Here is a 57,671-nt window from a genome sequence, read left to right on the forward strand (position 1 = left end):
AACCCCGAGCAGCTGTTCGCCGCGGGCTACTCGGCCTGCTTCCACAGTGCGCTGCAGGCGGCGGCCCGGCGCGAGAAGGTGAAGATCGACGGCTCCTCGGTGACCGCGGAGGTCGGCATCGGCCAGCAGGGCGAGGGTTTCGGCCTCGCGGTCACGCTGGTCGTCTCGCTGCCCGGCGTCGAGAACGAGACCGCCGCGAAGCTGACGGAGGCGGCACACCAGCTGTGCCCGTACTCCAACGCGACCCGCGGCAACATCGACGTCGACCTCCGGGTGGCGTGATGCCGGTTGCCGCAAAGGAGATTCGGCTGGCCGAGCGCCCCAGGGGGTGGCCGACCGACGAGACCTTCGCGTTCGCCGAGGTGGAGCTGCCAGCACCGGGTCCTGGCGAGGTGTTGGTACGCAACACCTTCATGTCCGTCGACCCCTACATGCGCGGCCGGATGAACGACGTGAAGTCCTACACCCCGCCCTACGAGCTGGGCAAGGCACTCGAGGGCGGCGCGATCGGCGAGGTCGTCGAGTCCGGTGTGGACGGTGTGTCCCCCGGCGAACTGGTGTTGCACGGCCTCGGCTGGCGCTCACACACGCTGACCAAGCAGTTCACCCGGCTGACGCCGATCGAGGGCGTCTCGCCGTCGCATTTCCTCGGCGCGCTCGGCATGCCGGCGCTGACCGCGTACGTCGGCCTGCTCGACATCGCCGCGCTCAAGCCGGGTGAGACGGTGTTCGTGTCCGGCGCGGCGGGTGCGGTGGGCAGCCTGGCGGGGCAGATCGCGAAGCTGAAGGGCGCAGGCCGGGTGATCGGCAGCGCCGGCTCGGCGGACAAGGTCGCGCACCTGACCGGCAAGCTGGGCTTCGACGCCGCGTTCAACTACCGCGACGGCAACGTGACCGAGCTGCTGACCGCGGCCGCACCGGACGGCATCGACGTCTACTTCGACAACGTGGGCGGCGACCACCTGGAGGCGGCGATCTGGGCGATGAACGACTACGGCCGCGTGGCGGCCTGCGGCTCGATCTCCGGGTACAACGAGGAGAAGCGGCCGCCGGGCCCGAGGAACATGTTCCAGGTCGTCACCAAGCGCCTGACGGTCCGCGGGTTCATCATCCTCGACCACGGCGACCGCTTCCGCGCGATGATCGACGAGGTCGGCGCCTGGCTGGCCGGCGGAGAGCTGGTCGCCGAGGAGACGTTCGTCGACGGCCTGGAGAACGCACCGGCCGCCTTCCTCGGCATGTTACGCGGCGAGAACACCGGCAAGATGGTGGTGCGGCTCTGACTCCGGCTCCCTGGCGGCCCCCTTCGGGAAGTCAGCCGAAGCGGCCGTTCACATAGTCGTTGGTACGCGGGTCCGACGGGTTGTCGAAGATGACCTCGGTCGGGCCCGCTTCCACGATCTGGCCCGGCGTTCCCTGCTCGGCGAGGAAGAACGCGCACTGCTGCGAGACTCGGGCCGCCTGCTGCATGTTGTGCGTCACGATCACGATCGTGACCTCGCTGCGCAGGAGGTGGATCGTCTCCTCGACGCGGCGGGTCGACGTCGGGTCGAGCGCCGAGCACGGCTCGTCCATCAACAGCACGTCCGGCCGGACCGCCAGCGAACGTGCGATGCACAGCCGCTGCTGCTGGCCGCCGGACAGCGCGCCGCCCGGCTCGCGAAGGCGGTCCTTCACCTCGTGCCACAGGCTCGCCCGCGTCAGGCACTCCTCGACCAGGTCGGCCCGTCCGCCGCGCGACACCTTCATGCCGGTCAGCTTCAGGCCCGCCAGGACGTTCTCCGCGATCGTCATGGCGGGGAACGGGTTCGGCTTCTGGAACACCATCCCGATGCGCTTGCGGGTGTCGGTGATCCGCCGGCCCGCGGCGTAGACGTCCCAGTCGTCCAGGCGGACCTCGCCGGCCAGCGACGCCGACGGGACCAGCTCGTGCATCCGGTTGAGGATCCGCAGGAACGTCGACTTGCCGCAGCCGGACGGGCCGATCAGCGCGGTGACCTCGCCGGCCGCCATCGTCAGGTTCACTCGTTCAAGGACCTTGTGGTTGCCGAACCACGCCGAGACGTCGTGCGCGGACAGGCTCGCGCCGCCGACCGAGGTCCGCGGGAGGGTGAGCGTCACTCGTCCACCCAGCCCCTGCGCACCAGCCGCAGCAGACCGGCGCCGTTGGCGAACAGCAGCAGGCCGGCGCCCGCGACCGCCAGGACCGCGACACCCGTGTACGCCAGGCCACCGCCGCCCGAGGAGTTCGCGGTGTTGGCGATGTTCTCGGTCGTCGTGGTCGTGGGGCCGGCGAACGGGTCGGTGGTCGTCGACGCCGGGGACGTGGTGGTCGTCGTCGACGTGCCGGTGGTGGTGGATGTCGGCGTCGTGGTGGTGGTGCTGCTCGTGGTCGGCTTCGTCGTGGTGGTGGTGGTCGTGGTGGATGTCGTGCTGGTCGTCGTGCTGGTCGTCGTCGTGGTGGTCGTGGACCCGGGTAGGCACGGGTTCGAGTTCGTGAAGGGGCCGGCCACGACGACGCCGTCGACCTTGACCACCAGGGTGTAGGTCCACTGTGTCGCGACGCTGTTCGCGTTGACGTCGATCACGTTCGCGTCCACGCTGGCGCCCGGCGCGGCCGTCTTGGTGAGCGTGTTGTCGGCGCGGCCGTCGGACCAGTTGCGCACCACGGTGTAGGAGACGGTCGGCGTGCCGGTCGCGTTCACGTTCCTGAGCTTCGCCGAGTACGTGACGAACTTGGCCTGTGTCGTCGGGTTCGTGCCACACGTCTCACTGTGGGTGACCTCCGGCGGGAGCGTCTGCGCGCTCGCGGGTGGTGGCTTGATGAGCAACAGCAGGCTGAGGCCGCCCACCATCAGCACCAGACCCGTTACGGCCAACCATCTTCCGCGCATGCCGGTATCCCTTCGGTTCCACACCGCGGGCAAGACTGCTTGACCTGCACCAACATCCGGTGAACGCAGGGTTCTCTGGACACGCCGAGTTCCGGGAAGTGCCGTTGTTCATCGCGTCTTGATGTCCCGCTCAGCGTGCCGACGGGATAACACGGTGGTTACGAAACCATGACCCGGGCGAGAGTCGAGCTGCGCCCTGACCGGGCGTAAACCTTGCGACAAGGAGAAACCCGCATGCGTTCGACCCTGCGCAGCTGCGCCGTCGTCGCCCTCGGCGCCGCGGCCGCACTGAGCCTGGGCCTCGGTTCCGCCACGGCCGACCCGAACCTGCTCGACAACGGCAGCGCCGACCCGGCCGGCTTCCTGCCGGACTCCGACGACCTCGTCGGCACCGGCTCGGACACCATCCAGTTCGTCACCGACGCCCTGGCGCGTGGCCACAACGCGTCGAACCCGACGGTGCGACTGGCCTCGTTCGACGCCACCAACCCGACCACCGGCCTGCCGGGTGGCAACATCACCATCCGTCCGGGCGTCGACATCGCACGACCGAACGGCTCCGGCGCGGGCATCACCACGCTCACCAACAACACGAGCGTCGACTTCGCCCGCTCGTCGCGCCCGTCGAACGGCTCGAACGCCGAGGACCTCCTCGCGTTCATCCCGTTCGCGCAGGACGGCCTGAGCTACATCATCGACGACGCCTCCCTGGTGCCGACGAACCTGACCGCCGCCGACCTGAAGGACATCTACACCTGCCAGCTGCCGGGCTTCGACGCCAAGCTGCCGCAGGCGAGCTCGGGCACCCGGTCCTTCTTCCTGCAGCAGATCGGCGTGACCGAGGCCCAGATCGCCACCGCGGTCGCGGCCGGCTGCGTCGACGACACCGTGCAGGAGCACAACCCGAACGCGGTCGACGGTGACCCGTTCGCCCTGGCGCCGTTCTCCGCGGCCCGTTACGAGTCCAACCCGCCGGACCCGACCAACCCGCCGGCCAACATCGTGACGCTGGCCAGCGGTGTGGACTCCGGCGCCTTCAAGGCGACCCGCAACGTCTACCACGTCATCCGCGAGAGCGCGGTCGGCACGGCGAAGTTCGACTCGGTCTTCGGTCCGGACGGGTACATCTGCGCCCAGTTCGCGGCCGCGGCCGGCAACAAGATCGAGGGCTTCGTGGGCATCGGCGCCGCCTGCGGCATCCCCGACGACGACCGCTGACTCGTCTTCGGTCACAGCAAGAAGAGTCACAGCAAGAAGAGTCACAGCACCAAGAAGTGGGCCGGGACCTTCCCGGCCCACTTCCCTTTTCTCAGGAACCGACTCCGCTAGTGCGTGACCGCCAGCGCGACCAGCTGGGTGCGGCCGGCACAGTCGTCGTCGGACACCAGGACCAGGGTGCGTTCGCCCGTCGTCAGGACCGGGCCCCAGGTCATGCCGGACAGGTTGGTGACGCGGGGCAGGTCCAGGTCACTGAAGTCGGCCAGCAGCCGCTTGGTCATCGGGGTGTACGTGGCGCCGACGACCGAGTCGTAGGACAGCACGCTGCGGGCGCCGACCGTCGTGGCCTCGTACAGGCGCACCGAGTCGCGGCCCCGGGAGTCGACCGCGTGCTCCAGCACCAAATAGTGGGTCGCGTCCACCGTCAGGATCTCCGCCAGCTCGTTGGTGCCGTGGCGCGGGGCCGCGTCCAGCTCGTACGCGAGCTGGCTCAGGACCGTGCCGCTGCTCCGGTTGGCGAACGACACCCGGACCGTCGACGCGCCGTCCTGCAGCAGCGGCGCCGACAGGGCCGAGATGACCAGGGTGCCCGTCGGGTTGAGGGTCAGGCCGGCCACGCCGCCCCCGTCCCTGATGCCCGACCCCGCGACGGCCGCCGTGTGTGGCGCCGCCGGGTACTGCGCGGCGAACGTGCCGTCGGCCGCCGAGCGCCGGACCGTGCTGTCCAGCGTGACGCGGCGGCTACGCGTGCCGGGGTTGGCCCACAGGATCGAGCCGTCGGCCGGGTCGACGCGAACGGCCTCGCCGCCCTGCGGGAACGCGCTGCCGTCGGCCGCCTTCAGTCGGGTGCTCGAGACCGCCGCCGGCTGGCCGAAGCCGGTGTCGGTCAGTGGGACGTCGGCGGTGTAGACGCGGGCATCGCTGTCGGAGATCGCCACGAACCTGCCGTTGGCGTAGTCGATGCCCGACAGGTCGTGCACGCCCGGGACCAGCTCGGCGTCCAGCACGCGGACCGAGTAGCCGTCCACGGCAACCGGATCGGCGGTCGCCGTGCCGGGTAAGACCACGGTGGACACCGCCGCGACGATCGCGGCGGCGGTGAGTCGACGCTTCAATTGAGGCCCTTTCGCTCTGGCCCGGTCGGAGCCGACCGGACAGGGCTCAATTCATCACCACCGGGTGAACTGCTTGCTACGGCTGAGTTCTCCGGACACTGCCGTGCGTCGGCCAACGCTCCCCTGCCGGCGCCTGCCTCACGTCAGGTTGGGCAGCAGCCGGCCGGCCGACTCGTACACGTACCACAGCACGGCGAACACCACCGGCAGCCCGACGAGGTGGGTCTCCCAGCGGCCCCAATGCGCTCGCGACCACGCGAACGCCAGCACGACCAGTACGAGCGCCTGCAGCCACAGCACGAGGTTCAGCAGCGCGGGCCGGTCGACGGCCAGCGACCGCTCCTCCGGCGGGATGATCCCCGGATGGGTCGCCGCGGGCTGGGCCCTGCCGCGCAGCAGGGCGTCCACGAACACGGTGTGGTCCGGCTGGAACGGGTTCGCGCCCTCGGCCGTCACCATCGTGAGCCTGCTGCCGCCCTTGGTGACGGGCGTGATGTCCGGCAGCGGGTCGCCGTCGCGGCGCACGCCCTCCACGCGGTAGGTGAACGTGCCCTGGAACGTCACGACCCTGACCGTGTCACCCTCGTGCAGCTCCGCGAGATGCTCGAACGGGCCGCCGTAGGTCATGGACCTGCCGTAGACCAACGACACGCCCTTCTGTCCGGGTAGGACGGTGTCCCGCCGGTGTCCCGGCCCGGACTCGAGGTCGCCGGAGCTCGTGCCCTCGACGACCACCTCGTTCACCCCGAGGCGCGGGATCGTCAACAGGGCGATGGGCGCCCCGGCGGGGATCACCGCGTCCTCGCCGTCGTCGTAGATCGGCGGCACCTGGCGCTCGATGTTCCCGTCCGCGCTGACGGTCGCGCCCGCGTACGGCGGAACGGCCTCGGCGATGGGGCCACGCAGCCGCGAGTAGAGGACGTCCTGGTTCGCGTCCTGCTCGATCGGGGTGAGCACCACCAGGTAACCGGCGAAGCCCAGCACGCCGACCGCGACGAGCGTCAGCACACGCGTGACGAGCCGGGCGCCGAACGGCGCGGTGGCGACCGGAGTAGGAGGCTGCGGCGACGGCACCTCGGCCCGCGTCTCCTCCTTCGGGGGTGCCTCGGTCGCGGTCATCGGCGCAGCACCGTTCTGATCACGCGGCGGACGGGATGGCCGGGCTGGGTCGCCGCGCCGACCACGAACGCCGCCGCCGCGGCGAGCGCGCCGATGGCGAGCAGCAGCGGCAGCACCCAGCGGGACAGCCACGACCCCAGGCCCCGGGTCTGGGCCACCGTGCGTGAGTCGTCCTTCTTGGCCTTGCTGTCACTGCCTGCCGCCGGGCCGGCGCCGGGCCCGGGGCCGGCGGGGTTGCCACCGTCCACAGTGGATCCGGGCGCCGGCCCCGGGCCGGCGCCGAGCGGACCGCCTTCGGGTGGGGGCGGCACCTCGCCCTTCTGCTCGCGCACCGCGTGGGCGGCGTCGAGTGCCTGCTGGCGCAGGTTGGGCGTCAGCGGGTCGTAACCCGGCGGCAGGTCGGTGATGTTCTCCCCGGGGTGCTGGCCGTCGGTGGCCATGAACTCGATGAAGTCGGCGTACTGTGCCGCCAGGCTCCTGGAAAGCCCCGCCGACGGCACCGCGGTGAACGCGATCATCGTGCCCGGGTAGGCGTTTCCCGTGACCCGCGCGTAGTCCAGCTCGACGGTGCCGGTCGTCCTGTCCTGAACCGCCGCGGTCAGCGCGGCGACCATCGTGCCGGGCTCCGGGGCGACCGCGGTCCCGCCCGCGTTGACCAGCTTCGCGGTCGGCAGCTCGTACAGCCGCGCGTGCGCGACCGTGGTGACCGCGATCATGGCCCGCTTGCCGAAGTCGGCCGGGGCCGCCTTCGCCTCCGCGTAGATGCGGTCGGTGCCCTTGTCCTCGCCCGGTGGCACCGGGTCCGGCTGCTCGCCGGGCGGCACCGGCACGTCGGTGAACGTGCACAGCGACGTCGCGGAGCCACGCCGGTCGAGCAGCGCGGTCGCCGACTTCTCGGCCGAGTTCGTGATGTTGGCCAGCCGTGTCAGCAGCGGCGTGCCCATCAGCGAGTCGCACGGGTCGCCGGCGCCGGGCAGGTTGTAGTACACCGGGTTGGTCTCGAACCAGATCGACGAACGCGGCTTGCTCGGCCGGACCACCTGGTCGAGCAGGGGGTACAGCTCGTAGGAGTGCGTGTCCTGCCAGGCCGGGTTCACGACCATGCCCTGCTCGTCCGGCTCGCCGTCGAGCCAGCGCCGCGCCGCGGGGTCGGACACGACGTAGCGGGTCAGGTCCATGACGATGTCGGACTGCACCTGGAAGATCACCGGCGCGAGGTAGCTCTGGAACTGGTCGGCGAGGGAGTTCCGGTCGTCGCGCAGCCTGAGGTCCGGGTTCAGCCGGAGGAACTCCTGGTCCTCCCAGATGCTCAGCGGGTTCGCGTGCAGCGGGTGCTCCCAGTAGTAGGCGTTCGCGTTGCCCGCGGCGCCGATCGCGGCAAGCTGGTCCGGGGAGCCGGTGTACGGCGTCCGCGTGTCGCGCACGCCGTCCGGCACCCGGCCCGGCGAGTAGCTCTGGGTCAGCAGCTTGGCGAGCAGGCGCGGCGACAGCGTCAGCTGCCGCACCTGCCTGCCGCCGGCGTCGTCGACGGTGAACGCGACGGCGAACCCGGTGAGCGCGCTTGGCGCGTGCACGACGGGACGCGGTGAGTCGGTGACCGGTTGCGTGGTCAGGACCGCGTCCTGGCCGTAGGAGTCGCCGAGCATCGTGGTGAACTGGCGGCGGCCGTCGTACTCCGAGCCCTGCGAGTACAGCGGCAGGTAGTCCGCGGTCCGCGCGCCCGCGCAGTACGCGCTGCCCCAGCGCTGCTGCGCGACGTCGGCGAGCTCCGAACCGAAGATCGGCAGGATCGTGCGCTGGTCGTGGACGCTGCACGTGGCCGGGTCGGGCGCGAACCTGATCGGCACGACGAACCTGTTGCGCCAGTTGGACTCCGCCAGCCAGGTCCGCTGCGTCACCCAGCTGTTCGGGTTGTCCGTGCCGGCGCCGACGCTGCCCGGCGGCAAGCCCTTCGGCGCACCGCCGCAGTCGGCCGGGGCGCCCGCCGCGCACGCCATGTCCATCACCGGCACGACGACGATCGAGCACGCCTCGGTGTCGGTGCAGCCGAGGCTCGGCTGGGTGACCCGCTGGCGCACCTCGAAGAGGAACTCCGCGCCGCCGTCCGGCCGGACGGGGATGCTGCGGGTCGCGAGCACGCTCGTGCCGGCGTCGGAGGTGTCCACCGGCGCGTAGCTCTTCCTGGCCGGCTCGTCGATCACCGGGTCGCCTGCGGCGTTGACCGCGGGATCCCACAGGTACCGGGTGCCGTCCTGCGCGACGAACGGGACCTGCTCGATCGTCAGCAGGTTCTTCTTCCGCTCGTCGGGGTCCGCGCCGGGGATGCCCGTCGGGTTGCCCGGGCTCACCAGCCGCCCGGCCCGGTCGTGCCAGTCGGCGGTCGCCGACGCGTCGTACCCGGGGTAGTAGACGCTGCGCCGCTCGTTGGCGCACGACTCCGCCGACGGGTCCGCGCCGCGGCACTGCATCACGACGACCGGGTACTCCATGTTGACGCCGTTCGCCGCGATGTTGTTGGCGTTGTGGGTCGGCTTGAAACCGGCCAGGTCGATCTCGACCTGCTGGCGGTCGAACAGGTTCCCGGTCCGGCCGACCTTCACGGTCGCGTCGTAGGCCTCGGCGGACCGGCCGGCGTCGGCGATGTGCTTCGTCTGGTCGTACGCCCAACCGTCCTGCTGCGCCCACGCCGTCCCGGCCGCCAGCGGCAGCGACACCGGCACCGCCGCCAGTACCGCGACGAGTGCCGCCCCACCCCAGCGCCTCATGACCGCTCCCGCCTGCGGCGCATCGCGCGTACCACGAACGGCGGCACCAGCAGCACGAGCAGCAGCTGCGCGACCGCGATCGCCGAGAGCGCGGCGGTCATCCCGTCGGAGCGGAAAGCGGCCAGCTCGGTCGCGCTGCCGGCGAGGTCCGCGCCGCCGCTCCGCGCGTCCGAGCCGGCCGGCAGGCCGGTCTCCGGGTCCACATCGGACACTCCGGCACCGTCGCCTGTCACGCCGGTGCCGCCGGGCCCCGTGCCGCCGCCGGGCCCGGTGCCGGCTCCCGGGCCGTTCCCGGTGCCGCTCCCGTTTCCGGTGCCCTGGCCGGGTTCGCACGGCCCGGCGCCCTGTTTGTCGCACGAGGGCGGCATGGGCGCCTCGTGGGCGAGCTTGTTGCTGCTGGGGTCGCCGGGGTCGAACGTCGGGTTGCCGCAGCGGGCGACGTCCGCGTCCTGCACGGTCGCGTGCGGGATCTTCTTCACCTGGTCGAACCCGGCGCGCACGAGGTTCGCGGGCAGTGGCGAGTAGCCGAGTGCGGGCGCGGAACCCTGGCCCTGACAAAGGAAGTAGTACATGAAGTCGGACATGGTCCGGCCCTTGCCCGCGGTGATCCGCTGGTCGCCCTTCCCGTTGATCGGGATGATCGCGTAGGAGTACGACGAGAGCGGGTAGGTGCGCGGGTCGTTGAACCGGTAGACCTTGTCCAGCAGCTGTGTCAGGTAGTTCTGGTCGTTCGGGTCGTTGTTGATCTGCGCCTGGGTGAGCGCGACCGCGACGTTGTAGTGCGTCGGCTCGGTGTAGTAGCCGCCCTTGTTCAGCACCTTGGCGACCGGGAAGTTCCGTGCCCGCGCGTAGGAGTACTCGACGTAGGCGATCGCGCCGTCGCCGGCGGCCGCCGCCACCGACCCCGCGACGCGGTCCGAGCCGCTCTGCGAGGTCATCAGCGGCACCTTGTCCTTCCGCACCGGGTAGTACGACGTCATCGCGCTGTCGCAGCCGCAGTACCGGCGCCAGATGTCGGTGTGCTCCATGGCGAACCAGCGGGTGAACTGCGCGGTCGTGCCGGAGCCGTCGGCACGCACGATCGGGATGATCGGCTTGTCCGGGAAGGTCCGTCCGTTGTTGTCCGACCTGATCGCCGGGTCGTTCCAGTTGCGGATCTCGCCCGCGAAGATCTTCGCGATCGTGTCGCCGGCGAGCCGCAGGCCCCGGTAGAGCTGGCCGCCCACGCGCAGCTGGTACATGAACGACGTGCCGCCCGCGACGATCGGCATGTAGGCGTACGCGCGGTTGGGCGACGCGTCGGGCTGGCCGTTGTCGGTGCCCTGGAAGGGAATCTCGGACACGCCGAAGTCGTTCTGCCCGTCGGCGAACTGCCGGCGGCCTGCCGAGGAGCCGATGCCGGAGTAGGACACGGTCAGGCCGTTGCGGCGGACGTCCTGCACCCACTGGTCGAGCGCGTTCTGGCTCCACGTCGAGCCGGACCCGGTGATGGCCTCGTAGGCGGGTTGCGCCTGCGCCGTGGGGCCGCTGACGGACATGACGGTCGCCGCCACGATCAGTGCGAAGAGCCAGCGTTGCATCTCTCTGTTCCCTTTCACGAGCGGCGCCGGCCGGCCGCGGCCAACCGGGCGAGGAGGAAGACGAGGAGCACCAGCACCATCAGCACCGCGGCGGCGCCGAACGCGCGGGTCTGGAGCAGCGGCTCCGGCGAGCGCGCGTTGGTGTAGGCGAACAGCGGCAGCGACACCATCGGGCCCTCGAACGGGTTGGCGTTCAGGAAGGTCGTGTAGCCGGCGGTGATGAGGACCGGCGAGGTCTCGCCGATGCCGCGGGCCACGCCGAGCACCATGGCGGTCGCGAGCGCGGGCCGGGCGGTGGGCAGCACGACCTTGCGGACCGTCTGCCACTGCGACGCGCCGAGCGCGAGGCTCGCCTCGCGAAGCCCGTTGGGGACGACCCGCAGCACGACCTCGGCGGACCGCGCGATGATCGGCAGCATCATCACGCTGATCGCGAGCGAGGCGGCGAAACCGTTGCGCTGCACGTCGAACGTCAGCAGGAACGCGATGTAGACGAACAGGCCGCAGACGATCGACGGGAGCGCGGTCATGGCCTCCACGACCGTGCGGACCAGCCTGGCGAGCGTGCCGCCGACCTCCGTCATGAACACCGCGCAGCCGATGCCCAGCGGCAGGGTGATGGTGATGGCGATGCCGATCTGCACTGCCGTGCCGACGATCCCGTGCAGCACGCCGCCCGTGGTGAGCGGGTCGTGCGGGCCCGCGGTCATGTCCTCGGTGAAGATGTTGGGGTGGATGATCGCCGGCGCGCCGCGGACGAAGACGTAGCCGATGACGAGCGCGAGCGAGCCGCCGACGACCAACGCGCAGGTGCGGATCAGGACGCCGGCGACGCGGTCGGTGACCGCGGGCGCGGGATGGCGGTAGGCCGAGACCAGCGCGTACAGCACGACGAACGTGACGTACCAGCAGACGACGAAGCCGAGCGAGCCGGACAGCGGGAGAAGCCGGTCGTACAGCAGGGACATCAGCGCGAGCGCGCCCAGTGCCGCGCCGAGCGGTGCGACCCGGTCGTCGACCGTCCTGCCGTGCAGGTTCCGCTTCGTCTCCTGGGGTGTCTTGAGGACCGCGGTCATCAGATCTCCGTGTCCGCGCCGCTGCGACCGCGGGTCACGATGACCGCCGCGATGCTGTTGGTGACGAGCGTGATGACGAACAGGACCAGGCCCGCGGCGAGCAGTGCGGCGAGCTGGATGCCGACGGACTCGCCGTAGCGGGTGGCGATCAGCGACGGGATGGTGATCGTGCCGTTCTCCAGGATGCGCACCTTGATCTCGAACAGCGGCGCGATGATCAGCACGACCGCGATGGTCTCGCCGAGCGCGCGGCCGAGCGCCAGCATGGTTCCGCCGACGATCCCGCCCCGGCCGAACGGCAGGACGACCGCGCGGACCATGCCCCAGCGGGTGGCCCCGAGCGCGTAGGCGGCCTCGCGTTCTCCCTGCGGGGCCTGGTCGAACACCTCGCGCATGACCATGCAGGCATACGGCAGCACCATCATCGCGACGACGAGCGCGGCGATGAGCGCCGAGGCGGTGTAGCGGGACTGCGCGAACACGGCCGCGTCCGGGTCGGTGTCGACCTGGAAGACCGGGATGAAGCCGAGCATGTCGTGCAGCCAGCGGGAGACGTACACCATCTCGGGCTGGAGGAGGTAGGCGCCGAACAGGCCGTAGATGACACTGGGCACCGACGCCATCAGGTCGACCATCGCGATGAGCCAGCGCTTCGCCTTCGGGGCCGCGTACTGGGAGATGTAGAGCGCGGTGCCGAGCGCGAGCGGGAACGCGACGACCATCGCGAGCGTCGCGACGGTGAGCGTGCCGACGAGCACGGCGGCGATGCCGAGCGCGCCGCTCTCCGGGTTCCACTCGACGGTGGTGAAGAAGCCCCAGCCGAACTCCCCGAAGGCCGGCGCGGCCTCGACGGCCAGGAAGATCCCGATGCCACCCATGATGAGCAGCACCAGCACGCCGAAACCGCGTGCGGTGCCACGGAAGACCCGGTCCCCGGTGGTGCGGCCGACGCGCAGCCGCCGCGGCCGGTCGTTCTCGACGGTCGTCACGTGCGCCTTCCCGCTGGGCATTCCTGTGCGCCGCAAAGGAAACCCGCCACGGATGGCTGACCGTCGGCCGCACGGTGAACGAGGAACGAACGCGTGATCACCGTGCGCCCGTGCGGGACGGGCCCGGCCTCTCGCGGACGCGGTCGGGCACCGTCACCACGCCGAGCTGCACGTGGGCGGCGCCGGCCGCGCGGATGAAACGTCTCGCCGCCCGCTGTGCGTCGAGCTTTCTGGCGAAACCGGACGCGGACACGGCGATCAGCGCGCCCGCGTCGAGGAGGCGCCAGTACCAGAGCCGGTCGTCGGCGACGGTGAAGGCGATGTCGGCGGTCGCCGCCAGGTCTCTGGCCAGCTCCGCGCCCGACACCGCCCGGGCCGGGGTCGGCGCGCCGGCGGCGGCCATGCCGATGAGCCGGTTGTTGCCGCCGAGCAACATCCAGCCGAAGGTTCCGTCGGGTAATCGGCGAAACCGGAATCTCGGGGTCACAAGGGGTTTATCGCCATCCGGAACAACCGGAGGCGATCTCGCGGTGAACCGGACACGCCGGCGCGGTGAACCAGACACCACATGTGATGCGACCCCGCCAAGTGGTCACCACGATTTCCGCCCACCGGTCGCCGGGGCTCGTTGCGCGGTGAGTACCGGGTATGCATACTCGGTACTTATGTCCGTCAAGCACGGCCTGCTCGCGCTCCTGGGTCGGGAGCCGATGCACGGCTATCAACTACGCGTCGAGTTCGAGCGCTCGACCGGCATGACCTGGCCGCTCAACATCGGGCAGGTCTACTCGACGCTGTCGCGGCTGAGCCGGGACGGCCTGGTCGAGGAGACCGACGAGGCCGAGGAGCCCGGCAAGGTCGTGTACCGGCTCACCGAGGCGGGACGGGCCGAGCTGGCCGCGTGGTTCACCACGCCGGTCGCCCCGGCCGAGCAGCCGCGTGACGAGCTGGCGATCAAGGTCGCCCTCGCGCTGCACACCCCGGGCGTCGACGTGTCGGCCGTGCTGCGGGCACAGCGGGTGGCCACCATCCGCAAGCTGCAGGAGTTCACCCGCCTGAAGGCGAAGGCCGACGAGGCCGACGACCAGGCCTGGCTGCTGGTACTGGACCTCATGATCTTCCGCGCGGAGTCGGAGGTCCGCTGGCTCGACCACTCCGAGACCCGCCTGTCCCGCACCACCCCCCGCGGGACCCAGGCATCCGCGAAGGCGGACCGACCGAAGGCGGCCCGGCGATGACCGGCCGGCCGGCAGTCCCCGTCGCGACACCGGCGCCGGGGGTGGGCGAGTGACCGCGCTGGAGCTGCACGACGTGAGCCGGGTGCACGGCAAGGGGGCGACCACAGTGCGGGCGCTGTCGGGGGTCAGCCTGAGCGTGTGCGCCGGCGAGCTGCTTGCCGTCATGGGCCCGTCCGGTTCCGGCAAGTCCACGCTCCTGCAGCTGGCCGGCGGCCTGGACGAGCCGACCGGTGGCACGGTCGTCGTGGCCGGCACGGACCTGGCCTCGCTCGACAGATCCGGCCGCGCCGCGTTGCGCCGCCGGCGGGTCGGCTACGTGTTCCAGGACTTCAACCTCATCTCCACGCTGACCGCCGCCGAGAACGTGGCGCTTCCCCGTGAGCTGGACGGTGTCCGGGCCAGGCAGGCCAGGAAGGACGCACTCGACGCGCTGCGGTCCGTCGAGCTGGCCGACGCCGCGGACCGGTTCCCCGACGAGCTGTCCGGCGGGCAGCGGCAGCGCGTCGCCATCGCCCGCGCGCTCGTCGGCGAACGCGGTCTGCTCCTCGCCGACGAGCCGACCGGCGCGCTGGACACGCACACCGGCGAGTCGGTCCTCAAGCTGATCCGCACCCGCTGCGATGAGGGCGCCGCCGGGGTCCTCGTCACACATGACGCCCGGCACGCGGCGTGGGCCGACCGGATCGTGTTCCTCCGCGACGGCATGCTCGTCGACGACACGGGCGCGCCGCCCTCGGCCGAGAGCCTGCTGGAAGGCGCGTCATGACCGGATGGCGGACGGCGCTGCGGGTCGCGCGCCGGTCGGTGCGGCGGCACCTGGGACGGTCGCTGCTGATCATCGCGCTCATCGCGCTGCCGGTCGCGGCGGCGACCGTGGGCGACGGGCTCGTCCACAGCGTCACCGACCGCGACATCGAGGTGGACCACGCGATGGGCACGGCAGATGCCCTGGTCAGGATCAAGGACCGCAGGCCGTACGACATCGGACGGCTCCTGCCGCCGGGCGCGCGGGCCGTGCCGATCGGTCCACCGAACTACACCGGCAGCCTGCGGCTCGTCGTCGGCGACCGGCTCGTCCGCAGCAGGCCCGACTTCGTCGTGCTCGGCGACCCGATGACCGCACACCTCGCGCGGCTGACCTCGGGCCGGCTGCCGAGGAACCCGCACGAGGTGCTGGTGACCAGGCCGCTCGCCGAGCGGCTCGACCTGCTGGACGGCGACGGCGGACTACGACCGGACGCGACCATCGAACCGATCAGCGCCCAGGGCAGGGCCGACCACCCCACCGCGGCGCCGATCGCGGTGACGGGCCTCGCGGTCAAGCCGTACTGCCTGCGGTGCGCGGATGTCGTCGCGATGCCGGACTCGGTGCTGACCGACGTGATGCTCGACGGCTCGGCGCTCCCGATCGGCTACCTGGTAGAGCTGCCGGCCGGCGTCGACCCGGCCGAGCTGGCCGGCGCGTGGCCCGCGGCCGATGCCACGATCACCACCCGGGACTCCTACGACGACACGACCCCCGTCAGCGGTTACCTCCTGGCCGCCACCGGTGAACCGCTCACCCTCTTCGCCGGGCTCGCCCTGATCGCCATCGTCGTCACCGTGGGCGCGGCGTTCGCGGTCGGCGCGCGACAACAGGCTCGTGAGCTGGGGTTGGTCACCATCAACGGCGGGACGGCCAGGCACGTCCGCCGGGTGGTGCTGGCACAGGGTCTCGTCCTCGGCGTGGTCGGCGCCGCGGTTGGCCTGCTGGTGGGCGCGGCCGCCACCGTGCTGGGGCTACCACGGTGGCAGCGGACGACCGACCAGCTGATCGAGCACCCGCGGTTCGGCTGGGGTGAGCTGGTGGCGGCCGCCGCGGTGGGCGTGCTCGCCAGCGTCGTCGCCGCGACCGTGCCGGCGTTCCACGCGGCCCGCACGCACCCTGTCGACGCGCTGACCGGCCGGGTGCGGGCCGGCGCGCCGCGGGCCCGGTGGTCGCTGCTCGGCGGGTTCCTGGTGCTGGCCGGCATGATCCTGGTCGCGATGGCCGGCGTGGTGGCACAAGGCAGGGTGGCGGAGCACCGAAGACTGCTGGACCTGAACAACTTCGCCCCGCCGGTGGCCCGGACGCTGCCGATCATGGGCACCCTCGCCGGCACCGTGGTCGCGGTGGTCGGGCTGGTCCTCGCGATGCCGGCGGTCGTCGGCGTCGTGGGGCGGCTGGGTGCGCTGCTGCCGCTGTCCGGCCGGTTGGCCGTCCGCGACGCGGTGCGGCACCGGCACCGGACCGCCGCCGCTAGCGCGGCCGTCATGGTCGCGATCGCCGGGTCGGTCGTCGCCGCGTTCCTGTTCGCCACGCGGGTGGACACCGAACCACACACGTTGCCGCGCGACACGGCACTCGCGTCGCTCGATGTGGTGGCGCTCTACGTCAGGGCCGCGCACGGCGGGCAGGACCTGGAAGGCGCCATGACCTGGATTCCCCGTGCGGTTCCCGGCGCGGCGACCCAGGAGATAACCCTCGCCACCACCCACCAGGACGGCCCCGGCTCCGCCTCGGTCTCCGTCAACCCGCGAATGTCGCCGCTCCGCTGCATGAACTCCGGGACGTCGCTGGGTATCGGCAGCCCCGAGCTGATCGAGCTGGTCACGGGCCGGAAGCCGGACGCCGGGATGCGGTCCGCGTTGGCCGAGGGCAAGGTCGTGCTGTTCGACGACTGCCTGGTGAGCCGGAACGGCACCGCGCTGTTGTCACCCAGCGACCTCGGCGATGGGGTCACCCTGCCGGCCTACCAGGCCAGGGTGCCGGCCGGCGTCGAGCACTACGACTGGAACCTGCCCAAGGCGTTCATCTCGGCGGACGCGGCCGCGGCACTGGGCTGGACCTCGTTCGCCGACATGATCGCCGTCACCTATCCGCCAGGCAGCCTGGACGCGGTCCGCACCGCGGTGGAGGACGCCGGCATGGACATCCGCGTGGGCGAGTCGGCCGATGTCGACGGCACCGGGCTGTACCTGGCGCTGGCCGCGCTGACCGGTGTCGTCGCGTTGCTCGGCGCCGGGGTGACCGTGGCGCTCGCGGCCGCGGACGGGCGCGCGGACCTGGCCATCCTCGCCGCGCTGGGGGCGCCGGCGCGGCAGCGGCGGATGCTCGCGGGCACACAGGCGCTGGTGGTCACCGGGTTGGGGGCGTCGGCCGGGCTGGTGGTCGGGGTGTGCGTCGGGTTCGCGGCGGTCCCGCTGGCGGGCCTGCACGGGTTGTCGGTGCCGTGGCAGCAGCTGTGGGTGGCGCTCGTGGGCGTCCCGCTGGCGGCGTCGGCGGTGGCCGCGGTCGCGACCCCGTCCCGGTTCGTCTCATGAGGCACCGGCTCGGCGGTGTCGTGCGGGCCGCCGGTGAGACCGCGCTCGTGCGGCGCTCGCTCGTCGCGGCCGTCGCGCTGGGGACGGTGGTGTACGGGGTATCCGTGCCCGGGGCGCTGACGGACCTGGAGGTGTACCGGACGGGTGGGGCCTCGTGGCTGCACGGGACGCCGCTGTACACGGACGCGTTCCCGTTCTGGCTGCCGTTCACCTACCCGCCGGTGTCGGCGGTGCTGTTCGGGGTGCTGGCGGTGCTGCCGTTCGTGGTGGCGGCGATGCTGCTGGCGGTGGCGGGCCTGGTGGCGTTGTCGGTGACCACCGCGTCGGCCGTCCCGCCGGTGTCGGCGCGGGCGGTGGCCACGCTGGCGGTGGTGTGCGGTCCGGTGCTGGAGCCGGTCCGGACGACGCTGATGTTCGGGCAGGTCAACCTCGTGCTGATGGGCCTGGTGGCGGCCGACTGCCTGGTGGCCGGGACGCGGCACCCGCGCGGGATGCTGGTGGGGCTGGCGGCGGCGGTGAAGCTGACGCCGCTCGTGTTCGTCCTGTTCTTCGTGGCACGGCGCCAGTTCCGGCCCGCCGTCACGGCGGTGGTCACGTTCGCCGCCGCGACGGGCGCCGGCATGCTGTTCGCCCCGGCGGACAGCGCCCGGTACTGGTGGACGACGGTCTTCGACCCGGGCCGGATCGGCGGCGCGGAGTTCGCGACGAACCAGTCACTGCGCGCCGCGCTGACCCGACTCGACCTGACCGAGGCGTGGCTGCCGTTGGTGGCGGTCGTGCTGGTCCTGGCGTGGCTCGGCGCGCGGCGGGCGTCCGATCCGGTGCCGGCGTTGCTGGTGGTCGCCGCCGCCGGCCTGCTGGTGTCCCCGGTGTCGTGGTCCCACCACTGGGTGTGGATCGCACCGGCGCTCGCGTACTTCGCGGTACACGCGCACCGGAACCGAGCTGTGCTCGTGGCGACCGCCGTCGTCTTCGTCGCCGGCCAACGCTTCCTACCGCACGGCCGCGGCCGTGAGCTGGCGTGGACGTGGTGGCAACACCTGCTGGGCAACAGCTACCTGCTCGCCGCGCTGACGTTCCTCGCGTGGAGCGCGCTGATGTCACGGCCAGGTGGCTCGAATGCCCGTCTCGCCGACCGCGTACGCGCGGGGTCCGCCGCGCTTGACCGCCCGATGAAAGGCGGGGGTCGATGATCACCGACGCCACCTCGGGGTATTGCCGCAGCCAGTCCCCCAACCGGGTGGGACCGGGTGCCGGTTTCCGTCGGGGGGCGCGGGTAGGGTGAGCGACCATGGCATCGGACGCTCCCGCCGGTCTGGCGGCGGACGAGGCGCGCCGGCTCAAGCTGTACGCCTACCTGGACGCGCGCGAGCACCGGCGCACCTACCTGTGGATCATGCGGCTGTTCGCGTCGACGCTGCTCGCGGACCTGTCCGCGGGTGAGGTGTCGGCGGCGTTGTCCCCCGCCGAGCGGCGTGGCGACATCGCGCAGGGCGAGTCGCGGGTCGAGAACGTCATCACGCGGCTGAAGCAGCTCGTCGAGTGGGGCAACCTGGTCGCGGGTCGGCGGGAGGTCGTCGCCGCCAGCATCGCCGAGTTCCAGCACGGCAGTGTTCGCTACCAGGTCAGCAAGCTCGGCGTGCGGGTCCAGCGCGACGTCGACGAGCTGCTCAGGACCACCGAGGGGGCCCGCGAGGTCTCCCGGGAGCTCCTGCCCGCCATCGGCGCCGGGCTCGACGAGCTTCTCGTCCGCCTGTCGAAGGCCAGCCACGAGCACCACAGGGACCCCGGCGGCGACGCGGCCGGCAAGACCGTCGAACGTCTCGCCGAGCAGGTCACCACGCTCTTCCTCCAGCACGGCGAGCTGGCCGCCACCGTCCGCGACTTCTACGCCTACCTCGGCCAGGTCGTCACCCGGTACCACCTCGCCTCCAACGAGATCTCGGGCTTCCGCAACCTCCTCGTCGAGTACATCCAGATGGTCGTCGAGGACGTCCTCCGCTACACCCCGACCATCGCCGAGATCCTCACGCGGGACGAGTTCGCCGGCGCCACCGCGCACCTGCTGCGCCTGCTCACCCCCAACGGCTCGCTCGGCCGCGACGTAGAGCGCGCCAGGGGCCGCGCCGCCGCCGACTGGCGGGAGCTGACGGACTGGTTCGTCGACCGGCCGGGACGGCCGTCGCAGGTCACCGCCCTGCGAGAGGCCACCGCCCGCGCCATCGGCACCCTGCTCGCCACGGTCAAGCGCGCGACCTCCGGCGGTGGGCCCGAACCCGGCCGGCGCGCCGAGCTTCTTCAACTGGCCAAGTGGTTCGACGAGTCGACCGAGGACCAGGCGCACACGCTCGCCGCCGCCGCGTTCGGCCTGTACCCGGCCCGGCACATCTCCCCCGCCCCCGAGCACGACAGCGGCGACGACGAACAGACCGCCTGGGCGGACGGCCCGGTCGTCGACGTCCTCGTCACCGTGCGCAGCCGAGGCGAGCGCACCAGGGGCCGCACCTCCCGCATCCTCGACAACCCGCTCGGCCGTGAGCAGCTGCTCGCCGAGGCACGCGACGCCGACGCGCGGCACGCCGCCGCGGTCGCCGAGCTGGCCGCGGCCGGCGGACGTCTCGACGGGACGACGCTGTCCGCCGACGCGCTCGGCACCCTGTGCGGCCTGCTCACCGACGCCATGGCCCAGCGCGAACGCGCCTCCGACGACGGCGAGGCCGTCGACCCGGTCGGCGGCCTGACGCTGCGGCTGCAACCGCGAACCGGCGAGACCGCCGTGATCCACACCGCGGGCGGGGTCCTCGAGCTGCGGAACACCGCCGTCGAGTTCAGCACGGGCACCGCATGAACGCGGACACGCTCGACCGGCTCAGTGAGATCGACCAGGCCGATGTCGTCCGCTGTGCGCGTGTCCTGCTCAGGAGGCCCCTGCTGCGCACCGGCGGCCCGGAGAGCGACCTCCTCCCACTGATCTACCGCCACCGCGCCACCCTCGCCGAGCTGTTCGCGGGCGTGCTCGGCTACCGGCTCGTCGTCGAGCGTCGCTTCGCGCGGCTCTACAAGTCGGGCCCCGGCAACGACCCGACCCGCGGCGAGCCGAGCCTCACCCCGCGCGGCTACGCCTACCTCGCGCTCTGCCTCGCCTCGCTCACCGGCATCGGCCAGCAGACGCTGCTGTCCCGCCTGGTCACCGACATCCGGTCGGCCGCGAACCAGGCCGGCATCGAGGTGTCCGACGACCTCGGCGAGCTGCGGGCCATCGCGTCCGCGCTGCGCCACCTCGTCTCGCTCGGCGTGCTCAGCGAGACCGAGGGCACCGTCACCGGCGACGAGGAGGCCCTGCTCACCATCGACACCACGCTGCTCGGCCAGCTCGTCGCCGGGCCGCTGGGCGTCGCGACCACGCCGAGCGAGCTGGTCACGCTGGCCGCCCGGCCGGGGCCGCGGGGGGTCGAGCACGCGCTGCGCCGCAGGCTCGTGGAGAACCCGCTCACCCACTACGCGGATCTCCCCGACGAGGAGGCCGCCTGGCTGCGCAGACGGGCCCGCCAGGAGTCGCGGCTCATCGAGCGGTGCTTCGGGCTGGTCACCGAGGTGCGGCTGGAGGGCATCGCGGTCACCGACCCCGAGGACTACCTCACCGACGTGCCCTTCCCCGGCCAGTCGACCGTCGCCCGGGTCGCGTTGCTGGCGCTGCCCGAGCTGCTGCGGGCCGGTGAAGCGAGGGACGGCTGGGTGGCCGTGACCGTCGATGCGGTCACGGCCGTGTGCGACGAGCTGGTCGACGCCTACCCGGCGGCGTGGTCGAAGCTGATGGTCGCGAGCCTGCCGAAGCTCACCGACGACGTGCTGCGCCTGTTGCTGTCACTGGGCCTGGCGCGCCCGGCGGACGGCGGGTGGCTGCTGAGCCCGGCCGCGCACCGCTGGCTGCCCGAGCCGGACGGGGCGCCACGGCAGGCCGAGGAGCCGAAGCTCGAACCGGAGCCGGGCTGGTCGCTGTTCGATCACGAGAAGGAGCTGCCATGACACTCCCTGCGCCAACCTCGGGGTCGAAATCAGACCGAGTGCTCCCCAACCGCACCTCAGGGGAACGTGACGCGAACCAGCCACAAGCACGTGACCAGGCAGAGCCCTCGTTCTCCGACGCGACCAACACATCGAATTCCGGGGAGGTGGCACAGTCCACGACCCGCTGGAGACTCCACCGCGGCGGCATCGTCAACGTGTGGCAGTACGCGGTGGAGGAGTTCGACCTGTCCGGCGGGCGGGCGATCTTCCAGGGCACCAACGGATCCGGCAAGTCCCGCACGCTGGAGCTGCTGCTGCCGCTGTGCCTCGACGGCGACCTGCGCCAGATCGGCTCCAAGGGCTACGACACGGTCAGCATGCGCAGGCTCATGCTCGACGACTACACCGGCGGCCCCAACCGCATCGGCTACGCGTGGATCGAGCTGCACCGCACGGCCGGCGGCCGCGACGAGTTCCTCACCAGCGGCATCGGCATCAAGGCGTCGGCCAACTCGCAGGCGATCGGCGACTCGTGGCGGTTCGTCACCGATCGCCGGGTCGGCGAGGACTTCCCGCTGGTCGTGGACGGCACGCCGGTCGGTGCGACGCAGCTGCGTGACCTGCTCGGCGCGGACTGCCTGCACGACGAGGGCCCGTTCCGTGCCAGGATCGCCGAGCTGGTGTACGGGATCCCGGCCGTGCGGTACGCGGATCTCCTGCACCTGCAACGAACCCTGCGCAACCCGGACGTGGGCCTGAAGGTCCTGGAGGGCCAGCTCGAACAGATCCTGTCGGACTCCCTGCCACCGCTGGATCCCGCGGTGATCGAGCAGCTGGCCCGGTCGTTCGAGGACCTGGAGTCCATTCGGGACAACATCCGTACGCTGGGCGCGGCCGACGCCGCGCTGCAGCGGTTCCTCGCGTCCTACGCCGGTTACGCCTATGGCTCGCTGCGCTCCGCCGGCAAGCGGTCGGTGGACGCGTCGAAGGAGCTTTCCAGCGCCCACAACGAGATCACCAAGCTGGTCGCGCGGCTGACCGACGAGGAGAAGGCCGCGGAGGAGGCCGAGGCCGAGGTCGCCGAGCTGGAGGAGCAGGAGCTGGCGCTCGAGGCGAAGATCGACTCGCTGAAGTCCTCCCCCGCCTACGACAGCGTGCGGGACCTGGCCGACCGCAAGCGGGTGGTGTCGGCGGCGCGGGCGGCCGCGGTCAGCGCGCTCAAGCAGCTCCGCACACAACGCGAGCACACCGAGCAGCTGGTCGACTCGGTCGTGACCGAGCTGGCCCGGTTCACCGACGACACGACGCAGGCGGCCGAGCTGGCCGACTCCGTCCGGTCGCGGATGCGGGAGGCGGGGCTGGACCCCCGGCTGTCCCCGACGGTGCCCGCCGTGCCGGAGGCGGCGGCCACCGAGCTGGTCGAGACCGTGCGCACGTCGCTCGATCCCGAGGCGGAGGCGGAGGAGACGACCAGGCGCACGCCGCCGGACCTCGCGCCGCACTCGCTGCGGGCCGCGCTGGAGCACGCCGGCGCGCAGGCCGGGGAGGCGGTGGCGGCGCTGCGCGAGCGGTGCGCGGTCACGCTGACGCTGCTGGAGCGGGCCCGCGAGCTGGATGGCGAACGGTCCGAGGTGGACCGGTTGCAGCGGGAGGCCCGCGAGGCGCAACTGGAGGCGACCGAGTCGGTCGGCAGGCGCAACGAGGCCGCGCAGCGGCTGGAGGACATCGCGGCGACGTGGCACGCGGCGGCCACGCAGTGGTCGGTCTCCGGGCCGCTGGCAACGGTTCCCGACACGGCGGAGCTGGCGCCGCCGCCCCTCGCCGACCTGGCGGCGGACGTGGACGCGGCCACGCGCGCGGCCGAGACCGCGCACGCCTGGCTGCGTGGCCGGCTGCCGGCGCTGCACGCGGAGGTCGACCGCGCCGCACGGGCGGTCGACGAGCTGGACGACCGAATGACCGAGGCCGACGCCGAGCTGTCGGCGCTGCAGTCCGGTGTGGACCCCGAGCCGGCGCTGCCGGTGCCCGGCGTGGGCCGGCTCCCGGGCGACGGCACGGCGTTCTATCGCCTTGTCGACTTCTCTCCATCGCTGTCCCCTTCGGACCGCGCCGGCTGCGAGGCTGCGCTGGAGTCGTCCGGACTGCTGAACGCGTGGGTCACCGCGGACGGCACGGTGACCGACGCCGCCGCGCGGGACCTGACCGCGATCGTGGCCGGGCCGGAGCTTTCCCCGTCGCTGTCGGAGGTCCTGGTGCCCGCGGTGCCGCCGGGCTCGCCGGTGTCGGCCGACCTGGTGACACGGTTGCTGTCCAGGGTGGGCCTTGGCGGCGAGGCGGGCCTGTCGGTCTCGCTGGACGGCCGGTGGCGGGCCGGGGTGCTGACCGGCGCGATGACCAAGCCGGCGGCGGAGTTCGTGGGCGCGGGCGCGCGGGAGACCACGCGGCACCGGCGGATCGGCGACCTGTCGGCGTCGCTCGCGCGGCTGGCGGACGAACGTGAGCTGGCGGCGAAGGCGCTGACGGTGGCGCGGGAGCACGCGGCGGCGTGGGAGCGGCACGTCGACGAGTACCCGGACGACCGCGAGGTGCTGGCGGCGCACGTGACGCTGCGCGCGGCGGCCGGGGCGGCGGACGACGCGACCAGGAAGGCGTTCTCGCTGCGGGACAGGAACGCGGGCAACGCCGACCGGCACCGGGCCCGGCAGGACGCGTTGCTGACCGACGCCCGCTCGGCCGGTCTGGACGCGGCCGCGGAGTCGCTGCAGCTGGCGCGTGCCTCGGCACTGGAGGCCAGGTCGACGGCCGAGCAGCTGGCCGCGGCGCTGACCAAGCGTTGCCTCGGCGGCGTGGACAGCCTGACCAGGGCACTGGACAACCACGCGCGGGCGGACGCGGAGCTGGCGGACGTGCAGGCCGGCGCGGACCGGGCGTGCCTCGACCACGCGCGTGAGCAGGCCGGGTACGAGGAGCGGGTGAAGGCGATCGGCAGCGCGGCCGAGCAGCTGGAGCGGGAGCTGTCGGCGGCCGAGGAGGAGCGGGCCGCGGTGCGTGCCCGGCTCCCCGAGGTGCGGCAGCTGGCGACGGACGCACGGGTCAGGGCCGGCAAGACACAGACCCAGATCGACAACCGGCGGACGAAGAGCACCGAGCTGACCGAGCGCGAGGCCGGTGCCCGCCAACGCTTCGTGGACGCGCTCGCCGCGGACGGCGTGTGGCCGGCGGCAGTGCCCGTGGACCGTCCCGAGGACCTGGCCGAGGCGTTCACCGTGCTGACCGGCAACCCACGCGACGGCGTGTCGGAGGACACGGTCCTGGGCAACCTCCAGACGTTGCAGTCCACGTTGGCCGGTAGCCACGACGTGATCGCACAGCGCTCGGCGGACATCCTGACGGTCACGGTGACCGGCGCGCAGGGCCCGCAGCCGGTGGCGGTCGCGGCCCGGGAGGTGGCGGAACGCCTCACGGCGCAACGGGACCTGCTGTCCGAGGAGTACCAGCAGATCTTCGACGCGTTCATGCTGCGGGACCTGGCGGACAAGCTGGCCACACAGATCGAGGTGGCGGACGACCTGTGCCGCCGCATGAACGAGACCCTCGACGTGGCCAGGTCGAGCCAGGGCGTCCACGTCCAGCTGGACTGGCAGCCCGCGCCGGACCTGGACGAGGACATGCGCCAGGCGATGGCGTTGATCCGCACGCCGTTCGCCAAGCGCGGCGAGGGCCAGGACGAGGCACTGCGCACCGCGCTGACCGACCGCATCACCTCGGAGCGGGACGGGCACTCCGGCGACTACGCGGAGGTCCTCGCGCGGGCGCTGGACTACCGCACGTGGTACCGGTTCACGGTGCGGGTGAAGGACCTCGGCCCGGACGGCGCGCCCAGGACACGACGCATGCGGCAGCTGTCGTCGGGCGAGACCCGCCTGATCTCGTACGTGACGTTGTTCGCGGCGGCCTCGGCGTTCTACGACGCGGTGAGCACGGCGGCGGACCAGCCCCCGGTGCGGCTGGTGCTGCTCGACGAGGCGTTCGAACGGCTGGACGAGCCGACTATCGCGCGGATGCTCGGGCTGCTGGTGGACCTGGACATGGACTGGATCATCACGTGGCCGAGCGGCTGGGGCCTGTCGGAGAAGATCCCGCGCATGCACATCTACGACGTCCTGCGCCCGAAGGGCGGCAGCGGCATCGCCTGCACCCACGCCATCTGGACGGGCAAGGCCCTCACGGAGGACCCACGCTGAGGAACGTCACCCTCGGTGAGTAGGACGCGGGTGCCGCGAACCGCCCGCCCCCGTTCCATTTGGGGACCGGTGAGCGATCATCTCAACATGACGCTGGGGCCCCACGAGATGCCTTTCGTCCTGGATGTGGCCGACTCCGGGACGGTGACCGAACATGCCGGGTTCGACGTGTACCGGCCGAAGGACGCGGACGGCCCGCTGCCGGCCGCGGTCATCGTGCCGGGGCCGGTGCCGGAGCTGGTGCCGTCGCGGCCGTTCCGGTGGCCGCTGTTCGCCGGGTACGGGCGGCTGATGGCGAGCCGCGGCGTGCTCGGGGTGGTGCTGGACCTGCCGTACCACAACGTGTCGGACGCGGCGGGGTTGAGCGAGACCATGCCCGGGATCGTCGAGTCGGTGCGTGCGCTGGACGAGGTGGACGGGGACCGGGTCGCGCTGTGGGGGGTGTCCGGGGGCGCGTTGCTGCTGGGGACCTGGTTCGCGGAGTCGCCGGCGTGGCTGCGGTGCCTCGCGCTGACCTACCCGCTGCTCGGGGCACCGACCGAGCGGCTGCGCCCGGGGCGCCCGCTGGTGGTGACGCGGGTCGGGCAGGAACGGCCGGACATGCAGGTGGAGGTGGACCGGTTCCTCAGCCACGCGATCGCCAGCGGCGTCGCGGTGCAGGTCATCGACGTGCCGAACGGCCACCACGGCTTCGACGTCGCCGACCACACCGACGAGTCCCGCAAGGCGGTCCACCAGGCAGAAGAACTGGTGGTGGGCTACCTGACCCGCGAGTCCCGCGTTCGCACACCCTGAGTCCCGCGTTCGAACACCTCGAATCCCGCGTTCGAACACCCCGAGTCGCGGTTTCGTGCACACCGAATCCACATGGGACCGCCGAGGACCCGCGAGGTGTTCGAGGCCCACCCCGACGCCTGGCTCGGCGCCGGCTCACCCGACCGTGCCGGCCGAGCCGTGCCCCGGAGGTCACGGTTCACCGTCCGGGTCAGGCGGTCGCCGGCACCCTGCGACCCGAGCGGTACAGGTCGCGCATGAGCCCGACCTCCGCGCCGTAGTGGATCAGCTCACGGTTCATGTGGAGCATCAGCGTCGTGAACGAGTCCTCGTCCGCCGGCTGGTGGGTGCGGACGCCTCGGCGCCAGGCCTCGTAGTGGGTCGCGAGGGCACGCAACGCCTCCGACGCGCTCGTCGGCCAGCGAACCGTCTCGACCGTCAGGGAACCGTCCCCGAAGAGGGCGCTGGCGCGGATGCCGAGGGTCTGTATGCCCATGTGCGCCAGGCGCCACGCGATCGTGGTCACGGGCGCCGGGACGGGCGTCGGCCACTCCCAGTCCATCGACCACGTGCCGTCGTCACGCTTGCGCACGGACCAGCACCCGGGGACCGGCTCCCAGAAGTACTCCTCGTCCGTGAGCCCGCGCAGGCGCGGCCACACGTTGTGGTCCCAGTAGAACTCCAGCTGCGCCAACAGCTCGTCACGTAGGCTCACGCCGCTCACGACCTCACCTCACAGGCTCCGTGAGGTCGTCCGCCGGCGTGGCACACACACTTCGCTCCGCAAGCTCCGCTCACGGCGCAGACGGTAGCGCTACCGTGACCTCCGCTCCACCATCGGCCGCGTTGGCGAGGGTGAGTTCCGCCGAAAGGACGCGTGCCTGAGCCACGGCGATGGTCAAACCGAGCCCGTGACCATCGGACCGGTTGGGGTCCGCGGTGCGGAACCGGCTCGGGCCCTCCCGCAGCAGATCCGCGGGGAAGCCAGGGCCGTTGTCGCGGACGACGATCGTCCGGCCCACCACGTGCACGGTCACCGGCGGCGAGCCATGGCGCTCGGCGTTCTCCAGGAGGTTCACCAGCACCCGCTCCAGCCGGCGGGGATCGGTGCGGACCGTCTCCGCCTCCTCGACCACCGCGACCGGCACCCGCCGGGACACGAAGTCACCCAGTGGCACCGCCACCAGCTCCGCCTGCTCGGTCGCGGTGTCCAGACGGGCCACCTCCAGGATGTCCTCCACCAGCGAGCGCAGCACCCCCACCCGGTCCCGCACCAGCTCCGCGGGCCTCGACGGCGGCAGCAGCTCCGCCGCCGTGACCAACCCGGTCACCGGGGTGCGCAGCTCGTGCGCGATGTCGGCCGTCACCCGCTGCTCGGCCGCCAGGCGGCCACGCAGAGCGGCGGCCACCGCGTCGACCGCCTGAGCCAGCTCGGCCGTCTCGTCGCGTGGGCGGGTGCCGATCTCCTCCCCCACCGACAGGGTCGCGTCGCCCTCGGCCACGCGCCGGGCGGCCACCGCGGCCCGGCGCAGCCGCCTGGACAGCCTGGCGCCCAGCACCACACCCAGTACCGACGCCAGCACCAGCACCCCGGCCGAGCCGAGGATCAGCGCGTTGTCCAGCTGGCGCAAGGCGTCGTCGCGATCGGTGTACGGGCTGCGCAGCGACAGCAGGTGCCCGTCGGTCTCCGCGGCCGCCCAGATCCAGGCGCCGTTCGCGGTGCGCTGCAGGTACGTGGCGCGGCGGCCGCCGCGTGCCGCGGCCAGCAGCTCGCGCGGCACGTCCGGCGCGTCCAGCCTGCTGCCCAGCGCGGCACGTCCGGTCAGGCCGTAGTCCCGCACGACCAGCTGGATCCGCTCGTCCTGCACGCGCCGCGCGTCCGCCAGCTGCACCCGGCTGAACTCGGTACGCACCAGCAGTGACAGCGCGACCGCCAGCACGGCCGCCACCAGCGCGATCACCGCGGACAGCCGCCAGCGCAGGCTCTGCGGAAACAGCTTCGGTGTCCAGTGGTTCGCTGCGCTCATCCGCGGGCCTTCACTCCGTTCACCCGTTCCTGAGCTTGTACCCGAAGCCTCGCACGGTCTCGATCAGATCCTGGCCGATCTTCGCGCGCAGGCGCTGCACGTGGACGTCGACCACCCGCGAGTCGCCGCCCCACTGGTAGTCCCACACCTGCTCGAGGAGCACCTCCCTGGTCAGCACGGTGCCCGGCGAGTCGACGAAGCACAGCAGCAGCCGCAGCTCGGTCGGCGTCAGCTCCACGGGCCGGCCCTTCAGCCGGACCTCCAGCGCGTCGCGGTCCACCTCGAGGTCGCCGAAGACGTTCCCGGCCGCCGCGGACGGCACCGCGGCCCGGCCCATCCGCCGCACCACCGCGCGGATCCGGGCCACGAGAACCGTGCTGTCGAACGGCTTCGTGACGTAGTCGTCGGCGCCGGCCTCCAGGCCCAGCACCACGTCGACCGGGTCCGCGCGGGCCGACATCATGATCACCGGGGTCTGGCTCTCCTCGCGGATCTGCCGGCACAGCGACACGCCGTTCATCCCCGGCAGCATGATGTCGAGCAGCGCCACGTCCGGCTGCCGCTCGCGGAACGTGTCGAGCCCGGTCAGCCCGTCGCCGGCCACGTCGACCGTGAAACCGTTGCGCTCCAGGGCCAGTTGGGTCGCCTCGCGGATCACGTCGTCGTCCTCGACGAGCAGAACTCTCATTACTTTCCCTCGATGAACTTCGTGCCGTCCCAGTGGTACAGCACCTCGGTCTGGTCGGTCGGGCAGCACGGGTCGTCCCGCGGACCCCACCGGTAGCGGATCAGGACCAGGAGGTTCGCTTCCTTCTTGTACGACACGAGCTCGACGGGACCGTCCTCGGCGGCGAGCAGCCGGGTCGGCGGCCTGGTCGCCAGGTCGTACACGTAGGCGGCGTACCCGTAGGAGGCGAACCCGCCCATGGCGACCATCGGGCCGCTCTTGGCCCCGCGCTGCGCTTCCGGACAGGAGTACAGCGTCGCCACCAGCTCGGCGTTCCCGTCGCCGGTGAGGTCGACGTACCGGTCGCCGACCGGGTAGTAGCCGTCCTCGCACGGCGCGAGCGCGTCCTTGTACCTGGTGGCGAGCAGCGGGTCCGCACGGAGGATGGCGACCGCGTCGGCGGAGGCGGGGGTGCCGCTCGGCGTGGTGGAGGTCGTCGGCGGGTTGACCTGGCTCGCCCGGCCCTCCACCTCGACGCCGCCCGGCACACCGCAGCCCCCGAGCAGCAGCACGCCGCACAGCACCGGCACGAGCACTCTGCGCATCCAACCCTCCTGCCAAGCCGACGAACGTCCGCCCAGAGGAGACCATGCCAGCGCCGGAACTGCCACAGCACCCTGTTACGTGGCCGGGGCACACCTGCTGGGCGGCTGTTACACGACCGTCGCCGGGCAGGCGGGTAGCGCGCCTAACGTCGAGAACGAGCGGGGAACACCAACGGTTCTGGGGAGTTTCGACATGCTGGCGTGGCTGGGGAGGACGTTCCTCGCGCTCCTGTCCGCCGCCGTCGTCGCGACGATGGGCTTCGCCTGGTACACGTTCCGCAACGCCGACGACAACGTGGCGCGCGACGACGTGATCACGGCCGCGCCCGATGTGCCGACCACGCGCGACCTGCCGCGGGTCGCGCAGACGATCCTGCTGGTGGGCCTCGACTCCCGCACGGACAAACAGGGCAACCCACTGCCGCAGGACGTGCTCGACGCGCTCAACGCCGGCGAGGCGACCGGGGTGCAGAACACCGACACGATGATGGTCGTGCACATCCCGGCGGACCCGGAGAAGAAGGCGTTCGCGCTGTCGCTGCCCCGTGACTCCTATGTGGACATCGCGGGCGGTTTCGGCAGGCACAAGCTGAACTCCGCGTTCGCCAGGGGAAAGAACGCCGAGGCGAACCGTCTGCGCAACGAGGGCGCCGACGACGCGACGGTCGAGAGCGAGTCGACGACGGCCGGCCGCAAGAACCTGATCGCGACGATCCAGGACCTGACCGGCCTGACGATCGACCACTACGCGGAGATCAACCTGCTCGGCTTCTCCGACCTCACCAGCGCGGTCGGTGGCGTGCCGGTGTGCCTGACCGCGCCGGTGCACGACAAGTACTCCGGCGCGAACTTCCCGGCGGGCGAGCAGGTGCTGCAGGGGATCGACGCGCTGCGGTTCGTGCGGCAGCGGCACGGCCTGCAGAACGGCGACCTGGACCGGGTGCGGCGACAGCAGGCGTTCATGGCCGGGCTGGCGCACCAGATGTTCAGCTCGGGCACCCTGACCTCGCCGAGCCGGATCAGCTCTCTCGTGGACGCGCTGACGAGGTCGGTGGTGCTGGACAAGAACTGGGACCTGATGAGCTTCGCGACCCAGGTGGCGTCGCTGAGCGGCGACGACATCCAGTTCTCGACCATCCCGACCGGCACCATCGCCCTGCCCACCCCGTCCGACGGCAGCGCGGTCGAGGTGGACCCCGAGCAGGTGCGTGCCTACGTGCAGAGCCTGCTCAGCGGTCCACCCCCGAGCACCGCGACGCCCGACGCGCCGTCCGTCCCGGAAAAGTCCACACTGGACCGTTCGTCGGTCGAGGTGCAGAAGTTGGCCAACGAACAGCCGGACCAGCAAACCATCACGGCCGCCGGAATCCCTTGCGTGAATTAGAGATCTGGCCTGCCGTTCACGTGCAGGACGGCGTCGGCGGCGTCGACGGACGCCTGGTCGAGCGGAAAGACGCCCTGCTCGGGGGTCTGGTCGGTCCGGGTGCGGGCGGGCGCGACCTCCTTCGTCAGGCCCCAGGTGGGGATCTGCCGCTGTAGCAGGCCCTCGTAGGTGTCCGCGGCGGGCTCGCCGAGGCCGATGGCGTCGTCGCGGCCCAGGCTGCCGATGACGACGGTGTACCGCTCGCCCAGCAGGGACCCCACGATGGCGCCTGCGGAATGCCAGTTCAGCGCCATGGGGCCCAACCACATGCTGCTCGGGTTCCGTTGCAGGTGGCTGTTGTGCGCGAAGACCAGCGTCGCGCCGCGCGGCCGTTCGGTCTCGCGGAGGTCGAGGAGGTTCTGGGCCATGATCGAGTCCCGGATGGCGCACATGTTGTTCCAGCGCGGGGTGTCCTCGATGGGGTTGGCCGCTTCCTTGTGGTAGCGCAGCAGTCCGAGGCCGGCGGTGAGGATCGTCCGCGTGCGGAGCCACGCGGCGCGGGAGGTCGCCGCGATCAGCTCCGGGGCGCGGGCGTACAGCCAGGTGAGCATGTCGTCGGCGATCGACCGCAACCGCTCGGCCTCGGGCGTGGCGCCGACCGACACGGCCGGGTCCATGACCGCCTCGGTGCGGCTCCACCGTTCGTCCGCGCCGGCGAGGCCGGCGAGGTCGAGATCGAGGCCGAGGTAGTCGCGGGCGTGTTCGAGGTAGGGCCGGGGGCTCGGTGCGCTCATCATCTCCGTCGAGGCGTCGAAACCGTGGAACGCCAACCGTTCCGCGGCGGGGCGGCGCCGGTTGTACTCACGCATCCAGACGACCAGCTGCCGGTTGGTGTCCAGCTCGCCGAAGGTGTGGGAGAAGCCGTCGCGCATCACCGCGTCGAGGTTGCCGATGCCCTCCTGGACGAAGTCGTCGACGGCGAGGGCGGCGGCGCGGTCGGTCTCGAGGGCGATCGACCGGAAGCCGTGCTCGGCCAGCTCGGCGAACAGCTCGTTGCGGATCCGGCCGAAGTCCGGCGCCAGATGGGTCGGCTCGCCGAACGCGAGCAGCTCGCACGAGGGACTGATGAAGGTTCGGATGTCCTGGCTCATGTGTCTCAACCGTAACATTGAAAACCCGGTTGAGACTTTGCCCCACTTGACTCGGTTATCCATCCGTTGAAGTCTCAAACTCGTGAGAACCCTGCGGCCGGCCGACCTGGCTCGTGAGCATGGCATCTCGACCCAGGCCGTGCGCAACTACGAGCAGGACGGGTGCATCCCACCCGCGGCGCGCACCCCGAGCGGCTACCGCGTCTACACCGAGGTGCACGCGGCGGCGCTCCGTGCCTATCTCGCGCTCGTCCCGGCCTACGGGCACCTGGCCGGCGGCCAGATCATGAACGCCGTCGGCGACCGGCTCGACGACGCCCTGCTGATCATCGACCGCGGCCACAACAGGCTGCTCCACGACCGCGAGACCCTCTCGTCCGTGCGGAAGGCGGTGGATCACCTGACCGAGCAGCCGCCCGCGCCGGTGAACGCCCGCACGATCGGCGAGCTCTCCCACCAGCTCCGGGTCACCCCGGCGACCCTGCGCAACTGGGAGAGCGCCGGCATCGTCAGCCCGACCCGGGACCCGGCCACCGGCTACCGCGTCTACCACGCGGCCGACCACCGCGACGCCGAGCTGGCCCACCTGCTCAGGCGTGGCGGCTACCCGCTGGCGTACATCGCGACGGTGGTGCGACAGATCCGCACGGCCGGCGGCACCGAGGCACTGTCGCAGGCCCTGGACGACTGGCAGAAGAAGCTGACCGAACAGGGCCTTGCGATGCTCAGGGCGGCCGCCAAGCTCGGCCAGTACCTCGCCCTGCTCTAGTGTCCCGCGACGGAAATCAGGCAACTAATTCGGCGGCCCAGCTTCCCGCCGGCGGTGTTGCCGGTCCGCCCAAGTACCACCCAGTACGAGGACGAACCGGCGCCTTGCCAGCAGAAACCTGGATCCACCGACTTGATCACCGCATTCCCGGCGCGGGACACTAGGCGACCAGCATGGGCGCCTGGATGGACGAGTCGTGTTCGAGGATGAGGTGCTGCAACTGCTGGAGCTCGGGCCCCGGTTCGATGCCGAGCCCGTCGACGAGCGCCATCCGGGTGCGGCGGTAGATGTTGAGGGCGTCGACCTGGCGGCCCGAGCGGTAGAGGGCGAGCATGAACTGCTGGCAGAGCCGCTCCCGCAGGGGTTCCGCCTCGGTCAGGACCTCCAGCTCGGGAGTGATCTCCCGGTGGTGGCCGCAGACGAGCTCGGCGTCGAAGCAGTCCTCGAGGGCGAGCAGCCGCTCGTTCTCGACGGCGGCCAGCTCGGACCACATGGTGCCACGCTCGACGAGGTCGGCGAGGGCACGCCCGCGCCAGAGGTTCAGCGCCGAACGCAGGAACTCGACACCGCGCTGGTGCTGACCGTCGTCGATGGCCGACCGGCCCTGCTCGACGAGCTGGCGGAACTGGTGCAGGTCGACGGCTTCTGGCTCGACCTGGAGCCGGTAGCCGGGCGAGTGGGTGTGCAGCCCGGTGTCGTCGGCGAGGGCGCGGCGGATGCCCGAGACGGCGTTCTGGACCATCTTGCGTGCGGTGAGCGGGGCGTGCTCGTCCCAGAGTGCGCGCAGCATACGACTGGTGGGGACCACCTGGTTGGCGTGCAGGAGCAGGTAACCGAGGACGGCCCGCTGGACGCCGCCGCCGAGTTCCACGTGCTCGCCGTCATCAATGATTTCCAATGAGCCAAGTAAGTGAAACCTCATCGCGCGTCAACCCCTACCGCTGAACTCGTTGAATTGGCCCCTGTTCATGGTCACATGCCGACCACTCGGATGGAACCCCCGCCCCATCGGCCGCGCGTGCCGTTCTTTCTGTTCGACCGGACGGAAAACGCCTGGCCAGCACCGGTCCGAATGAAAATCACATGGGCGCCGGGTGAACGCCTGAGAGGAATTGGCTGGCGGTGTTATGCCCAACCGATGACCCGGGCACCCAGGATTCAGGCGCACGAAACCAGGCGAGGAATTCCCCGGGAACTTTCAGTGGCTGGTCGGGATGCGGGCGCTCAGGCCGAAGCGGCCGTCGCCTTCGTACTGGGCCGTCAGCAGGCCGCCGAGGCCGGCCACGCGGTCGGACATGTTGCGGATGCCGCTGCCCCAACCACCGCGGTCCCGGTCCGTCTGCTTGGTGACGCCGTCGTTGACCACGTCCAGGTACGCGTCGCCGTCATCGGCCCGGATGGTGATCTCGCAGCACTCGCCCTTGCTGTGCCGCAGCACGTTCGTGACGCCCTCGCGCAGCACGGTCGCCAGCACCGTGCTCACCTCGGGCGGCAGCTCGCCATAGCCGACGTCCATCTGGACGTTCAGGCCGGCCGTCGTCAGCAGGGACTCCGCGGTCCGGCACTCCTCCTCGAGCGACATCTCGTGGTACCCGCTCGCCACCGACCGCACGTCCGCCAACGCGTGCCGGGAGATCTCCAGAACCTCGGTCAACTCAGTCCTGGCCCGGTCGGGGTCCAGCATCACCAACCGGTACGCCAGCTCGCTCTTCAACGTGATCGCGGACAGGCTCAGCCCCAACAGATCATGCAGGTCGCGGGCGAAATGCAGTCTGGTCTCCGCCAGCGCCACCTCGGCAAGCTCCTGCCTCGCCGCCCGCAGCTGCCGCACCGTGCGGGCCATCCACGTCAGTCCATACGTGACAAGACCCAGGTCGATGGTGATGATCGGCAGGCCGATGGCCCTGGGTAGCAGGTCGAGGAAACCGATCTGGCTCCACGTGACCGCGACGGCCACCGCGGCGAAGACGCCCCAGCCGAGTGCCGGGCGCAGCACCAGCAACGCGCTACCGGCCAGGAACCCCTGCAGCCCGGTCCACGAGGCGTCCTGGAACTGCACGGAGGGCAGGAACACCAGCAGGGCCATCAGCCCCAGCAACGGATAGCTCACCGGCGAGCCCAGCCGGGTGCCCGGTCTGCTGAAGTACGCCAGCTGCATCACCAGCGCCGCGGTCAGATAGGCGCTGACCAGCGCGATGTCCCAGAACTCCCGGGTCACCCAGAGCGCCCGGATCACCGCCTGCACGAAACTACCGAAGAAAACCGCCACTACGAGCCAGTTGGCGAGCTTGGTCGCGAACTGCGGAATCGACTCCGTCGGCTCGGTGGCGGTCGGCACTCGTTCGGGTGATCGTGCGGTCACCGGAACGGACACATGCAGGCGTAATCGTTCGTCCGGGTCCACCCCGACGGACAGCTCGCCGCCCATCCTCGAGACCATCTTCTGCAGGTTCTCGTAGCCGTCGGCCTCGCCGTCCTGGCCGGCGCCCACCTCGTCGTTGACGATGTCGACCGAGACCCTGCCGTCCTCCTGCCGCAGGACGATCTCGCAGTGCTCGACCTCCCGGTGGCGCAGCACGTAGGCAACGCCCTCGCGCAGCAGCGCGGACAGCGTGGTCCGCATGTGCGAGGGCAGCTCACGCAGGTCGAGGTCCACCCGAAGATCCACATTGGACGCCGCGAGCATCGACGCGAGGGTCGTGGCCTCCTCGTTCAGCGAGATCTCGCGGTACAGCCGGGCGATCGCCCGCACGTCGGCGAGCGCCCGGCGGGAGATGTCCAGGATCTCGGACAGCTCCCGCTCGGCCCGTGCCGGGTTCCTGCGCACCAGCCGCAGTGCCAGCTCACCCTTCGGGGCGATCGCCGACAGGCTCAGGCCCAGCAGGTCGTGCAGGTCGCGGGCGAACCGCAGCCGCTCGTGCGCGACCGTGGACGTCGCCAGCTCGTCGCGGGCCTCGTGCAGTGCGGTGACGAGCCGGGCCAACCTGGTCAGGCCGTACACGTACAGACCGGCCGTCGAGGTGTTGACGAGGATGTAGACGACGTCGGACCAGGTGCCGTCCAGGAAGTACCGCGAGATCCCGGTGCTCGCGACGATCGCGGTGTAGACGGGCCATGCCGCCGACAGGGGCAACACCAGCAGCACGCTGCCGGCCAGGAACGACGGCTGGCTCACCCATGCGTTCCCGAACAGCGGCAGCGGCAGATAGGCCAGGCAAGCCTGTGCCGCGAGCATCGCGTACGCCCGCCGGGAGTGCAGGTCGACCTGTGGACGGCAGAAGTAGAAGTACTGCAGGGAGAGCAGCCCCGCGAGGCACGTGACGGCCAGCGCGATGTCGGTGCCCTTGCCCTCCTGGATCACCCAGAGCACGGCGATGCTGCCGAAACCGCAGAACACCACCGCGACGATCGCCCTGGCCAGGGTCGGTGCGATCAACGCACCGCTGTCGCCAGGACGACCGAGATCGTCGGGGCGCACGTGAGCCGTTTTCCGGCCCGCGTTCTCACCAACCGACGTCATGCCCGCCTCGCTATCGCCGCACCGACCGTGCTCGGCGCACAGTGCGGGTTCGAGCGCCAAGTCTTCTTCCGAGGCTTGAATTATATGCAGAGATCATGTCTCCTCCGGCGACATACGAGCGAGGCTTCAGAGGAACATCGGAATGGGATTCAGCTGGTTGTAAGGGGTCGGCTGAGCCAAACGGCCCAGCCGGACCGGAATGTCGTAAAGACGACCAGGTCCGAGACGGGCCCAGAAGTGGCGCATGCCGGGCACTATCACCTTCACCACCGGCATGCCGACATCCGGTCGGGTCTGGTCGAGCAGCAGCAGCTCCATGCCGAGCTCCTCCACCTTGTCCTGCAGTCTGACTAGGTCGGATAGTAGATCGGCACTCGGCGCGTAGTCGTAGTCCGCGGGTCCGAGTGCCGGCATGGCGGTGTCGGGTACCAGGTACGGCTCGCGGGCCAGCGTCGCGTCATGCAGCCAGCCGACCATGTCGGGGTCGGTGCTGCGGGCCTGCACGTCCGAAAGCAGTTGAGGCATCAACTGGTTCAGCTCGGTCAGCGCCCGCCGCAGCGCGAGCCGCGGGTCGAGGTGCGCACCGAACCCGAACAGGATCTCCTCGTTCGGCGCGCCGAGGCGCCGGGTCACCGCGGCCATCACGGGCACCTCGAAGTCCGAGGTGAGGTCGAGGACCCACACCTCACGGCCCAGCCCGGCGTACACGTCCCGCAGCTCGTCGAGCCACGGGTCGCCGAACGCGTCGAGGTCGACGGCGGGCTGCGCGGTCCGGTTGTACCACCACAACGCCACCGCGTCGCGCTCGATCAGCTCCAGAACTCCTTGCAGGGCGGCATCCTCGATGCTGCTGCCGGCCGCGCTGCCGTTGGAGTCGGCGTGCAGGTAGTGCGGGCCACGCGCGGCGGGCGCGCCGTAGTAGAGCAGGCACGTCGGCAGCAACCGGTGGCTGCGCCGGGTGAGTGACCAGACCGGTGTCCAGTCCATGACCGCGTCGTCGTCGAACGGGTCGCACACCCGCTGGAACGATCCGTGCGCCGCGTTCCACTCCGATCGTTCCTCGTACTGCCGCGGATCGTAGAGCAGGCAGGACCGGGGATCGATCGCCGTGTCACCCAGCGAGCGCAGGCTGCCGCGGACCCGCTCCTCGTGACCGGAGAAGTTGCCCGAGTAACGCTCGATCGCCTCGCACAGCGCGCTGGCCTCGGCGTGCACCGCGGTGACACCCTTGCCACCGTTCTCGAGCCGCATGGTGGCGCGCAGCGTGTTGACGTCGTTCACCCGCGCGGCCAGGTTCGGGCCGGAGCGGAACGAGTTGAAGAAGGTCGGCCCGGTGTCGTCGCGCTTGATCTCCTTGACCACACCGGTCACCGGGCTGATCAGATGGCGGTACTCGGTGAGCACCTGTTCCGGGGTCATCGAGCGGTGTCCCGCGCTGTAGCAGACCTTGCGCCGCGAGGTCAGCACGACGGGGCGGTTCGCCCGGTCCCGCACCAGGTCCGGGTCGCCACAGGTCGCGCACTGCGGGTAGGGGCGCAGCTCGTGCGGCTCACCACGCAGCTCGAGGCTGTCGAAGGTGAGCACGCGGCGCTGGTTGGGGTGGCGGTGGCCGGAGAGCCACTTGGTCGCCTCCAGCGCGACCATCCCGAGCGCGGCGGTCCGCAGCGCGGGGATGAAGGCGGCGGGGCTCTGCGCGGGCCCCTGCCGGCCAAGGGCGCTCTGTGCCACGGCCTCCGCGTTGCGGTGGCCCCACAGGCGCACGGAAAGGCAGTGCCAGCAGCCCGGCTCGGCCGGCTGGAACACCGGACCGAGCCAGACCTTGACACCGACTGGCTTGGCGAGCAGCCAGGGCCGGCCCTGCGCGCGGTGCAGGGCGTCGACCTCGGCCAGCTCTGGGTTGAGGTAGTCGTCGCACAGGACGACCGAGAGTGCGGCGGGGTCCGCGTCGCCGGCAACCGTCAGTCCGGCGGCCCGCACAGCCGCCAGCGCCGGTTGGATGTCCACGTCCCCGACCGTCATGACACTCAGCGCCTGGCCGGTGGTGCCGGCGACCGCGGCCGCGGAATCGACCCCGATCGCCTCCCAGTAGGCCAGCGCGTGCTCGTCCGCCGGTTCCGCGACCGGTGGCCGCAGTGCCACCAGGCCCGCGGCGGCGAGCTTTCGGATCAGGCCGGCGACCTGCTCCGGCGCCATGCCCCCCGGCATGGCGCCGAGCAGCGTCGCGATGTCGCGGGTCCCGTCGAGCAGCGTCGCGAGGGCCGCGACATTCGCCCCTTTCAGGACTGTCACACCGTTCTCGGCGAACAAGTACGTGCCCTCGCCGGCCGACACCTCGGCACGGAGGTGCCGTTTGAAGCCGACCAGTGGCGCTGCTACGGTCCCCGCGTTCATCAGGCTGCCCGCCGCTCCAGCTCGACGTCCGTGCCCGGCCAGATGCCCGAGCTGTTGACCAGCACGGCGTCCCGCGGGTTGGTCCACTGGTCGAACTGGTCGATCGCGAGCTCCAGCTCGACGTCGCGGACATCGGCGTCGAAGCCGAGGACCGCTAACAGGTCCGTAAGCTCGTCGGTGGCCGGGGGCATGTTGACTGGCATGATTTCCTGCAGGGCGACAGACATGATTAACTCCGCGTGGGGTCGGGGTTGTTTTCGGAATTCATTTCCCGGAGCCGGGAAAGTTCGAGGGCCCGAGCAGCCCTCGAAGCACATGGGTGAATCGCGGCGAGATCAGGCCGCGCGCTGGTGGTCCACGTCGGCCACCGCCGGGTAGGCGGGGCAAGGCTCGCTGAGGAGCCCGCCGTGGCACCGTTCATGGCCGCCCGTCCCAGCCGGGGACGGGGGCGGGAGCAGCCCAGCCCGGGGAAAGGGCCGGACGTTCACGTGCTCCCGTCTGGTCAGCAGCAACCGCCCGGCGCTGGTGACCACGTCGCGGGAGTACGTGCTGACGTGGGGTAAGTGCGTGTCCGACATGGCGGCCTCACGGTCTGTTCTCGACCGGAGCGCCGAGCCGGACGCCGCCGAAGTTGGGAACCTCACGCATGGTGGTGGACATGGGAGCCTCCTTGGCACCACTCCGGTGGGGCGGAGTGGGAGCGGTTTTCCGCTCCCCACAAATGTGCGCCACGCAGGGGGTTCCGGACAAGGCAGCCGCTCACCGTCTACTCAAGGATTGCTCACTGCCGCCTCGTGAATCGCTCACGTTGGCTTGAGTACGCCTTGACTGCACGAGGGCATGACGTTCTACTGGACGAGGGCGGCCTTCCACCCGGGGCCGACCGGTGTCCGCTCGCTCCCGAAACGCCTGTAGCCCTGCAGGGCACCCTCGAGACGCCGAGCATCCCGTAAAGCACCCTCAGGGCATCAATGTAAGCGCACGCAGGTCATCAACCGGTAACCGGCGGGGAACCGTCCCGGTGGCGTGGCGGCATGGACCGCGCGAGGCGGTCGAGCAGCATGTCCGACGTGAAGGAGCGGTTGGCGAGGATCGGCGCGGTGGACAGCAGCGCCATGTGCAGCGCCTGGATGCGTTCCGAGGGCTCGATGCCCAGCTCGTGCAGCATCCGCTGCCGGAAGCGCATGTAGACCTCCAGCGCGGCGGAGGTGCGCCCGGAGCGGTACAGGGCGAGCATCAGCATCGCGTGCGCCGACTCGTGCAGCGGGTGCTCGACCACGAGCGAGGCGAGCTCGCTGATGGTCTCCCGGTGCCGGCCGAGGCACAGGTCGGCGTCGATCCTCGTGGTGTGGGCGTAGAACCGGCGTTCCTCCAGGCGGGCGACCTGTGCCCGCAGCTGCGTGCCCCACTGTCCGGGGTGCACGACGGCGCCGCGCCACAGCGCGAGCGAGCGGCGCAGGCTGTCGGCCGCACGCTCGTAGTCGCCCGCGTGCATGGCCGCGCTGCCCGCGCTGACCAGCTGCTCGAACTCGGTGACGTCGAGCTGGCGTGGGTCGACCCGCAGGATGTAGCCGCCGGAGCAGGTCTGCAGGACCTCGCTCGTGACGTGCTCGACGGACAGCCCGAGCACCACGCGGAAGAGCCTGCGCAGCTTGAACATGTACGTCTGCAGGGTGGCGTGCGCGGTGCGTGGCGCGTCGTCCCCCCACAGCTCCTTGATCAGGGCAGACGCGCCGACCGGCTTGTTCGCGTTGAACAGCAGGGTGGCGAGGATCAGCCGCAGTTTCGGCGCGCTGGGCGCCACGTCGCGGTTGCCGTGCCGGATGGTCAGCGGGCCGAGCAGTTCGAACCGCAGCTCCGAAATGGCGTTCTCGGCCGAGCCACGGGGAGTGAGCAGCTCGGGATTCGGTTCGGAGATTTCCGTCGATTCCAACAACGCGGCGAGGAGATTCAACTTTTCCTCGTGCGTCATCGCGGCCAGCGCGTCAGACTTCGCGACCATTTCGGACCTCGCTATCCGCGACGATCATTGGTTCCAGGACAAGACAAAGGTATTCGGGACACTCCTCCCGCCGATAGTGACGGCGTCATAAGCGTGCGATGAGTAATAGAGGGTGAGCGCGTGAGGTGCGCACTGTCGTTCACGCAAGCCAGAAGCAACCCTGGTACCAGGCGCAGTCCAGCGCCACCTTCGGAGTGGAAGTACGCCATGACAGCGACTATTCGTGTCAACCGCGCGGCGCGACAGCAGTCCTGCCGGGGAACGACCGTGCACATCGACTCCGGCGCCCAGATCCTCGAGCAGAGCATCCCGCTGTGGTCGTTTCGCGAGGACGTGGCCATCGAGTCGACCGCGGAGGGGCTGAACATCCTCAGCCGATGGGGCGAGGTCCGCGTCGAGTCGCCCGCGGCCGCCATCGAGGACAGCCTGCACCGCATGACGCTGGGGCCGGTGGCCCTCGCCAACGTGACGGGCCTCGACTGGGCCGACCTGCACGCCGTGTTCAGCCGGGTGCCCGGCTGCGTGGTCCGCTCGCTGGGCATGCGGAACACCGCGAGCCCACTGCTGTCGGCCACCCCCGTGACCAGGAACGCGCGGTTCGAGCTGCCGAAGCTCACCCTCACCCAGCCGGTCCGCCTGTCCCGCTTCGCCGTCCTGCTGGACCGCGCGGGCGAGATGATGCTGGAGTCGCCGCTGTCGCACCACCGCGTGGTGCTGCACCGGCCGCTCGCGTCGTGGGTGGTCGGCGCGCTGGGCCGCACGACCACCGTCACGGCCGTCGCGAACACCGTCAACCTGCACAAGCCCCTGGTCGCGGAGATCGTCGCGTACCTGGTGGCGGCGGGCATGGTGGTGCACGGCGCCGAGGTGTCCTCGCCGGTCTTCGCCGAGGACACCGACCCCGCGCTGCTCACCTGGTCGCCGCACGACCTGCTGTTCCACTCCCGCAGCCGGCTGGGCCGGCACGACGACTCGGCGGGACACCCCGGCGCGGACCAGCCGCCGCCGCCCGCGGTGCGGCCGCTGCCGACCGGGCCGCGCTACCCGCTGTACCGGCCGGACGTCGACGCGCCGGCGGCGCACGAGATGTCGCTGTCCGAGGCCATCGAGCGGCGCCGGTCGATCCGGGAGTTCGCCGCGGAGTGCCCGTCCGCGGCGCAGCTGGGCGAGCTGCTGTACCGGGCGGCGAGGGTGCGGTCGCCCCGCGAGACGGACGGCACGGACGTGGCGAACACGGTCTCCGCCCGCCCCTACCCCAGCGCGGGCTCGCTGTACGAGCTGGACCTGTACCTGACGCTGGACCGCTGCGCGGGCCTGCCGCGCGGGATCTACCACTACGACCCGGACGGACACGCCTTGACGCTGGTGAACTCGCGCCCCGACCACGCCGACGAACTGCTCGACAACGCGATGGTGCTGATCGGGGCGCGGCGGCGGCCACCGGTGCTGATCACGATGACCGCACGGATGGGTCGCCTGTCCTGGGTGTACGACGGCATCGCCTACGCCACTACCCTCAAGCACGTCGGCGTGCTGCAGCAGACCCTGTACCTGGTGGCCACGGTGCTCGGGCTGGCGCCGTGCGCACTCGCGACGGGTGACGACGAGGTCGCCACCGCCGCGTTCGGACTGGACCACCCGGCCGAGGTGAGCGTGGGCGAGTTCGTCGTCGGCTTACCGGTCAGGACGTAACGCACAGGGGGCGTGCCGATCATGAAGGCTTCACTGTTGACTGGTGGCGTGGTACAACGGGCTGGTAGCTGGCAGCCCGGAGGGACGCCACGCATGATCAGGGTGATGCTGGCCGAGGACATGCACATGGTCCGCGGTGCTCTGGTGGCACTGCTGAACCTCGAGCCGGACATCGAGGTGGTGGCCGAGGTCGCCAACGGCAACGACATCCTCCCGACGGCCAGGCAGCACAGGCCCACCGTGGCGATCATCGACATCGACCTGCCAGGCAAGGACGGTCTGACGGCGGTCAGTGAGCTGCAGGAGGTCATGCCGGACATCCAGACGCTGATCCTCACCGGGCTGTCCAGGCCGGGAAACCTGCGCCGGGCGCTGTCCGCGAAGGTCACGGGCTTCATGCTGAAGGACGCCCCGGCCGCCCAGCTGGCGGACGCGATCCGGAACGTCGCCGCCGGGCGGCGCGTGGTCGACAGCCAGCTGGCCATGGCGGCGTGGGACAGCGCGGAGTGCCCCCTGACGGCCCGGGAGATCGAGGTCCTGCGGCTGACGGCCGACGGCCTCCAGGCGGTGGACATCGCCGGCCGCCTGTTCCTGTCGGTCGGCACGGTCCGCAACTACCTGACGACAATCATCAGCAAGCTCGCCGCCCGCAACCGGGTGGACGCCATCCGCATCGCCCGCGACTCCGGCTGGCTCTGACGGCCCCTTCGGGGCGGTCGCGCGGTCAGGGACATCGCAGCACTAACTCGCCATGCTCAGCCCGAGCAGCTCCACCAGGTCACGGCGCGCACGGGCCACCCGCGACCGGATGGTGCCGACGGGGCAACCGCACACCTCGGCCGCCTCGGCGTACCCCAGGCCCAGCACCTGCGTCAGCACGAACGCGTCCCGCCGGTCGTCCGACAGCTCCCGCACCGCGAGCCCGAGCGACACGGTGTCGTCGATCCCCGGCAGGTTAGGGGTCCGGGCCTGCTCCGCGGCGGCCTGCCAGTCGTGGTCGCTGGCGATCTTCGGCCGTGCGTTGGCCGCTCGGTAGAAGTCCACCACCACCCTCCTAGCGATGGAGAGCAGCCAGGTGCGTGCGTTGCTGCGGGCCGTGAACCGGTGCACGCTGGCGAACGCGCGGATGAACGTCTCCTGCGCCAGGTCCTCGGCCTCGCCGCGGCCGACGAGGTAGACCAGGAACCGCCAGACGTCCCGCTGGGTGTACCTGATGAAGGAGTTGGCGGCGGCCCGGTCACCCTTCCCGGCCGCGAGAGCCAGTTCGGTGATCTCGTCATCCAGCGCCTCGGACATGCTTCGAAGGTAGCTCCGCGGCGCGCGACGGAGAACGCGATCAAGCCGCGGTCAAGCGAGGCTCGTCTCCGCGACCAGAAACGCGATGAAGGACGCCCTCGGTGTCGACAGGGCGTCCTTCATCGAGCAGGAGCGGCAGCCAGTGGTCCAGGGTCGCGCGTTCGGCCAGATCGGCGAACCCGATCTCGGCGCCGGCGCCGCGCCACCTCTCCAGCAGCGTCGCCAGGCGGATCGAGTCGAGGCCGAACTCGAAGAGATCGTCGGCGTCGCGTACCTCCTCCGGCAGCAGGTGCAGCAGCTCCGCCACATCCGCACGCACGACTTCCTCGGTCAACCTCACTCGTACCACCCCGTTCCGCGAAAGGGAGGCGGCGCGCCGTTGCGCCGCCGGTCCCAGGGGGCACGAGAACACTCAGTCGTCGTAGACGGTGACGCGGTACGACACGGCCGGTTCCGGCGTCGCGGTGTGGAGTGCCCGGTGGATCAGGCTTCGGTTGTCCCACACCAGCATGTCGCCCTTCTCGAACGTCTGCAGGTGGATGTTCTCGTGCTCGTAGGTCCGGTCCAGCTGGCCGGTCGCCTCGAGCAGCTCGTTCAGCAGGTCCGGCCGGGACACTCCGTCAGCGTCCTCGATGGACATTGTGAAACCCTCGCTTATGTATAGAACGGTCTCACCGGTGTGCGGGTGCGTCACGGCCGTCGGGCTGACGACGGGCGGGGTCTTGCCGTTGACCTCGTCGATGATCTCCGAGATGGGCCGGTACACGTCGTCGGGGCGGATCTTGAAGTACCGCAGCACGCTGTGCGTGGCCGTCGTCCCCTTCACGGCCAGCTTCAGGTCCTCGGACAGCTTCTCGTACGCGCCGGCCATGTTGATGAAGAACGTCCCACGGTTCTTCGACGGCACGACCTGCGGGTAGATGAGCGTGAGGTCGAACGGGCGCGGCATGAACTGGTAGTCCGAGTGCCAGAACTTCCCGGTCTTCGGCACGCCGACCTGCTTGCCGTCCTCCTTCACGTTCGAGGAGACGAACACCTCCTTCACCTTCGGGTGGTGGTACACGGGCTCGTAGTACTCCGAGACGTCGCCCAGCTTCTTGCCGAGCGCCAGGAACTCCTCCGGGTCCAGGTGCTGGTTCTTCAGCACGGCGATCTTGCTGGTGTAGACCGCCTTCTTCAGCTCGGCGAGCTCCTCCGCGGTAGCGGTGTTGGCGTCGAAGCCCTCCACAACGACACCGAGCGTCTTGCCATCCTGTGGGGAAATTTTCATGACCTGTCCTTCGGTAATCGGCGGCGACCACATGAGAAATTCATAGTGCACACTCACAAACCATCACTGCGGTCTCGTGAAAGTAGTCGGTGCGGACCCGTGAGTGGTTCCCGTGACGACCCCACAAATCCTCATCCCGGTGCCGTGACCGGACCACGGGACGTCCGGAGTGGACGGTGACTGGAGACCGCCTTGTGTTCGTCTCGTCGCAGGCCAGTGGCCCACTGGTGCCACGGGACGCGGGCCGCCGCGGGGTGGTACAAAAAGCTCGGGCGCGCGTGTGCGCGCCGCGAGCGATTACAGGCGCACATGCGCGAGGAGCGACCAGTGCAACCCGATGCCGGCGCGCCACCACCAGACTTCCGCCTTCAGCTGTGGTCGTTCCGCGACGACGTGGCCATCGAGGTGGACCGCGACGGCTGCCTCACCGTCCTGACCCGCTGGGGTGACGTCCAGGTCCCGGACGCCGCCTCCGGGGTCGAGGACTTCCTGCACCGCATGACCTACGGCCCGGTCGCGCTCGGCAACGCCGTCGACCTCGATCCCAAGGACCTGTACGAGACGCTGTCCAAGCTGCCCGGCTGCGTCGTGCACTCGCTGGCCCTGCGAGACGCGTCGAGCCCGCTGCTGTCGGTCGTCCCGGTCTCGCCCCGCGGCATCTTCGACCTGCCCGGCCAGACCGTGCTGACCGAGTCCCGCCCGATCCGCCTGTCCCGCTTCGCGTTCATCCGCGCGAGGGACGACGAGCTGCTGCTGGAGTCCCCGCTGGCACACCACCACGTGGTACTGCACCGCCCGCTCGCGTCGTGGATCGTCGGCTCGCTGGGCCGCGCGACCACCAGCACGGAGGTCGCCCGCGGCGCCAACCTGTCCCGGCCGCTCGTCCTCGAGGTCGTCGCCTACCTCGCCGGCGCCGGGATGGTGCTGCTCGGCGAGGAGAACGGGAACGACACGCCCACCTTCGCCGAGGACGCCGACCCCGCGCTGCTCACCTGGTCACCCCACGACCTGCTGTTCCACTCCCGCAGCAGACTCGGCCGCCACGACAACCCGGCCGGCGCCGCGTTCAACCTCATCCCGTCGATGGCACCGCTGCCGGTCGTGAAACCCCTGCCGGAGGGCCCGCGCCACCCGCTCGGACGACCGGACCTCGCCACGCACGACATGTCACTGACCGAGGCCGTCGAGCACCGCCACTCCGTGCGGGTGTTCGCCGACGAGGGCCCGTCCGCGGCGCAGCTGGGCGAACTCCTGTTCCGCACGGCGCGGATTCGCACGCAGTACGAGACCAGCGGCGCGGGCGACACGCGGTACGTCGTCTCGGAACGCCCTTACCCCAGTGCCGGGTCGCTGTACGAGCTCGACCTGTACCTCACCATCGACCGCTGCGCCGACCTGCCGCGCGGCATCTACCACTACGACCCGGCCGGCCACGCGCTGACGCTCATCAACCAGTGCGAGAGCGACATCGAGGAGCTGCTCGCCGGCGCGACCGTGCTGATCGGGTCGTCCAAACCTCCCGTGCTCATCACGATGACGGCACGGATCGGCCGGCTGTCCTGGGTGTACGACAGCATCGCGTACGCCACGACGCTCAAGCACGTGGGAGTACTGCAGCAGACCATGTATCTGGTCGCCACGATGCTGGGGCTCGCGCCGTGTGCGCTCGCCATGGGCGACAGCGAGCTGGCCACGACCGCGTTCGGGCTGGACTGGCCCGCGGAGGTGAGCGTGGGCGAGTTCGTCGTCGGGCTTCCCGGTCACGCAACGGAATTGCCGGGGAACGCACGGGAACCGTTGGGAGACAAGGGGGATGCGCATCCGGATTCCGCGTGATACAACGGGAGGCGTATCGGGCCCGGAGGGACGCCGAAATGATCAAGGTGATGCTTGCCGAAGACATGCACATGGTCCGGGGGGCCCTCGTGGCGTTGCTGAACCTCGAACCCGACATCGAGGTGGTCGCGGAAGTGGCCAACGGCAACGACATCGTGCCCACCGCCATGAAGTACCGGCCCGACGTGGCGGTGCTCGACATCGACCTGCCCGGCAAGGACGGCCTCTCGGCGGTGACCGAGCTGCATGACGCGGTGCCCGGGATCCGGACGCTGATCCTCACGGGACTGTCACGCCCCGGCAACCTGCGTCGCGCCCTTTCCGCCAAAGTCACGGGTTTCATGCTCAAGGACGCGCCGGCGACCCAGCTCGCCGACGCCATCCGCAGCGTCGCCATGGGACGCCGTGTGGTCGACAGCCAGCTCGCCATGTCCGCTTGGGACAGTGCGGAGTCGCCGCTCACGGCGCGCGAGACCGAGGTCCTTCGGCTCACGGCCGATGGCCTGCAGGCGGTCGACATCGCGTCGAAGATGTTCTTGTCAGTCGGCACCGTCCGGAACTACCTCACCACCATCATCGGGAAGCTCGCGGCCCGCAACCGGGTCGACGCCATCCGCATCGCGCGGGACGCCGGCTGGCTGTGAGCGCGCGAGAAATGCCGTGTGCGCTGGTGTTCGCAACGGCACGCTTGCACGCAGCCGGAACATGTTCTCCGTCCGCTCGACCGTGACCGTACCGCCGATCTCCCTCGCCCGCGCGGAAAGGTTCCGCAGCCCGCCGCCACCGCGACTCTCCTGGTCCGGCCGCTCGGTCGCGTCGTTGGCGATCTCGATCGAGGCATGCTCGTCGGTCTGCCGAATGATGATTTCGCAATGCTTGGACTTGCTGTGGCGCAACAGGTTTGTGACACCTTCGCGCAACACGGTGGCCAGCACGGTGCTCACGTGCACGGGCAGGTCGGTGTGGTCCCCGTCCCGGTCGCTGTCGAAGCACACGCAGACGTCCGCCGCCGCCAGCACGGAGACGGCCGAGCGGCACTCGTCCTCCAACGACAGGTCGCGGTAGCCGCTCGCCACCGTGCGCGCGTCGGACAGCGCGAGCCGCGAGATCTCCAGAACCTCCAGCAGCTGGTCGGCCGCCTCCCGCGGATGCTTCTCCATCAGCCGGTGGGTGAGCTCTATCTTCAGCGTGATGGCCGAGAGGCTGTAGCCGAGCAGGTCGTGCAGGTCCCGCGCGAACCGCAGCCGCTCACCGAGCACGGCCATGCGCGCGATCTCGGCACGGCTCTCGCGCACCTCGGTGACCAGCGCGGCGAGCCGGGACAGGCCGTAGACCACGAGGCCGGTCGTGAGCGTCGAGATCGCGGTGTACAGCACGTCGAGCAGGCGCGCGGAGAACCCCCACTGCGCGATCCCCATGCTGGACACGACGAGGCCGAACACCGGCCACGCGAACACGGGCCGCAGCACCAGCAGCGCGCTGCCGGCCGGGAAGGCGAGCATGCCGACCCATGCCTGTCCGAAGACCAGCAGTGGCAGGTAGGCAACCAGGATCTGCGTACCCAGCACGGCGTAGCCGAGCGGGCTTCGCAGCCGGTCCATGTCGTGTGCGTACCAGCGCAGCTGCATCAGCAGGAGCGCCGCGACACAGGTGAACGACAGCGCGACCTCGCCCGCGCTGACGTCCGGCAGCAACAACACGTGGAGGAAGCCGACCAGGCTTATGCACGCGAAGACCGCGGTGACGACGCCGACCGCGATCCTCGGCGCGGGAAATGGGCCCAGGCCCTCCGGTAAGTGACCAGGTGTGGTGGGAGACACCTCTTCTCACCTCTGTAACTCCGCCCGTACCTAGGTGTGTGTCTCTTGTATTCAATTGGACTAACCTGAGTAGATTACACTACGTCCGTAGCGATCGGGTGAATTTCTTACCGCGAGTTACCCCCTCGGGCCGCATTTCCCCCGTGCCGACCGCGGCGACGAGCTCCTGGCGCGCCCACGCGACCCGAGCGCGGATAGTCGCCACCGAACAGTCACACACCTCGGCGGCCTCCGCGTAACCGAGCCCGAGCACCTGTGTCAGCACGAACGCGTCCCTGCGGTCGCGCGGCAGCAGCCGTACCACGCGGTTGATCGCGATCGTCTCGTCGGTGCCGGGCAGCTGGCGCTCCGCGGCCCGTTCCGCGGCGAACTGCCGGTCCTGGTCAGGAATCACGGCACGGAGGTGGTCCGCGGCGACCCGCCGCGCGATGGCCAGGAGCCAGGTGCGGCCGTGCCCGGCGAACCGGTGGGCGCCCTTCAGCGCACGGACGAACGTCTCCTGCGTCAGCTCCTCGGCGGCGGTGTGGCCGACCAGGTAGAGCAGGAAGCGCCAGATGTCACGCTGCGTGGCGCGGATCAACGCGCTTGCCGCGTCCCGATCCCCTCGCCCTGCCGCGAGAGCTAAATCGGTGACCTCGTCCCCTGAATCCGACATAATCAGAGGGTAACTCCGCGAATGACCGGTGAGTGGCGTGTCGAGTGACGGTCCAGCGAGCCTCATCGTGATATTCCAGAATGTGTTGGAACTGTTCGGCCCTGATTTCCGACTACTAGTTCGTGGACTGCGAAGACTTCCGAGAGGCCCTGAGCGCCCGCCTCGACAACGAGGAGGTCGCCGACCACCCGACAGACGCGCACCTGGAGCACTGTGCCGACTGCGCGTACTGGTACGACGCCGCGGCACTGATCACCCGACGCACGAGGACGAGCGCCGTGGTCGCCTGGCCGGACGTCGCCGACGCGGTACTGGCCCGGGTTCCGCCCGGCGCCGACCGCTCGTGGTCACGGCTGCGCATGACCCTGGGCGGCATCGGCGTGCTGCAGTGCGCCACCGGCGTGGCGATGCTGGGCGGTGGCGGGCTGGACGCGGGCAGCTGGCAACTGGCGCTGGGCGCGGCCGTGCTGGCCGTGGTGGCCCTGCTGGGCCGGACCGTCACCACCGACAAGCGACCCACACCTCCGAAACCGGCCGCGAACCACCTCGATCACACCGAGCCCGCGGCCGAGGAAGCAGATGTGACGGATCTGGCAATACCTTTGACCAGATCAGCGAAGACCGCCTGAAACTGATATGTCCGAATGATGATGATTAATTCGGACTGAGGTGCGCCGAACGCGTTCGGCGCACCTCACCCACGCTCAACCGGCGCGAGCCAAAGGCCGGGCACCGTACGTGACCCGCACGATGCCGTCCTCGTGACGTTCTGTGACCGCGGTCACTCCGAACACGTCCGACAGCACCTCCGGCGTCAACGCCTCGAGCACCGGCCCCGACGCCACGACCCGCCCGGACTCCAGCACGACCAGCCGGTCGCAGCTGCGGGCCGCGAGGTCGAGGTCGTGGAGCACGGCCAGCGTCGTCACCCCGACCGTGTGCACCAGCTCCAGCAGCTCGAACCGGGCCCGGATGTCCAGGTGGTTGGTCGGCTCGTCCAGCACCAGCAGCTCCGGCCGCTGCGCCAGCGCACGGGCCAGCAGCACCCGCTGCCGCTCGCCGCCGGACAGCGACCCGTAGATCCGGTCCGCGTACCCGAGCATCCCCGTCCGCGTCAGCGCGTCGGCCACGATCTCGCGGTCCTCGGCGGTCTCGCGGTCGAACATGCCCTTGTGCGGCGTGCGGCCGAGCGCCGCCACCTCCTGCACGGTCAGCCCCGGCGGCGTGGGACTGTTCTGCAGCACCGCGGCCGTCCGCCGCGCGGCCGACCGGGCCGAGATGGCCCAGACGTCCGCGCCACCGAGCAGCACCGACCCGGACACCGGCCGCACCGACCGGTAGATCGTCCGCAGCAGCGTCGACTTCCCGCTGCCGTTCGGCCCGATCAGCCCGACGAACTCGCCGGGCGCCACGGACAGGCTCACGTCATGCAGGATCGGCGTCCCGCCGATGGCCACGCTCACGTCGTGCACGGAGAGCTTCATGAGTTCGCGAGGCTCCGATCCCGGCGCATGAGCCAGATGAAGAACGGCGCGCCGAACAGGGCGGTCAGGATGTTGAGCGGCAGCTCGTTCGGCGGGTCCACCGTCCGCGACAGCAGGTCGACGATCACGAGGTAGATCCCCCCGACCAGCGCGGCCAGCGGCAGCAGCCGCCGGTGGTCGACCCCGAACGCCAGGCGCACCAGGTGCGGGACCATCAGCCCGACGAACCCGATCCCGCCGGCCACCGCGATGAGCACGCCCGCGAGCAGCGACGTCAGCACGATCAGCAGGATCCGCAACCGTTTCACGTCGATGCCCAGCGCGGTCGCCGACTCGTCGCCGGTCACCAGCGCGTTGAGCTGGCGCCCGTACAGGGTCAGCAGCACTGTCACCACGACGACCACGATCCCAGCCACCCGCAGCTGGGACCAGTGCGCCCCGGACACGCTGCCGAGCAGCCAGAACATGATCTGCCGCATGTTGTTCGGCTCGGTCTGCAACTGCAGGAAGCTCGTGATCGAGGTGAACACGTAGCTGATCGCCACCCCGGCCAGCACCAGCCGCACCGGGTTGAGCCTGCCCCGCTGCTGCCCGAGCAGGAACACCAGCCCCACCGCGAGCATCGCGCCGAGGAACGCGGCACCCGACACGCCGAGGCCGCCGAGCGCGCCGGCACCCAGCGCCATCACCACGACCGCGCCGACCGACCCGCCCGCGGACACGCCCAGGATGAACGGGTCGGCCAGCGGGTTGGACACCAGCGCCTGCAGCACGACGCCGGCCACCGCCAGCCCCGCACCGCACAGCGCGGCCAGCAGGACCCGCGGGATCCGGAAGTTCCACACGATCTGGTCGTACGCCCGGTTGACGCCGGGCGAGGAACCGGTCAGGTGCGCCCACACGATCCGCCAGCTGTCGCCGACCGACACGGAGACCGAGCCGACCGCGGCCGCCACGAGGATCGCGAGGACCAGCAACGCGCCGAGCACCAGCAGGCACACCGAGAGCGGCACACCGTGCAGCGGCGCCGGTCGCGCGGCGGGCTTGGCCTTCCGCGCGACCGGTAACTCCCTCACCTGGGTGACCATGGCCTAGAGCGCGTCGGGGTGTGCGACGTGGGCGATCTTGTCGACCGCGACGTCGTTGCTCGGGCCGAGGTAGATCGAGTCGGACAGCACGACGTAGGACTTGTTCCGCGACGCGTCCCACTGCGGGAACTCGTCGAACAGCTTCTTCGCGTCGGCGGCCGGGTCCTTGGACATGTAGTTGACCACGACCAGCAGCTCGACGTCGGCCTTCGCGACCTGCTCCCGCGACGGGTTGGCGAACATCTGGTCGGACGCGCCGGCGAAGATGTTGTCCACGCCCGCCTTGGCCATGATGTCGTTCCAGATGGCCTTGGCGCCCACCGAGCTGAACTCGCTGCCCATCGCCATGCCCGGGATGATCAGCATCGCCTTCTTCCTGGGCAGCTTGGACACCGTCGACCGGAGGTCGCCGATCTTCGCCTTGGAGTCGGCGATGATCTGTTCCGCCTTCTCGCTGACGCCGAAGATCTTGCCGAGGTCCCGCAGCAGCCGGTAGCTGTCCTCGATGGACGGGTTGCCGCTGACCGTGCCGACGTCACCGCAGGTGCTCTCCGGCGAGTACGTGTTCGCGCCGATCGTCGCCAGGTCCTCGCGGGTGGCGAACCCGGCCTCGGCGCGGAACCCGCCGTCGTAGGTCGAGATCACGAGGTCCGGTGCCAGTCCGATCATGGCCTCGCGCGGGATGTCCATCATGTCGTTGAGCTTGATGTCGCCGGTCGGCAGCTTCGCGATGGCGTCGGCGCGGCCGGGGACCTCGGAGGCGCCGTACGACTGGGCGTTGGCGACGATCTTGTCACCGAGGCCTAACGCCAGCAGCGAGGACACCTCCGCGACCGAGCCGCCGTTCATCACCACCACCCGGCTCGGCGCCTGGGTGTAGGTGTACTCCTTGCCGCAGTTGGTGATCGTCACGGGATAACCGGCCTCGGCCGCCCCGCTCGTCGGGTCGGCACTCGTGGTCGCCGTGCTGCACGCCGTCGCGGCAAGGCAGCCGACCGCCGCCGCGGCGGCGGCGAGTTGCTTGAGCCTCATGGGTTTACTCCTCTAGTTGGTTGCGGCCGTGGCCGCTTCCTTCCGCTCCATCGGCACCGCGGCGCCGGTGGTCTCCTGGGGTGGCAGCCTGTGCAGCCGTGCGCTCAGCAGGCTCGTGGTCGTGGCGAACCCGGCCAACAGGAGTGCCGCGAACGAGAACGCCAGCGCGTGGTCGGCGAACGGGACCCGCGGATCTCCCGGTGTGGCACCGAGAACGCTCCGGTAGCAGACGCCCGCCAGCGCGACGCCGAGCGCGAGCCCGACCTGGGTGACGGTGGTGGCCATGCCGGACGCCGCGCCGGCCTCGGTCGGCGCGACCCTGCTGAGGATCCCGGCCACCAGCGGCGCGACGACGAGTCCCTGCCCGAACCCGGCGAGCGCGATCATCGCCACCAGCAGTGGCGGCTGGACGTCCGCCGGCAACCGGGCGGCGAGCGCGCCGCCACAGAGCACGACCGCGACGAGTGCGGTGCCGGCGACCGGCAGCGACACGCGGACCCGGTGGCCCAGCCGGCGGCACACGGCCGAGCCGAGCGCGAACGTGAAGCCCAGTGGCACGAACATGAGCCCGGCCGTGGCCGGCGCGATGCCGAGCCCGGTCTGCACGTAGTACGTGAACACCAGGTACAGCCCGGCACTCGTGGCGAAGAAGGACAGCACCGTCAGCAGGGACAGGCGCATCCCAAGGGCGGTGGCGACCCGCGGCGGAAACAGCGGGTCGCCACCGCCTTTGTGCAACTCACGCTGCTGTACGGCCAGTATCGCGAACACAGCGAGCGCGAGCCCCAGACCGAGCCACAGCCACCACCTGTCGCCCGGCCCGAGAACCAGTGCCACCAGCAGGGCGGGCAGCCCCACCGTGGTCAGCAGCGCGCCGACGAGGTCGAGACGTTGGGCGGTGCCCGTCTCGCTCTTCGGCAGAAGTCGTGCCAGTCCGAGGATCGCGACCCCGATCGGCACGTTGACCAACAGGACCGGCCGCCAGCCCAGCCCCGCGACGTCCAGGTCGACGAGGATACCGCCGCCGGCGATCCCGCAGATGACCCCCAAACCGATCACGACACCATAGACGCCAAGGACTTTCGCGCGCTGCTCGGTGTCGTGCACGGTAGCACGGATGACCGCCAGCACCTGCGGCGCCATGAACGCCGCCGTCGCGCCCTGCAGGAACCGGGCGGCGATGAGCAGCTCGGCGTTCGGCGCGAGTCCACAGAGGAGGGACGTGAGCGTGAAGCCGGCGACGCCCCAGAGGAACACGTTCCGGTGCCCGACGCGGTCGCCCAGCCGGGCGCCCGTGATGATGAGCGCGCCGAACGCGACGACGTACGCCGCGCCGATGAACTGGACCTGGTCGAAGCCGGCGTCGAGGTCGGCCTGGATCGACGGGCTGGCCACGTTGACCACGAACCCGTCGACCTGGGTCATGAACGTGGCGGCCAGGACTCCGGCGAGACCCAACAGACGCTGGAGACTCATGACACCCTCCTGAGCTCGGTGCGCCCGGCGATCGTGTCGCCGATGCGGGCGAGCGGCACCGCGCTCGTCATCCCGTTGTGAGTGCAGGCGATCCGGTGTACCTCGACCCGTCCGTCCACATGGGACGACCAGGTTTCCGGTCCCGGCCAGTCCGGCGTCTTGTCCTCGGTGGCCTCGAACAGCAGCACGTCGCCGGCGACCCGGCGCGGCGTCCACTCGGCGCCGATGCGGGAGTGGTGCGTGAACGCCCGGTACACCAACGACATCTGCCCGGCGTCGAGATCACCGAGCGCGGCCGCGACCTCCGCCTCGGTCGCCGGCGGCAGGTCCCGCCAGGCCTCCGGAAAGGGATACGAGTCGAGCAGCGCGAGTAGTGCCACCGGCTGTCCGAGGTCCTGCAGCCGGACGGCCATCTCGTGCGCGACCAGGCCGCCGAACGAGGCGCCGAGCAGATGGTACGGCCCGGCCGGCTGTAACTCGCGGATGCGCCGCACGCACGCGGCGGCCATGTCCGACACCGACTCCATGCGGGCACCGAGCAGCTGCAACCCGTACACCGGCCGGTCCGGCAGGTGCGCCAGCAGGCCGGTGTAGGACAGCGCGAGCCCGGTGGCGGGCGCGACGCAGAACAGCGGCGGCAGTGTTCCCCTGGCACGCAGGGCGACCACGGCGTCGGTGGCGTCGGTGGCGTCGGTGGCGTCGGTGGCGCTGTCCTTCGCGAGCGCGGCCGCGAGCCTCGCGACCGTCGGCGCCTCGAAGACCGTGCGGATGCCGATGGTCACACCGAACTCCTCGCGGACCCGCACGATCAGCTTGGCCACCAGCAGCGAGTGCCCGCCGAGGGAGAAGAAGTCGTCGTCGACACCGATCCCGTCGAGCCCGAGCAGCGCGGCGAACAGTCCACAGAGGATCTTCTCGCGGTCGTCGCGGGGCGGCCGGCCGGCCACGGCGACGACCTCGGGGGCCGGCAGCGCGGCGCGGTCGAGCTTCCCGTTGGTGTTGCGGGGAATCCGGTCCACCGTGACGTAGGCCGGCGGCACCATGTGGTCCGGCAGCCGGTCGGCCAGGAACTGGCGCAGCTCCGCGGGTGCCACGTCGGCGGTGACCACGACGTAGCCGACCAGCCGTTGCAGTCCGGGCGTGTCCTCGCGCGGGATGACGGCCGCCTGCGCGACGGCAGGGTGGCTCGCGAGCGCGGCCTCGATCTCGCCCGGCTCGATGCGGAAACCACGGATCTTGACCTGGTCGTCGGCGCGGCCCAGGAACTCCAGGGTGCCGTCGGGACGCCAGCGTGCGAGGTCGCCGGTGCGGTACATCGTGCCCGGCGCGAACGGGTCGTCGAGGAAGCGTTCCGCCGTCAGCTCCGGGCGCTCGTGGTAGCCGCGGGCGACCGGCGCGCCGGCGAAGTACAGCTCTCCCACGACACCCGGCGGCACGAGCCTGCCCTGTCCGTCCAGCACATAGGCTCTGGTGTTGGTGAGCGGCCGGCCCACGATCGGGTCGGGGCTCTCGTCGAGGCGGCACCACAGGGTGTCCACGGTGCACTCGGTGGGACCGTACAGGTTGTAGACGGTCAGGCCGGCGTCCCGCAACGCGGTCCACAGCGCGGGTCCGGTCGCCTCGCCGCCGAGCGCGAGCACCGCCGGTCTCCGCCGGCCGGGTTCGAGGAACCCGATGGACACCAGCTCCTCGGCGTAGGTCGGCGTAATGTCCATGAAGTCGATCTCGCACGTGCTGACGTAGTCAAGGAACGCGACCGGCTGCCGCCGGAGGTCGTCGTCGACGAAGTGCAGCTCGTGGCCGTCGAGCAGCCAGAGCAGGCCCTCCCACGACGTGTCGAACGACAGCGACGCGGACAGCGCGGCCCTGCGGACGGTCCCGCCCGCGTTGGGCCGGATCAGCGAGTCCCGGTGGTGGTGGAAGAGGTTGACCAGGCCGCGGTGCTCGATCACGACGCCCTTGGGCGTGCCCGTGGAGCCGGACGTGTAGATGAGGCAGGCCGCGTGCCGCGGGCCGGCCACCGGCAGGTCCACATCGGACGGTCGGTCGAGTGCCGGCAGCTCCTCCAGCACCACGACCGGCCTGCTGTCGGCGATGATCGTCGCCACCCGCCTGGCCGGGTAGTCCGGGTCGATCGGCACGTAGGCGGCGCCGGCCTTGAGCACGGCCAGCAACGCGACCACGGCGTCCGAGGTCCGGGGCAGCACGAGCGCGACGTACCTGTCCGGTCCGGCGCCACGCTCGACGAGCCACCGCGCGAGGCGGTCGGCCCTGTCGTCGAGCTCGGCGAACGTGAGGGTGGCGTCGCCGGCCACGAGTGCCGTGCGGTCGGGGGTGCGCTCGACCTGTGCCGCGAACAGCTCGGGCACGGTGACCTCCGGCAGCTCCCGTGCGGTGTCGTTCCAGCCGTCCAGCAGCAGCTGGCGCTCACCGGGGAGCAGCAGGCCGATGTCCGTGACCGGCACGTCCGGCCGCCGGGCGATGCGCTCGAGGAACGTCATGAACCGGTCGAGGTGTCCCGTCAGCTCGGCGTGGTCGTAGCAGTTCGGGTTGGCGTCCAGGACGATCCGCAGGCCGTGGCCGTCCGCGCGGTCGTAGATGTGAACCGCCAGGTCCTCGATCAGCCCGGCGCTCACGTTGTGCACGACGCCCGGCAGACCGGCGAAGCGCAGCCGGTAGTCGAACGGCATGATGTTGACCGACGGGCCGAACAGCTTGCGCTCGCTGGCCACCAGCTTGAGGTCGCGCCGCAGCTGCTCGTACCGGTACCGCAGGTGCGGCCGCCCCTCCCGCAGCTGCGTGGAGACCTGCCTGGTCAGGTCCGTGAACGTGGCGCCGGGCGGCACGGTCACCCACAGCGGCACCACGTTCGTCACCATGCACGGCACCCGCACCGACACCGAACCGAGCCGCACCATCACGGGCAGCGCGAGGGTGATCTCGTCGGCGCCGGTCAACCGGTGCAGGTAGGCGGCGAACGCGGCCGCCAGCGTCTCCGTCCACATCGCGCCCGCGGGACCGGCGACGGCCTTGAGCGCGGGGATCGCGTCGTCGAACTCCGCGCCGACCCGGAGCACCGACCTCGCGAGCTTCGCGTTGCGGCGCGCGAGAACCACCGGCGCCGGGCGTCCGGTGGCCGTGCCGACCCAGTAGTCACGGGCCGCC

General features: G+C 70.9%; 48 protein-coding genes (1 of these 48 running past the window's edge). 18 read left to right on the forward strand and 30 right to left on the reverse strand.

Annotation, left to right across the window (positions count from 1 at the left end):
* A partial coding sequence (locus VET29_RS26605) for an Ohr family peroxiredoxin (RefSeq protein WP_324925252.1) occupies positions 1-282 on the forward strand: 282 nt, incomplete at its 5' end.
* A complete protein-coding gene (locus tag VET29_RS26610; RefSeq protein ID WP_324925254.1) occupies positions 282-1,283 on the forward strand; it encodes an NADP-dependent oxidoreductase in 1,002 nt (333 codons plus the stop codon). The genes VET29_RS26605 and VET29_RS26610, both read left to right, overlap by 1 nt.
* Before the next feature lie 31 nt (positions 1,284-1,314).
* On the opposite strand, the gene VET29_RS26615 is transcribed toward VET29_RS26610, so the two are convergent.
* On the reverse strand, positions 1,315-2,121 hold the full coding sequence (locus tag VET29_RS26615; RefSeq protein WP_414636611.1) for a phosphate ABC transporter ATP-binding protein: 807 nt from the start codon (positions 2,119-2,121) through the stop codon (positions 1,315-1,317).
* Entirely contained in the window at positions 2,118-2,894 is a 777-nt protein-coding gene (locus VET29_RS26620) for a hypothetical protein (RefSeq protein WP_324925256.1), read from the reverse strand. Before VET29_RS26620 ends, VET29_RS26615 begins: the two co-directional genes overlap by 4 nt.
* Before the next feature lie 234 nt (positions 2,895-3,128).
* Here VET29_RS26620 and VET29_RS26625 point away from each other — a divergent pair, with 234 nt between their 5' ends.
* Positions 3,129-4,112: a hypothetical protein gene (locus tag VET29_RS26625; RefSeq protein ID WP_324925258.1), complete on the forward strand. Its 984-nt coding sequence runs from the start codon at positions 3,129-3,131 to the stop codon at positions 4,110-4,112.
* Positions 4,113-4,219: 107 nt separating this feature from the next.
* On the opposite strand, the gene VET29_RS26630 is transcribed toward VET29_RS26625, so the two are convergent.
* The 7 genes from VET29_RS26630 to VET29_RS26660 form a co-directional block, all read right to left on the reverse strand.
* A complete protein-coding gene (locus VET29_RS26630) occupies positions 4,220-5,227 on the reverse strand; it encodes an esterase-like activity of phytase family protein (protein WP_324925261.1) in 1,008 nt (335 codons plus the stop codon).
* A gap of 138 nt (positions 5,228-5,365) precedes the next feature.
* Positions 5,366-6,346, reverse strand: coding sequence for a class E sortase (locus VET29_RS26635; RefSeq protein WP_324925263.1), 981 nt, complete (start codon positions 6,344-6,346; stop codon positions 5,366-5,368).
* Positions 6,343-9,111: a hypothetical protein gene (locus VET29_RS26640; protein WP_324925265.1), complete on the reverse strand. Its 2,769-nt coding sequence runs from the start codon at positions 9,109-9,111 to the stop codon at positions 6,343-6,345. The genes VET29_RS26635 and VET29_RS26640 overlap by 4 nt, the downstream gene beginning before the upstream one ends.
* The gene (locus VET29_RS26645) at positions 9,108-10,691 is read right to left on the reverse strand and encodes a substrate-binding domain-containing protein (RefSeq protein WP_324925267.1); all 1,584 of its coding nucleotides are present in this window, start codon (positions 10,689-10,691) and stop codon (positions 9,108-9,110) included. The genes VET29_RS26640 and VET29_RS26645 overlap by 4 nt, the downstream gene beginning before the upstream one ends.
* Positions 10,692-10,705: 14 nt before the next feature.
* Positions 10,706-11,767, reverse strand: coding sequence for a phosphate ABC transporter permease PstA (gene pstA / locus VET29_RS26650; RefSeq protein WP_324925269.1), 1,062 nt, complete (start codon positions 11,765-11,767; stop codon positions 10,706-10,708).
* Positions 11,767-12,756: a phosphate ABC transporter permease subunit PstC gene (gene pstC, locus VET29_RS26655; protein ID WP_324925271.1), complete on the reverse strand. Its 990-nt coding sequence runs from the start codon at positions 12,754-12,756 to the stop codon at positions 11,767-11,769. Before pstC ends, pstA begins: the two co-directional genes overlap by 1 nt.
* Before the next feature lie 97 nt (positions 12,757-12,853).
* Positions 12,854-13,243, reverse strand: a complete 390-nt coding sequence (locus tag VET29_RS26660) for a hypothetical protein (protein ID WP_324925273.1) — start codon at positions 13,241-13,243, stop codon at positions 12,854-12,856.
* Positions 13,244-13,421: 178 nt separating this feature from the next.
* Here VET29_RS26660 and VET29_RS26665 point away from each other — a divergent pair, with 178 nt between their 5' ends.
* The 8 genes from VET29_RS26665 (at position 13,422) to VET29_RS26700 (ending at position 26,383) form a co-directional block, all read left to right on the forward strand.
* Positions 13,422-13,994 carry a PadR family transcriptional regulator gene (locus tag VET29_RS26665; protein ID WP_324925275.1) on the forward strand — a complete coding sequence of 191 codons (573 nt, stop codon included), beginning with the start codon at positions 13,422-13,424 and terminating at the stop codon, positions 13,992-13,994.
* 49 nt (positions 13,995-14,043) lie between these two features.
* Entirely contained in the window at positions 14,044-14,760 is a 717-nt protein-coding gene (locus VET29_RS26670; protein WP_324925277.1) for an ABC transporter ATP-binding protein, read from the forward strand.
* Entirely contained in the window at positions 14,757-17,336 is a 2,580-nt protein-coding gene (locus tag VET29_RS26675) for an FtsX-like permease family protein (RefSeq protein ID WP_324925279.1), read from the forward strand. The genes VET29_RS26670 and VET29_RS26675 overlap by 4 nt, the downstream gene beginning before the upstream one ends.
* Positions 17,333-18,529, forward strand: a complete 1,197-nt coding sequence (locus VET29_RS26680; RefSeq protein ID WP_324925281.1) for a glycosyltransferase 87 family protein — start codon at positions 17,333-17,335, stop codon at positions 18,527-18,529. Before VET29_RS26675 ends, VET29_RS26680 begins: the two co-directional genes overlap by 4 nt.
* 98 nt (positions 18,530-18,627) lie before the next feature.
* A complete protein-coding gene (locus VET29_RS26685) occupies positions 18,628-20,184 on the forward strand; it encodes a TIGR02677 family protein (protein ID WP_324925283.1) in 1,557 nt (518 codons plus the stop codon).
* The gene (locus tag VET29_RS26690; protein ID WP_324925285.1) at positions 20,181-21,362 is read left to right on the forward strand and encodes a TIGR02678 family protein; all 1,182 of its coding nucleotides are present in this window, start codon (positions 20,181-20,183) and stop codon (positions 21,360-21,362) included. The genes VET29_RS26685 and VET29_RS26690 overlap by 4 nt, the downstream gene beginning before the upstream one ends.
* Before the next feature lie 146 nt (positions 21,363-21,508).
* Positions 21,509-25,588, forward strand: coding sequence for a TIGR02680 family protein (locus tag VET29_RS26695; protein ID WP_324925287.1), 4,080 nt, complete (start codon positions 21,509-21,511; stop codon positions 25,586-25,588).
* A gap of 87 nt (positions 25,589-25,675) precedes the next feature.
* Positions 25,676-26,383, forward strand: coding sequence for a hypothetical protein (locus VET29_RS26700; RefSeq protein WP_324925289.1), 708 nt, complete (start codon positions 25,676-25,678; stop codon positions 26,381-26,383).
* A 190-nt stretch (positions 26,384-26,573) separates the two neighbouring features.
* Here the strand turns inward: VET29_RS26700 and VET29_RS26705 are convergent, their stop codons facing one another.
* From VET29_RS26705 to VET29_RS26720, 4 genes are all read right to left on the reverse strand, one after another.
* Positions 26,574-27,086 carry a DinB family protein gene (locus VET29_RS26705; RefSeq protein ID WP_324925291.1) on the reverse strand — a complete coding sequence of 171 codons (513 nt, stop codon included), beginning with the start codon at positions 27,084-27,086 and terminating at the stop codon, positions 26,574-26,576.
* A 70-nt stretch (positions 27,087-27,156) separates the two neighbouring features.
* A complete protein-coding gene (locus tag VET29_RS26710; protein WP_324925293.1) occupies positions 27,157-28,389 on the reverse strand; it encodes a HAMP domain-containing sensor histidine kinase in 1,233 nt (410 codons plus the stop codon).
* A 19-nt stretch (positions 28,390-28,408) separates the two neighbouring features.
* Positions 28,409-29,077: a two-component system response regulator CseB gene (cseB, locus tag VET29_RS26715; protein WP_324925295.1), complete on the reverse strand. Its 669-nt coding sequence runs from the start codon at positions 29,075-29,077 to the stop codon at positions 28,409-28,411.
* Positions 29,077-29,661, reverse strand: coding sequence for a hypothetical protein (locus VET29_RS26720; RefSeq protein ID WP_324925297.1), 585 nt, complete (start codon positions 29,659-29,661; stop codon positions 29,077-29,079). The genes cseB and VET29_RS26720 overlap by 1 nt, the downstream gene beginning before the upstream one ends.
* Positions 29,662-29,854: 193 nt before the next feature.
* Here VET29_RS26720 and VET29_RS26725 point away from each other — a divergent pair, with 193 nt between their 5' ends.
* Entirely contained in the window at positions 29,855-31,045 is a 1,191-nt protein-coding gene (locus VET29_RS26725) for an LCP family protein (protein WP_324925299.1), read from the forward strand.
* Here VET29_RS26725 and VET29_RS26730 read toward each other — a convergent pair.
* Positions 31,042-32,175: an erythromycin esterase family protein gene (locus VET29_RS26730; protein ID WP_324925301.1), complete on the reverse strand. Its 1,134-nt coding sequence runs from the start codon at positions 32,173-32,175 to the stop codon at positions 31,042-31,044. The two genes, VET29_RS26725 and VET29_RS26730, sit on opposite strands and share 4 nt — an antisense overlap.
* A gap of 82 nt (positions 32,176-32,257) precedes the next feature.
* Here VET29_RS26730 and VET29_RS26735 point away from each other — a divergent pair, with 82 nt between their 5' ends.
* Positions 32,258-32,944 (forward strand): TioE family transcriptional regulator, encoded by a 687-nt coding sequence (locus tag VET29_RS26735; protein ID WP_324925303.1) that lies wholly within the window; start codon positions 32,258-32,260, stop codon positions 32,942-32,944.
* A 160-nt stretch (positions 32,945-33,104) separates the two neighbouring features.
* Here VET29_RS26735 and VET29_RS26740 read toward each other — a convergent pair whose 3' ends face one another.
* The 6 genes from VET29_RS26740 to VET29_RS26765 all read right to left on the reverse strand — a co-directional run bounded on the left by VET29_RS26740 (position 33,105) and on the right by VET29_RS26765 (position 40,857).
* A complete protein-coding gene (locus tag VET29_RS26740) occupies positions 33,105-33,842 on the reverse strand; it encodes an AfsR/SARP family transcriptional regulator (protein WP_324925305.1) in 738 nt (245 codons plus the stop codon).
* 300 nt (positions 33,843-34,142) lie between these two features.
* Positions 34,143-36,380 carry a sensor histidine kinase gene (locus VET29_RS26745; protein WP_324925309.1) on the reverse strand — a complete coding sequence of 746 codons (2,238 nt, stop codon included), beginning with the start codon at positions 36,378-36,380 and terminating at the stop codon, positions 34,143-34,145.
* Positions 36,381-36,590: 210 nt separating this feature from the next.
* Entirely contained in the window at positions 36,591-38,855 is a 2,265-nt protein-coding gene (locus tag VET29_RS26750) for a TOMM precursor leader peptide-binding protein (protein WP_324925311.1), read from the reverse strand.
* Positions 38,855-39,082 carry a hypothetical protein gene (locus VET29_RS26755; RefSeq protein ID WP_324925314.1) on the reverse strand — a complete coding sequence of 76 codons (228 nt, stop codon included), beginning with the start codon at positions 39,080-39,082 and terminating at the stop codon, positions 38,855-38,857. The genes VET29_RS26750 and VET29_RS26755 overlap by 1 nt, the downstream gene beginning before the upstream one ends.
* A 108-nt stretch (positions 39,083-39,190) precedes the next feature.
* The gene (locus tag VET29_RS26760) at positions 39,191-39,433 is read right to left on the reverse strand and encodes a hypothetical protein (RefSeq protein ID WP_324925316.1); all 243 of its coding nucleotides are present in this window, start codon (positions 39,431-39,433) and stop codon (positions 39,191-39,193) included.
* Between the two features lie 413 nt (positions 39,434-39,846).
* Positions 39,847-40,857: an AfsR/SARP family transcriptional regulator gene (locus VET29_RS26765; protein ID WP_324925318.1), complete on the reverse strand. Its 1,011-nt coding sequence runs from the start codon at positions 40,855-40,857 to the stop codon at positions 39,847-39,849.
* 207 nt (positions 40,858-41,064) lie between these two features.
* On the opposite strand from VET29_RS26765, the gene VET29_RS26770 reads away from it, so the two are divergent.
* The gene (locus tag VET29_RS26770) at positions 41,065-42,549 is read left to right on the forward strand and encodes a SagB family peptide dehydrogenase (protein WP_324925320.1); all 1,485 of its coding nucleotides are present in this window, start codon (positions 41,065-41,067) and stop codon (positions 42,547-42,549) included.
* Positions 42,550-42,642: 93 nt separating this feature from the next.
* A complete protein-coding gene (locus VET29_RS26775; protein ID WP_324925323.1) occupies positions 42,643-43,248 on the forward strand; it encodes a response regulator transcription factor in 606 nt (201 codons plus the stop codon).
* A gap of 42 nt (positions 43,249-43,290) precedes the next feature.
* Here VET29_RS26775 and VET29_RS26780 read toward each other — a convergent pair whose 3' ends face one another.
* The 3 genes from VET29_RS26780 to scoE all read right to left on the reverse strand — a co-directional run bounded on the left by VET29_RS26780 (position 43,291) and on the right by scoE (position 45,115).
* Complete coding sequence (locus VET29_RS26780; RefSeq protein ID WP_324925325.1) at positions 43,291-43,845, reverse strand: sigma-70 family RNA polymerase sigma factor; 555 nt, start codon at positions 43,843-43,845, stop codon at positions 43,291-43,293.
* A gap of 40 nt (positions 43,846-43,885) precedes the next feature.
* Positions 43,886-44,185 (reverse strand): phosphopantetheine-binding protein, encoded by a 300-nt coding sequence (locus VET29_RS26785; protein ID WP_324925327.1) that lies wholly within the window; start codon positions 44,183-44,185, stop codon positions 43,886-43,888.
* A 72-nt stretch (positions 44,186-44,257) separates the two neighbouring features.
* A complete protein-coding gene (gene scoE / locus VET29_RS26790; protein ID WP_324925329.1) occupies positions 44,258-45,115 on the reverse strand; it encodes a (3R)-3-[(carboxymethyl)amino]fatty acid oxygenase/decarboxylase in 858 nt (285 codons plus the stop codon).
* Positions 45,116-45,442: 327 nt separating this feature from the next.
* On the opposite strand from scoE, the gene VET29_RS26795 reads away from it, so the two are divergent.
* Both VET29_RS26795 and VET29_RS26800 read left to right on the forward strand, forming a co-directional pair.
* Positions 45,443-46,951: a SagB family peptide dehydrogenase gene (locus tag VET29_RS26795; protein WP_324925331.1), complete on the forward strand. Its 1,509-nt coding sequence runs from the start codon at positions 45,443-45,445 to the stop codon at positions 46,949-46,951.
* A gap of 38 nt (positions 46,952-46,989) precedes the next feature.
* Entirely contained in the window at positions 46,990-47,595 is a 606-nt protein-coding gene (locus tag VET29_RS26800) for a response regulator transcription factor (RefSeq protein WP_324925332.1), read from the forward strand.
* Here the strand turns inward: VET29_RS26800 and VET29_RS26805 are convergent.
* Together VET29_RS26805 and VET29_RS26810 are read right to left on the reverse strand one after the other, a co-directional pair.
* Positions 47,491-48,771 (reverse strand): sensor histidine kinase, encoded by a 1,281-nt coding sequence (locus VET29_RS26805; protein WP_324925335.1) that lies wholly within the window; start codon positions 48,769-48,771, stop codon positions 47,491-47,493. The genes VET29_RS26800 and VET29_RS26805 overlap by 105 nt on opposite strands.
* A 79-nt stretch (positions 48,772-48,850) precedes the next feature.
* Positions 48,851-49,426, reverse strand: coding sequence for a sigma-70 family RNA polymerase sigma factor (locus tag VET29_RS26810; protein ID WP_324925337.1), 576 nt, complete (start codon positions 49,424-49,426; stop codon positions 48,851-48,853).
* A 122-nt stretch (positions 49,427-49,548) separates the two neighbouring features.
* Here VET29_RS26810 and VET29_RS26815 point away from each other — a divergent pair, with 122 nt between their 5' ends.
* A complete protein-coding gene (locus VET29_RS26815; protein ID WP_324925339.1) occupies positions 49,549-50,055 on the forward strand; it encodes a hypothetical protein in 507 nt (168 codons plus the stop codon).
* Positions 50,056-50,130: 75 nt separating this feature from the next.
* Here VET29_RS26815 and VET29_RS26820 read toward each other — a convergent pair whose 3' ends face one another.
* The 5 genes in view from VET29_RS26820 to VET29_RS26840 are tightly spaced (at most 15 nt apart) and all read right to left on the reverse strand, a layout consistent with a single transcriptional unit that may run on beyond the window.
* Positions 50,131-50,910: an ABC transporter ATP-binding protein gene (locus tag VET29_RS26820; protein WP_324925341.1), complete on the reverse strand. Its 780-nt coding sequence runs from the start codon at positions 50,908-50,910 to the stop codon at positions 50,131-50,133.
* Entirely contained in the window at positions 50,907-51,986 is a 1,080-nt protein-coding gene (locus VET29_RS26825; RefSeq protein ID WP_324925343.1) for an iron ABC transporter permease, read from the reverse strand. The genes VET29_RS26820 and VET29_RS26825 overlap by 4 nt, the downstream gene beginning before the upstream one ends.
* 15 nt (positions 51,987-52,001) lie before the next feature.
* Positions 52,002-53,030 carry an ABC transporter substrate-binding protein gene (locus VET29_RS26830; protein ID WP_324925345.1) on the reverse strand — a complete coding sequence of 343 codons (1,029 nt, stop codon included), beginning with the start codon at positions 53,028-53,030 and terminating at the stop codon, positions 52,002-52,004.
* Between the two features lie 12 nt (positions 53,031-53,042).
* Entirely contained in the window at positions 53,043-54,506 is a 1,464-nt protein-coding gene (locus tag VET29_RS26835; protein WP_324925347.1) for an MFS transporter, read from the reverse strand.
* A protein-coding gene (locus VET29_RS26840) for an amino acid adenylation domain-containing protein (RefSeq protein ID WP_324925349.1) crosses the window boundary here: on the reverse strand, positions 54,503-57,671 show its 3' portion. It continues 569 nt past the right edge of the window; 3,169 of the gene's 3,738 nt are visible here — the last part of the coding sequence; its start codon lies beyond the right edge, outside the window; its stop codon occupies positions 54,503-54,505. The genes VET29_RS26835 and VET29_RS26840 overlap by 4 nt, the downstream gene beginning before the upstream one ends.

This window comes from Actinophytocola sp., assembly GCF_035634895.1.
Taxonomy (GTDB): Bacteria; Actinomycetota; Actinomycetes; order Mycobacteriales; family Pseudonocardiaceae; genus Actinophytocola.

Coding starts and splice junctions, on each gene's coding strand:
- VET29_RS26610 (WP_324925254.1), top strand. CDS start 282: ATGCCGGTTGCCGCAAAGGAGATTCGGCTGGCCGAGCGCCCCAGGGGG.
- VET29_RS26620 (WP_324925256.1), bottom strand. CDS start 2,894: ATGCGCGGAAGATGGTTGGCCGTAACGGGTCTGGTGCTGATGGTGGGC.
- VET29_RS26625 (WP_324925258.1), top strand. CDS start 3,129: ATGCGTTCGACCCTGCGCAGCTGCGCCGTCGTCGCCCTCGGCGCCGCG.
- VET29_RS26635 (WP_324925263.1), bottom strand. CDS start 6,346: ATGACCGCGACCGAGGCACCCCCGAAGGAGGAGACGCGGGCCGAGGTG.
- VET29_RS26640 (WP_324925265.1), bottom strand. CDS start 9,111: ATGAGGCGCTGGGGTGGGGCGGCACTCGTCGCGGTACTGGCGGCGGTG.
- VET29_RS26645 (WP_324925267.1), bottom strand. CDS start 10,691: ATGCAACGCTGGCTCTTCGCACTGATCGTGGCGGCGACCGTCATGTCC.
- pstA (WP_324925269.1), bottom strand. CDS start 11,767: ATGACCGCGGTCCTCAAGACACCCCAGGAGACGAAGCGGAACCTGCAC.
- VET29_RS26665 (WP_324925275.1), top strand. CDS start 13,422: ATGTCCGTCAAGCACGGCCTGCTCGCGCTCCTGGGTCGGGAGCCGATG.
- VET29_RS26675 (WP_324925279.1), top strand. CDS start 14,757: ATGACCGGATGGCGGACGGCGCTGCGGGTCGCGCGCCGGTCGGTGCGG.
- VET29_RS26680 (WP_324925281.1), top strand. CDS start 17,333: ATGAGGCACCGGCTCGGCGGTGTCGTGCGGGCCGCCGGTGAGACCGCG.
- VET29_RS26685 (WP_324925283.1), top strand. CDS start 18,628: ATGGCATCGGACGCTCCCGCCGGTCTGGCGGCGGACGAGGCGCGCCGG.
- VET29_RS26690 (WP_324925285.1), top strand. CDS start 20,181: ATGAACGCGGACACGCTCGACCGGCTCAGTGAGATCGACCAGGCCGAT.
- VET29_RS26700 (WP_324925289.1), top strand. CDS start 25,676: ATGACGCTGGGGCCCCACGAGATGCCTTTCGTCCTGGATGTGGCCGAC.
- VET29_RS26710 (WP_324925293.1), bottom strand. CDS start 28,389: ATGAGCGCAGCGAACCACTGGACACCGAAGCTGTTTCCGCAGAGCCTG.
- cseB (WP_324925295.1), bottom strand. CDS start 29,077: ATGAGAGTTCTGCTCGTCGAGGACGACGACGTGATCCGCGAGGCGACC.
- VET29_RS26720 (WP_324925297.1), bottom strand. CDS start 29,661: ATGCGCAGAGTGCTCGTGCCGGTGCTGTGCGGCGTGCTGCTGCTCGGG.
- VET29_RS26725 (WP_324925299.1), top strand. CDS start 29,855: ATGCTGGCGTGGCTGGGGAGGACGTTCCTCGCGCTCCTGTCCGCCGCC.
- VET29_RS26730 (WP_324925301.1), bottom strand. CDS start 32,175: ATGAGCCAGGACATCCGAACCTTCATCAGTCCCTCGTGCGAGCTGCTC.
- VET29_RS26750 (WP_324925311.1), bottom strand. CDS start 38,855: ATGAACGCGGGGACCGTAGCAGCGCCACTGGTCGGCTTCAAACGGCAC.
- VET29_RS26755 (WP_324925314.1), bottom strand. CDS start 39,082: ATGTCTGTCGCCCTGCAGGAAATCATGCCAGTCAACATGCCCCCGGCC.
- VET29_RS26760 (WP_324925316.1), bottom strand. CDS start 39,433: ATGTCGGACACGCACTTACCCCACGTCAGCACGTACTCCCGCGACGTG.
- VET29_RS26765 (WP_324925318.1), bottom strand. CDS start 40,857: ATGGTCGCGAAGTCTGACGCGCTGGCCGCGATGACGCACGAGGAAAAG.
- VET29_RS26770 (WP_324925320.1), top strand. CDS start 41,065: ATGACAGCGACTATTCGTGTCAACCGCGCGGCGCGACAGCAGTCCTGC.
- VET29_RS26775 (WP_324925323.1), top strand. CDS start 42,643: ATGATCAGGGTGATGCTGGCCGAGGACATGCACATGGTCCGCGGTGCT.
- VET29_RS26780 (WP_324925325.1), bottom strand. CDS start 43,845: ATGTCCGAGGCGCTGGATGACGAGATCACCGAACTGGCTCTCGCGGCC.
- scoE (WP_324925329.1), bottom strand. CDS start 45,115: ATGAAAATTTCCCCACAGGATGGCAAGACGCTCGGTGTCGTTGTGGAG.
- VET29_RS26800 (WP_324925332.1), top strand. CDS start 46,990: ATGATCAAGGTGATGCTTGCCGAAGACATGCACATGGTCCGGGGGGCC.
- VET29_RS26810 (WP_324925337.1), bottom strand. CDS start 49,426: ATGTCGGATTCAGGGGACGAGGTCACCGATTTAGCTCTCGCGGCAGGG.
- VET29_RS26820 (WP_324925341.1), bottom strand. CDS start 50,910: ATGAAGCTCTCCGTGCACGACGTGAGCGTGGCCATCGGCGGGACGCCG.
- VET29_RS26830 (WP_324925345.1), bottom strand. CDS start 53,030: ATGAGGCTCAAGCAACTCGCCGCCGCCGCGGCGGCGGTCGGCTGCCTT.
- VET29_RS26835 (WP_324925347.1), bottom strand. CDS start 54,506: ATGAGTCTCCAGCGTCTGTTGGGTCTCGCCGGAGTCCTGGCCGCCACG.